Here is a 57,671-nt window from a genome sequence, read left to right on the forward strand (position 1 = left end):
CCAATAAATACAATGACCTGCGTGAGGCGCTTGAAAAGCTCCAGCTAAACGATGCCAGTCTGCAGTTTGAGCCGGAAACATCTCAGGCATTGGGATTTGGATTCCGCTGTGGTTTCTTAGGCTTGCTGCACATGGACGTCATTCAGGAGCGCTTGGAGCGTGAATTTAATATTGATCTGATTATGACGGCGCCATCCGTTATCTATAAGGTCAATATGACGGATGGTGCTTCCCTTGATGTGTCCAATCCGAGCGAGTTTCCGGATCCGACCAAGATTGATTCCATTGAGGAGCCTTATGTCAAGGCGCAGATTATGGTACCGCAGGAATTTGTCGGAGCGGTGATGGAGTTGGCTCAGCGTAAGCGCGGTGACTTTGTGACCATGGATTACATCGATGATAATCGGGTCAATGTCATCTATCAAATCCCACTTGCAGAAATCGTCTTTGACTTCTTTGACAAGCTCAAGTCCTCTACTCGTGGCTATGCTAGCTTTGACTATGAAATCTCCGAGTATCGCTCGTCCAAGCTGGTGAAGATGGATATTCTCCTCAATGGCGATAAGGTTGATGCTCTCAGCTTTATCGTTCACAAGGAATTTGCCTATGAGCGTGGTAAGCTGATTGTAGACAAGCTCAAGAAAATCATTCCTCGTCAGCAGTTTGAAGTACCCATTCAGGCAGCTATCGGTCAGAAAATCGTGGCTCGGACAGACATCAAGGCTTTGCGCAAAAATGTCTTGGCCAAGTGTTATGGTGGTGACGTTTCCCGGAAGCGCAAACTCCTAGAAAAACAAAAAGCTGGTAAAAAACGGATGAAAGCCATCGGATCTGTCGAAGTCCCACAAGAAGCCTTCCTCAGTGTCCTGAGTATGGATGAGGAATAAAGTCCGGTGGACTTTATTCGCCTAAACCCTGATTATAAAAGCTAAGAAAATTTCAGTTGATGTTACTCATCCAAGCTAGGAAATAGAAGTGTGAATCAAATCTTGGATAAACCGATTATTTTGATAATAGCCATATGTTTCTTTATTGGCCTTACAAATTTAGTTTTATACCTATTCTATCGACGGGAGATGAATATTCAGAAAAAATGTACTTCTAAAATTGAAGGCATAGTGGTTGATTATGATAGCTGTAATGAAATGGCTATCCCTTTGCCTATTGTAGAATATCTCGTGAATGGGGAAACATACAGAAAAAAATTTGAATATGCTTATTATATAGAAACATCTAGGAAGAAAGAGCAAAAAGATGTCTTTGATAGGAAATATATTCTTAGCGCTGGAAAGAATTTACAGTTAAGAGAAATATTCCCAAAAGGCTCGGCCATGACGGTTTATTATAATCCTGAAAAGCCTGAAAAAGCCTTTGTAGAACGTTATGCAGGCCTTGATAGAATCTTTAGGTTGCTAATAATAATCTTTTCCATTATTGGTTTTGTTTTAATTGCGGTAATTCTAGAAATTTCCTATTTGAGTTGATACTTATTTGAGACTAGTTTGCTCATTATTCTGCATTTTCAGCTATGAGATGTCCTAGTCTCAAAAATAACTTCTAACCTTCCTAATGGTCTTGATCGATTTATCTCTTGTTACTTATAGTCTAATGAAAATTATAGCAATCATAAATCGTCAAATTTAATGATGCATTTAATTATGTTTCACAAAAAGATAGTAATAAATCAGAGAAAATGTTCGACAAATACCAAATCCAAGTAAAAAGACTTACAAAAATTTGTAGGTTTTTTCTTGAAATCCGAACATTAGGAAATCTTTTTTAGATTTTACTTGACATTTTCTGAAATAGGAATATGATAAAATGTGAATACTGTATAAGACAGACCTTATGCGTGTTCGAAAATAATAGAGCGTTGCATCCGTAAGTCAATTTGACACGGCTCTTAAAAAACAAAAGGAGAAAGAATGAATACTTATATCCAAAAGAAAATCGCAAACATGAAGCTGACGCTTTCTGAAATGTCTGGTGGCTACAAACGAATGGTGACTAGCATGAAGAAGCTCGGCTTTTCTGGTACCTTGAAACTTATCTGGGACGATTTGTTTGCTCATCGCAGTCTAGGTCAATGGGTTTATCTCTTGATTCTAGGGAGTTTTCCGCTCTGGCTGGAGCTGATATATGAACATCGCATCGTGGATTGGACGGGGATGATTTGCAGTCTAACCGGGATTATCTGTGTGATCTTCGTTTCAGAAGGGAGGGCTAGCAATTATCTCTTTGGTTTGATCAATTCTGTGATTTACTTGATTTTGGCTTTGCAGAAAGGCTTCTATGGCGAGGTCCTGACGACTCTTTACTTTACCATCATGCAGCCAATTGGGCTCTTGGTGTGGATTTACCAAGGTCAGTTCAAAAAAGAAAAGCAAGACTTTGTTGCTCGTAAGCTAGATGCCAAAGGATGGACAAAGTATCTATCGCTTAGTGTGCTTTGGTGGTTGGTTTTTGGCTTGATTTATCAGTCTGTGGGGGCTAATCGTCCTTATCGTGATTCAATCACAGATGCGACAAATGGTGTAGGGCAAATCTTGATGACGGCTGTTTATCGCGAACAGTGGATTTTCTGGGCTGCGACCAATATTTTTTCTATCTACCTTTGGTGGGGTGAAAGTCTTCAGATTCAAGGGAAATATTTGATCTATTTAATCAACAGCTTGGTCGGATGGTACCAGTGGAATAAGGCTGCTAAAAAAGCATAGTCCTACAAACGGAAAAAGAAATCGGATGCGACAATGTCTCTCTTTCCTTTCGTCCCCAAAATATGGTAAACTAGTATTAGTAAAATTTATTAGATTTAGGAAGGAATGACCATGAAAAAGAAGTACTTTCTGCTCTCCCTGACTATCTTAGCCGGTCTCTCTCTGTCCTCTTGTAGCCTTATCAGGAGCTATAGCAGTCGGAAACCATCTGATTCTTCTAGTCGGGTTTCCCTGAGAGATGACAGTGATACAAGTAGTAGCAGTCGTAAAGAAAAAGATTCGTCAAAGACTACTGGTACGCAGCGGGTCGGCTCTGATGATTATGGCTATATTAGTATTCCTGATAATTGGATTAAGTTTACAGATGTAGATGGTGGCGACAGCGTCCAGTATACGGATGGAAGTGGCTATAATATTGTCACGATGAACACTTATACGAAAGAAAAAGCCAATATCGGAGAAGGTGAAGAATTCAACGCCGAAACCATTGCCCAACGCATTGCTTATCACTGGAAGGATAATAAGGAAGTCGATGATTTTTGGGGAGCAAAGAGTACCGTAGCTGGAAATGAAGCCTTTCAGATTAATGTTGTTTTAAAATCCACTCAAAACCTAACGGTTTGGGTCTTCAAACAAGGCGATAAGGTCTATATGATGTCCTTTGAGGGCGATGAAGATACTCTGTATGAGTTTATCCCCTATATCGAAGAAACATGGAGCGTCAGCAAGGACGGTGGAAAAAGCATTTAGCGACCGCATTTGATGATAACTCTCTAAGTTAATAAAAAGCAAATCTGGGACTTGTTCTCAGATTTTTTTGTGAGGTGGAATATATCATATTTTTGGGTTTTGATGACATTTAAGAGCGCTCATTTTATGATATAATTAAAACAATTTGAATACAGAAAGAAAAATATATGACTCAAGAAATCGACCTTGAAAAGTACCATCAGCTAGCCCTGCAAAAACAGAAAGAGCACCGAAAATTTTTAGCCGGTCTCAAGAAAAAGCCACCAAAAAACCTCGATAAGATTGCCCAGCAAATACATGATGAGGTCTTTGAAGAGATTGACTGTACAGCCTGCGCCAATTGCTGTAAGACTCTGGGGCCAGACTTTAAGGAAGCCGATATTGTCCGCATTGCCAAGTATTTCAAGATGAAGTTGCCAGCTTTTGAAGAGGAGTTTCTGCAGGTGGACGAAGACGGTGACAAGGTTTTCAAGGCTATGCCTTGTCCTTTTTTAGGTGGAGACAATCTCTGCTCGATCTACGATGTCCGGCCAAAGGCTTGCAGAGAATTTCCCCATACAGACCGCAAGAAGATTCATCAGATTAATCATCTGACAATCAAAAATACCCTGACTTGCCCAGCGGCTTATCTTTTTGTGGAGAAGCTGCGGGATAGGTTGTAGAATCCCCCTCTAAATCTTGTACAAAAATTCTAGGGCGGAAGTATCTGAGATCTGTTAGACTATAGTTAGAATTGAATACGGCCTAGAAGCTGTGTGAAAAAGATAAAATTTTCTTGGAGCAGGAGCCCCTCCGCCAATTTTCCTATTTTCACTTTGCTTTTAACGGCCTTAGTATCTTTTATGAGGTGAAAAAGAATATGATGCATCAATTCAATCGAACCATGGAATATCTGGAAAGTAAGTTGGACGCAGAAGTGGATTTGCAGAAATTTCAGCAGCTATCGGGCTATTCTTATGCTCTTTTTAGCAGGCTCTTTTCCATCCTAGCAGATATGACTTTAGCAGAATACTTGCGCAATCGCAGGCTGTCAGAAGCTGTGACGGACTTACGGGAAAGCTCTGAGAAAGTCATTGACATAGCGATGAAATACGGCTATGAGTCTGCGGATGCCTTCAGCTCAGCCTTCAAGAAATTCCATGGTGTTACTCCCTCAGAAGTTCGAAATGGAAAACCTTATCGGGTTTTTCCTAGACTTCAATTATCCTTAAAGATTACAGGAGGAAAGAACATGGATATCAAGATTCAAAAGAAACCTGCTTTTACTGTGGCTGGCGTCCTATTGGAAGCTATTGACAATAGCCAGTGCCCGTCTGCATGGGAGCAGCTCTATGCCAATCACAGCTTTGAAATCCTGAAAAGTCTGGGCGGTGGCCAATCCTTTGGCGTCTGCTCGGATGTCAAAGAAGGCGAAATCATCAACTATATGGCCGCTTATGATGTGACGGATAGAGCTAAAGCAGAAGAACTAGGTCTGTCAATCAAAGAAATCGCAGAAGCTGAATATGCCATCGTACCAGTCAAGGGGGCCATACCAGCCAGTATCCATCATGCTTGGAAATATGTCTTGGAAGTCTTTTTCCCAGAAACTGGCTATCGCCACTCGGGAGCACCAGATTTTGAAGTTTACTCCGAGGGTGACATGTACTCCCCAGACTATCAAATGGAACTCTGGATACCAGTGGTTAGATAAAATGCTGATTTCAAGTTGTTTTTTAGCTGTCGATTACAGAGGAGGGTGATGCTATGCAGATGTATTTTGGGGACGTTTCTCTTTGTTATACATATTCACTTGCGATGGCGTTGCATTCGTATGGTTATGATGTTCGCCCTGAGTTTTTGGAAGCTATTATGGTGATGGGAAATGGTGCTAGTATTATAAAGGAAGATGAAAAACACCCCTTAGTCTTCTTTGATAATGGGATGCCAGATAGTTCTATCAGCCATTCTTTAAACATTCTGGGCTTTACATATGATGAATACTATATAAAGGATTCAAATGCGGTGGATCTTCTCTCTATCAGAGAAATGCTAAGCAAGTTCTTGCTCAGCGGACCAGTTGTTCTTGGCCCTTTGGACATGGGTTATCTCACTTATAATCCCAATCATATCCATTTGTATGGGGTGGACCATTTTGTTTCAGTTTATGATCTAGATGATGAGTTTATCTATTTCCATGATCCAGCAGGCTTTGCTTGTATGAAAATGAGTTTCTCAGAATTTTTTAAAGCCTGGGAAGCTAAAAATATCGACTATAAAAGAGGTTCTTTCTCCATGTGGGGAAACTTCAAAAAAATCAAATCTCCTACTTCCAAGGAGATTTATCAAAAAACATCTGTGCTAATGAAGCAGCGATATGAGCACGGCGAGGAGAATGTGATAGCAAGATATGCTAAGTCGGTAGCGGACAATGGCTTGAATGAAGAACAAAAACATCTTCATCAATACTTTAGTTTCAAATTAGCTTCTATCAGAAATCTATACATGAGCAACTTCTTAAAAGAATACGATGCTGTTAGATCAGAAATAAAAGAAAATTTAGCAAGACTGTTGGGCCAAGCTCATCTATTTTGTATCAAGGAAGATTATCAGAAACTGTCAGAAGTCTTGTATGATATTGCAGCGCTAGATAGTAAATTTAGAGATTTGTGTATTCACTATAAAGAAGAGTAGAAGAAGTGAGAAAAACGAAGATGCTGTTTGGGAAATAAAAGAATGTAATGCAGCAGGATTGAAACCAGGGGTGCCAGACTATCAAATGGAACTCTGGATACCTGTGGTGAAATAAAATGAGAATCAGCCGTTTATTTTTGAGCGGCTGGTTTTTTATGCATTGTGGTATAATGAAGCTACTACAGTTGCAGAAAGGATTTCTACCTTGTCATACAAATTTCTACTTTTCGACCTTGACCATACGTTGCTGGATTTTGATACTGCTGAGGATTTTGCTCTGACTGCTTTTTTGCAAGAGCAAGGTATAACAGATATTCAGACCTACAAAGACTATTATATTCCCATGAACAAGGGGCTTTGGCGGGAACTGGAGCAGGGGAAAATCACCAAGCCGGAGCTGGTCAACACTCGCTTTTCTCGTCTTTTTTCCCATTTTGACATTGAGAAGGATGGCGCCGAGTTAGCCTTCCTTTATCAGCAGCATATTGCTCAGCAAGGACAAACATACGCTGGTGCAAGCGAGCTTTTGGACAGTCTGACCGCAGCTGATTTTGAGATTTATGGAGCTACCAATGGTATCACGGCTATTCAGACTGGCCGCATGGCCAATTCCGACATTTCTCCTTATTTTAACCATATTTTCATTTCGGAGAAGATGGGGACTCAGAAGCCCGAAGCTTTGTTTTATGAAAAAATAGCAGAGCAGATACCAGATTTTGACCTGTCTCAGACTTTGATGATTGGAGACTCCTTGACAGCAGATATTGCTGGCGCTAATAATGCTGGATTGGACTCTATCTGGTACAATCCCAAGCAGCTAGAAAATGAAAGTCTTTTTCAACCGACCTATACCGCCTATTCTTATGACGACATTATCAGACTATTGGTTCCATAAGGAGACTGCAAATGAAAAACTATTGTCCGTTTAAACAAGAAAGACTAATCTAAAAAAATTTTAACTCTGTCAAGAAAAAAACTTGACAGCTGTTTTTAATCTGCTATAATAGAATATGTGCTTAATAGCTCTGCTATTTCACCAAAAGAAAAAATAAAGAAAAGAGACCTTAATAATGGCAGTAAAAATCCGTTTGACTCGTATGGGTTCTAAGAAAAAACCTTTCTACCGTATCAATGTTGCAGACTCACGTTCACCTCGTGACGGACGTTTCATCGAAACAGTTGGTACTTACAACCCACTTGTAGCTGAAAACCAAGTGACTTTGAAGGAAGACCGTATCCTTGAGTGGTTGAGTAATGGTGCACAACCTTCTGACACTGTACGCAACATCCTTTCAAAAGAAGGCGTATTGAAGAAATTCCACGATTCAAAATACTCTAAATAATAGAAGTGTAGGTTGACATATGGACACGATTGAAAATCTAATTATTGCGATAGTGAAACCTTTGATTTCACAGCCAGATGCCTTAACTATCAAGATTGAGGATACACCTGAATTTTTAGAATATCACCTGGATCTTGATCAGAGTGATGTTGGACGTGTAATCGGTCGTAAAGGTCGTACTATCTCCGCTATAAGGACGATTGTTTACTCTGTCCCAACTGAATACAAAAAAGTTCGCATCGTTATTGATGAGAAATAAGAAGAACGGGACCAGTGTGTCCCGTTTTTTCTACTTCTCTTAGCGAACTGAGTGCGCAACTCTCAAGTGAGCTTAGAGAAATTGATGCCCAGCTAAGCGTGGGTACAAGACCCTTAATGAAACAAGCCGTTAGGCGCAGTTGAATTTAGGGGTATTGATGCAGTTCGAGCGTATGCGAGAACTACGTACCTTGGCTTTTATAACGAGGCGAGCGCGAAGAAAACAGTCGGATTTAGGGAAATTGATGCCCAGCAAAGCGTGGGTACAAGATCCTTAATGAAACAAGCTATTAGGCACAGTTGAATTTAGGGGCATTGATGCAGATCGAGCGTATACGAGAACTACATAGTTTAGCTTCTTCAACGAGGCAAGCGCGAAGCGAGGAAAACGGAGGAAATATGAAGTCAGAAGATTTCGCTTGGAATGCCCATGAACGAGAGTGTTATGAGAATGGACAAGTGAGTCAGCCTAGTCCATATAAGCTAAAGATCCTTGATGACAGTCAGAAAAGATTGGAACTGGAACAAATCTTGGTCCAGCTTCCTCAGAAGCAGCTTGCCCAATGGGCAATGCAGCATGCCACTCGCTTTATGGCTCTGATAGATATTGGTGACGATCTTAAAAAACAGCAAATCTTAACTCAAGTTCAGGAAGTGTTTGAAGCGCGACTTGCGGGTAAGGTTTCTGCCCATGAGCTGAGAAAGGCTGGTTTCTTAGCTCAGAAGTTATCTCAGCAAGCCAAATCACCAGTCAGCAAGTATGCCGCGCGTGTCTTTGCCCAAGCGGTCGCAACAGCCCACATGCGAGGTCATGCTATTGTCTCGGCGGATTATGCCGTCAAGGTAATAAATTTGCAGAGTTCTGATGATATGCAAGCAGTTGTCAGGGAAAGAAAGCAACAGATAGAACTGGCCAAAGAATGGCAGAAAAGTATAAATGAAATGTAGAATGGAGGCAATAGGATGGACCATATCGAAAGAACTGATGCTAAGATATTCTATCGGATAGAAGGGCGAGGTCATAAAGAAACGCTTGTGCTCCTGCATGGTCTGAGTGCTGACTCGAGCATGTTTCAGCCTCAGATAGATTTTTTTAAGGATCGCTATCAGGTTATTGCGCCTGATTTACGAGGAAATGGGGAATACTAGCAACTGCCTCTTGTGATACGATCCTTGGTTGAATATGAAAAAATTCTGGTATTGGGATGTCCTTATTCTGCTAGTAAAATAGCTAGCTCTCAGATACTAGTGTGTGCCCAGATGATATTTTTAAGAATTGATTGGAGACATTATGAAAGAAAAAATCATCAAAACGAAAGTAGGACAGTTATTTGTATCTTATCAACCTTCGGAAAAGATTGCTGTATTTTTAAGCGGTGCAGGGAGTCTGCCGACCTATGAAAATTTTTTGCCAGTCATTCGGAAGTTACCTAAAAATTGGGGCTATTTAACAATAGATTACCCTAATGCTGGCCAAAGCCCACTCGAAAATCAAGAAAATTTTGTTTTGGACGATTTGGTTCAATCTATTATAGAGGTTTTATCGCAGTTTAAAGTCCTCCAGTATGCTGTTTGTGCGCACAGTATTAGTGGTCTTGTAGCAGTTAAAGTTGCTGAGTCAGAGCCGTTTTGTCAGAGACTAATCTTAATTGAGCCGACCACTTATTCTGTTCTATATGGAGAATTAGCTCAGAATCCTTATCCCGAATTTTTAGCCTTACAGGAGAAAGTTCAGACGCTCGGTGGAGGATATGAATATCTGAAAAAAATAGGACAAGAGAGTTTTTCAGTAGCTGATTTTAAAATCTTATGGGCGAAGGCAGAAAGGAGTTCTGATAGATTTAAATCTGTACAAGAAGGATTTCAACATTATTGCAGTATCGCAAAAAGCGATTTTCAAAACTTAGATATCTCTTTTCAATTTCCGATTTTTATCCTGAGTCAGGCCTATCGAGAACAAGAATATAAAGATTCCGAATTTGCTTCACAAAGTACCCAGATTATTTTAGGAGGCAACCATCATTATTTACATTGGAGTCAGTCAGAAAAGATAGTTGAGTTTCTTTTAGGAATGTGATTGTGAAGCCAGCTTTTAAAAGAAAGATAATGATGTGTAGGGAAACTCTAAAGTAATATAAACTCTTCTTTACTAATGAGCGATATTATCCTGTATTGTTTTGTAATAGATTTGCAATGATATTATAATAAAAATGCTACAGACAAAGGCTAGTATGTATAATAAAGGAGAAAAAAATGACTAAAATTAAAAGTAATATATCAGATGCTCAGAACTATGCAACAAAAATCAAACAAGGGAGTTCCAATTTATCAGGAATCGGACAGGCTCAACAGGATGATAAAACGACCGTTTCGGGGAATTCAAATGCTCATGAGGCTATGAAGGCATCCCAAGATGCCAGACAAGGCATTTCTAATGCTCTCTCTGAAATGGTGACGAATATCCATAGTGTTGCTGGAGAATTTGAAGCAGTGGATCAGCAGATAGCTGAGTCTGTAAATGGCTAGATAAAATACTCTGACTATTCTGGAAATCAAGGAGGACAGACTGCTCATGGAAGAAGAAAATAAAGAGAAGCCAGTTAAGTTTGTATATGATCCTGATATGACTCTGGCAGAACGATTGCAAGCGCAACGAGAACAGATGCAGAATCTGCGGGAGCAGGAAGAGTTGAAGCGAATGCTGGCTAACCAAGATAAGGTCATGTATAAGATAAGTCGGCACTTCCAGGAAGAGCAAAAAGTCAAGGAAAAGATCAAATCTCCAGAGGAGCAAATTGAAGACCTTCGCTATAAAGAATCAGAATTATTGGAAAAGGAATATAAGATAGACGGTGATTTAAAAAAAGTGACAGAATATTATGAATCTGTGGAGTCAGACGCACATCAAATGCATGCTTTATTAGATGAACTAGCCTATCGCTACAGTCCTCAAAATGGCTTTGAGCATATGCGTGATGAATTTTTCCAGAGCTGGCAGAGTTTTCGAGCAAACTTTGAAGAAGATAGCGAAGCATTGAAAAAGCAAAAAAGAAGGGTCTCTGAAGAATATGATGAGGCCTACCATGAGCGTATTCGGATAGTAAACAGTTTAGAAAATAAGAGGAATCACCAATGAGTATAGACATGTATTTGGAAGACTCGCAGTCCCAAGCGGCCAGTACCCAGAAGATGACGCAAGAGGAAATTAAAGCTTACGAAGAACTGGAAAGAAGTTTGACAGATTTTGAAGCCAGCACAGAATCGCTGAAAGGAAAAGCCTATGATTCAGCACGAAGTTATTCTGAAAGGGTTCTTCGTCCTTTGGTACATGGCGGAAAGCTACTGTCAGAAGCAGTGGGTAAGACAGTTAAACGGTTTCCAGAATCATATATTGCGCAGGTTGCTAATGAAAGCCTAAAGGAGTCTGACATAGAAGCTAATATTCAAGGATTAACCAATATTATCACTATTCAGGAAACTAGCATATTTGGGGTAAAAGCAGTTGGACTATCGGAGTTAGTGAAGAATCAGCAGAAAATGATTGATACGTTGACTGATGCAAGACAAGTACTTCAAGAGAAATTAGATAAACTTAGAGAATTCAATAATTCATCGTCTCAAATTTTCTCAGAGATTAAAAATTTGAAAAATATGATTACTACAGGACTCAACCATTTGAATAATGCATGGGATGCAAAGAAAGGAGTTTATGTTTTGCCAGCTAATCTGGATTGGGCAACACAAATAATGAATTATACTCCACCTTCAAATTTGCAAGACTCACAATCTAGGGATAAAAACTTTATAAATAATCTCATCGAACAATACGGTTATGATGAAGATACTGCTAAAAAAATATTGAAACTTAAAGAGGGGATTGATAAAAAATATCCTAGAATGTCTCAGAAGAAAAAAGACTATCTGCTCAATCGTTCTTTAGGAGCTCCAGTATATGATGGTTATAAATGGGATCAGACAGCTGGTGATCTAGACGGGGACTCAGCTCAAGAGTTTTATATAAGAATGGGCTTGACTGATGCTGAATCCAAAAGTTTATATTATGAAATAGAAAAGCAGCATTTTTTTCTAACTTTACTACAGGTACAATAGTAGATCCTGCTGCAGAAGGAGATGCAAAATACACTGATCGTTTAAAATTGTATAAGGAAACTCACAATATTTCAGGTATGTCTGATTCTGAAATAAAAGCAGCTTTTTTAAATAATTGGAAGGAGCAAAATAAACGCTATGCTAATAAAACAGATTTTGCTCATCAGTTCATCACGACTGCAACTCACCTCAACCTTTCTTTGCCACCAGGCTATATGATGCTAATGTTTGGAGGAAGAAAGGGAATTGAAGCAGTTTCGGGCTGGCGTGGTGATGCCACAACGGATGCAGAAACAAAACCATCTATGGGGAATGATGATTTTAGAGCAGATTTAGATGCCGTAAATATCACGAGCATCATGAATGAAAAGAAACTTTCTTTTTTGGAAGCTTCTAACTATTATTACCGACAGTTAGAAGATAAAACAGATTCCAAAACGGATAAGATGACACGTTCAGAATTCTTTCTCAAATATACTGATATTAATGATGTAAAAAAAGAGATTTTCAAGATGGTTCCTAAAAAGTTTTACGAAGGTGCCAAAGATACGTATACTGAGCCAACTGAGGAAGAAAAACGTGCCTATATCAAAAAACATTATCCTGATTCTTATAATTTCCTTAGAAGTTTGGAGGAACGAGATAATCAATTGGGAACTTATGCGGAAAGGGAATGATTATTATGAAAAAGGTTCTAATTTTTATATTAGCGCTTGCCTTGCTTTTGATAATTGGTTTTCTAACCTTCTACAATCAACAGGGCAGTCAGTCTAGCAGTATTTTTGATGAAATTTACAAGGATGAAATCCAATATGCAGGTGCTGGAGATAAGAGTCAGATGAAGCTCTTGAAAATAAAAGGAGCTGACCTTGTTACGGAAAAGGACAGTTCGGATTTTCAGGCAGGCACAGTGATGGTAGTATTCCAATCAAAGGATTTCCCAGAAAACAGCAATCTTAATATCATAGCAAATAAAAATCAGATGCTTATTTTTGATTATGAGGAGAAATGGGATGAGAATGTTCAGTTATCCTTGACTGCCAGTTATGATGCAAAGGCCAAGACTCTCACACAAAAAGCTAAACTCCTAGACTATGACAGCAAAGATGTTATCGTTCCTAGAGATAAGTTTGAAAGCTATGGTTTGACTCAAGCTAAGATTGAAGAAAAATTCGCCTTATTTGAGAACGTTTTCCTTAAAGAATGGAAAAATGTTTCAAGCGGCCGCTTTTCTCCCAGTAATAAGGGCAATGTGAAGGTTGTAAAAAAATGGAATTAAGAGAGCCATAGCTGTGATAATATGAATTACCTTTCTAACAAAGAGGTAGTGGAAGAAATTCTTCAATAGCCAAAACGCATAAAATTAATGCTTCTGTGAACATTGATTTTATGCGTTTTTTATGTAAACTATTATCATATTTGACTTTGAAATTGCTACTCTTTGAAATAAGTAAACCTTTCGTCGAGCTTGCCGTTTATTTTTTAATGACTTCGTTTGTTTTAGCTGGTAATTTTAATAATAAGATGAGTCTAGCCAAGAATCTCAGCAATAGCATCTCGAATTTCCTGAACGGTTGCGGATTTGCTATGGTCACTGGTATCAAACTCGATATATTGGCCATCATCATCAACAGTTCCCCCGACAGGCCCTTCGGATCCATCGACTGATGTTCCAATGGCAGGGGGGATGCTTGTATCTGCATAGTCTATATCAATAACGATGATGCGCGTATTGGCCTCTAAATCATCTATCATTGGAAGAGACGATGCGGAGGTCATGTTCTGACTAGCATAGTATTCTAGGAAAGCCTTGATGGTTAGGTTATCAATTTGAGCAATTTTTTCGTCAAGGGCTGAGATATTTCTAGTTTCTTTCGTTTCATTTTCCATTGCTTGGCCTTTTTTGACCTGTGTCAAAGCAGTCAAACTGGCGGCTGTGGTAGCTAGAATAGCAGTAGAGAGAAGGAGTTTGCTTAACTTTTTTCCCATAGGTATCACCAACTTCTTTCTAGTTTTGCGTAAACACACTTGGGTGTTTACGGTGTTGAGGTTCTATATGTATAATTATACGTTAAATAGCAACATTAATCAAATAAATATAGGCAAGAGAATTCCCCCTTATCTCTCTTGTACATTCCCCTATATCATGATAAAATATTAGGCAGAGTATAATATGTTGGAGTCGAGATGAATTATTTTAATGTTGGAAAAATTGTCAATACGCAAGGTTTGCAAGGTGAGATGCGGGTTTTGTCAGTGACGGATTTTGCAGAAGAGCGTTTTAAAAAAGGTAATACCCTTGCCCTGTTTGACAAGAAGGATCAGTTTGTCATGGATGTGGAGATTGCCAGCCATCGCAAGGTTAAGAACTTTGATATTATCAAGTTTAAGAACATGTACCATATCAATGACATTGAGAAATTTCGTGATTTCACTCTGAAAGTCCGAGAGGAAGATTTGACTGACTTGGAAGATGGGGAATTTTACTACCATGAAATCATCGGTCTTGAAGTCTATGAAAATGACGTTCTTCTTGGTAGGATTAAGGAAATTCTGCAGCCAGGAGCCAATGATGTCTGGGTGGTCAAGCGTAAGGGCAAGCGAGACTTGCTACTGCCTTATATTCCGCCAGTGGTGCTGGGGATTGACATTGAGCAAGGTCGGGTTGATGTAGAGATACCGGAAGGACTGGACGATGAAAATTGATATTTTGACTCTCTTTCCGGAGATGTTTGCACCCTTGGAGCACTCTATCGTCGGTAAAGCGCGGGAAAAAGGCCTTTTAGAAATCAATTACCACAATTTTCGAGAGAAGGCTGAAAAATCTCGGCATGTAGATGACGAGCCATACGGCGGAGGCCAGGGTATGCTGCTACGGGCTCAACCTATTTTTGATGCCTATGATGCCATTGAAAAGAAGCAGACGCGTGTGATTTTGTTGGATCCTGCTGGTCGGACTTTTGACCAAGCCTATGCTGAGGAGCTAGCTAAAGAAGAAGAACTCATTTTCATTTGTGGCCATTACGAAGGCTACGATGAGCGGATCAAGACTCTAGTGACAGATGAAATCTCGCTTGGAGACTATGTTCTTACTGGGGGAGAATTGGCAGCTATGACTATGATTGATGCTACAGTTCGCTTGATTCCAGAGGTTATTGGCAAGGAAGTCAGTCATACAGATGACAGTTTTTCGTCTGGACTCTTGGAATATCCTCAGTATACTCGACCTTATGACTATCGGGGGATGGTCGTTCCTGAAGTTCTTATGAGCGGTCATCATGAAAATATCCGCAAGTGGCGTCTCTATGAAAGTCTGAAAAAGACCTATCTAAGACGTCCAGACTTACTGGAACACTATCAAATGACGGCCGAAGAAGAAGCGATGTTAGAAGAAATTCGACAAGCTCAATCTTGACTGACAAGCAAAGTTAACTTCTAGAAACTATCTAGGAGTTTTCACTTCGTTGGATACAGAAATGCTCATTTTTGTTGGAAAAACCAGCTTATTTTTCTAATAAAACATTTTTGTAACTAAAATGTAATAAAAAAACTATTAAAAGGATACGTTTGCTACTAGTTAATACTAGCGTTTTGTGATAGTATATTACTATGCGGGCTGCTATACCCAGGGTAATTATAGTATGTGAGATTATAAAAAGGAGATTGATTATGGAAAAGAAAATAGGCAAGTCTGTTGTAGCGACTGGTATCGCGGCTACAACTATTATTTCTGGTGGACTGACCCATCAAGTGCACGCGGATGAGTTGGTTGAATCAACTGTAACAGCTCCACAAGCGACTGAGGTAACTGGAAAACCGGTGACAGCAGCAGATGTAGCTGTTGCCCAAGAAAATGCTGAAGCTGCTAAAGCTAAACTCGATGAGCAAAGATCGATAGTAGATACTGCTAAAACAGAAGCTGAAGATGCAAAAACTAGCGTGAAAGTGGCTGAAGCCGCTGTTGAGAATGCTAAAGAAATACAGGCAGAAGCAACAGAAGAAAACGTTGCTAAAGCGGAGACAGAAGCAAAAACAGCAGAGCAAGAGGTTAGCACGAAAGACGTTGCTGTTCGAGAAGCAGCGGCTAAAGCTGCCAAGGCTGACCAAGCTGTTAAAGATCAAGCAAATACTATTAAAGCGAGTCAATCTCTGGTAGATGTTGCAGAGACTGAATTGAAACAAGCTAAAACACCACTTAACTCAGAAGAGCAAGCTGTAGCAACTGCTAAGAGTCAGCAAAGTCAAGCACAGACTGCTTTAGACAATGCAAAGGCTGAACTGACAAAGGCAGAGCAAGCAGCGTCTTCTGCTCCACAGGTGCAGGCTGAAATCCAGAATAAAATCAATCATGCAAAGGAATCTTTGGGTCGAACCAATCAAGCTATTAACTCTCTTGAAGGACAGATTCCGGCTGCCGAGAAAGCAGCAGCAACAGCTCCTGTTGACCTTCACAATACGACTTATTCTCAATTTTTAGAAAATGTTCGTAACAATGCGGCCAATCAGGAAATTCGTGATGCTGCTAACAATGCTCTTGCAGTTTACCAACGCGGTCAAAATGAATTTGGTATTTCAGTTAATTCTGACCCAACCAGTCCAGCTAGTCTAGAAAATAACCTTCAAGCTTTGGAGTTGGTTAAGGCGATTAATGCTTACCGTCGTAATGCTGGCTTACAAGAGTTGTTGGTTAACCCGTATGCGAATGTGGCCAGCCAGATTCAGACTATCTACTTTGAGCGTAATAACTGGCACATGGGTAAGCTGATTGGTAATGAAAATGTAGCCATTAGCTTTGACCCGCAAGGTGCTGTGAATTTCTGGCACAAAGAAAAAGAAAAGTATCAAGAGATTGCAGCGCAATATGGACTGCCTACTGATGAAACTCAGCTTGATGCTAATGCTATCTATATGCGGGTTGGTGCTGGCGTATTTGCTCAGATTGGACACTATGTTCAGATGATGGATAATAAAGCCAATGCTATCTCAGCAGCTTATGATAAGCATCCAAACCAATGGGGCACACCTCATGGTACATCCGAAGTTGGTTTCCATCATATTAGCAACTTTGACCAACGTGTTAATAATGGTACTTTGCTGACTGTTGCGGCTATGGAGCAGTTATTACGTGCTGGTGGTGGTCGTTCTGCAGGTTCTAACGCTAATGTTACAGCACTTAAGAATCAATTGGCTGAACTCAAGGCTCAAAAAGTTGGTCAGGAATCAGCTATCAATATCCTCAATGCTCAATTAGCTGATGCTCAAAAGGCAGCGGCAGCTCAAATTGCAGCAGTTGAAGCAGCTCGTCAGAAAGTAGCAACTGCTGAAAATAATCTAGCTTTGACCAAGCAAAATGTTGCCCTTAAGCAGGAAGCTCTCGACAGAGCGACAGCTAAGATTGCAGCAAACCTAGTACCTTATCAGACTAACTTGAGCAACGCTCAGGCAGTTCTAGCGGCAGCTAAAGATAAGTTAGCAGAACTTCAATCAGCTCAAGAAGCTGCAAAAGCTAATTTGGGAACTGCTCAAGAGGACTTCATGGCTGCTCAAAAGACATTAGCAGCAGCTAAAAAGAAAGTTATTGATCTAAAAAATGCTCCTCAATTACTAGCAGAAGCTGAGCGGGAGTTGGCAGAAGCGCAGCTTGATTTTGAAGCTAAACAAGCAATCTTAAATCAAGAGACTGCAACTTTAGCTGTTCTTGAGGAATCCTACAACAGTCTTCAAGCGAATTATGAAACTCTCTTGAATATCTTGAATCAAGCATCTCTCCTGTATGGAAATGCTCTGAATAGCAACTATCGCTCAGGTGAAGATAAACAGACTCTAACAGCTGTAAAAGGCGGAGCTGCTGGTCCAGGTGCAGAGGATGAAGCTAAGAAAGATTCAGATGCTAAGACTGCAGAAGTTCATGCAAACACTCGTGAAGTCAAAGGAGTAACTACAGGCGCTGTTCAAGCGGCAGGTGGTGGTGCATTTACTGATTTTGTTGTAAACCCTGCAGCTCAGCTAGCTAGTGTGGCTACGACAGCTGATAAGGCTCCAACAGTTCCTGCTATTCTGCCAAATACTGGTTCAGAAGCAGAACGCCTAGCAATTTTTGGTATGGCACTTGGTGCAGCGGCCTTTTTGGGAACCAACAAGCGCCGTCGCAGAGATGAAGATTATAATTAAAGAAATACAAAATGAGTCTGGAAATTATTCCAGACTCATTTTTTTGTGTCTACAGCAATTAAACAATCTAATATAAAAATAAAGATAAAAACTTCCGATATTAACTGTCGGAAGTTTTCAATATTCATAATAGATTTTATTTGACTGCTCCGCCTGTTACACCTTCTACGTAGTATTTCTGCATGAAGATGAAGAGAAGAGTGATTGGGATAGCGATGATAATCGCTCCAGATGTAAAAGGCAAGAACCATTTATTGATGGCATCCTTATTAAGCATTTGGAAAAGTCCTAAAGCGACTGTGTATTTTTCCTTGACATCGCCTAGAATGACAGAGGCAAAGATGAAGTCAACCCAAGGTCCCATGAAAGCCATAAGCGCTGTATAAACGATAATTGGTTTTGACAGCGGCAGTGTGATAGTCCGGAAGATTTGGAAGCGGGTAGCTCCGTCGATCATAGCGGATTCGTCCAAAGAATATGGGATAGTATCAAAGAAACCTTTAGCAATATAGAAACCTAGAGCAGCCCCAGCTGAATAAACCAGAATCAGTGAAGTCAGGGTTTGTGTCAAATTGAGTGCTTTCAAGATGTAGTAAACCGCAATCATAGACATGAAGCCTGGGAACATGTTAAGTACCAGAGCCAGCTTGAGGAAACGATTTTTATGCTTGAATTTGATACGGCTGAGTGAGTAAGCCATACCCACAGTAATCAAAGTAGACAGGATACAGGTCGCTGTGGCAACAATCAGGGTATTCATAAACCACTGAAGAAAAGGATACGTGTTGTTATTAAACAGTCTGATATAGTTGTCAAGAGTATAGGTCTTAGGGAAGAAGTAAGGGACCGCATTAGAACCTTCACCACGGAAGCTGGTCAGAAAAATCCAGATAATCGGCGTTAGCCAGATGAGTGCTAAAACAGCCAGTAAGACATAAATCCCTAATAAACTGAGTTTTTTTCTATTTTTCATTATTTAGCAGTTCCTTCCTTGAATGATGCGGATCTAGTATAGGCTAAGAGACTGAAGGCTGCAGAGATTGCAAAGATCAGTATACCGATAACAGATGCCAGATTGTAGTCCTTGGCTGAAACGGTCAGTTTATAGAGCCAGGTAACCAAGAGGTCAGTTGAGCCTGCCTGATAGTAGGAAGAGTTAGTAGGTCCACCGCCTGTCAGGAAGTAGATAACGTTGAAGTTGTTAATGTTTCCGATAAACTGTTGGATAAGTGATGGCGCCATAATCAAGAGAATTTGAGGGAAAGTAATGCTCTTGAAGATTTGAAGCTTGCTAGCTCCATCAATTTCAGCAGCCTCGATTTGCTCGCTAGGTAGGTTCATGATAATCCCAGTCGCTACCAGCATGGTAAATGGAATACCAATCCACATATTGACAAGGATGATGGAGAACTTAGCCCAAACAGGGTCACTCAAGAATGGAATTGGATGCTGAATGAGATGCAGGCTTTGCAATAATCCGTTCAAAGGTCCATTGTCATTCAGGAAGTTGCGCATCAAGAGCAGTGATACAAATTGCGGTACAGCAATAGTGATAACGAAGAGCGTGCGCCAAACTTTCTTGTACTTGAGGCCTTTGGTATTGAGCAAGAGAGCTAAAACGATACCGAAGAAGAAAGTAGTAGCTGTTGCAGCAACCGCCCAAATCAAGGTCCAGCCTAAAAGTGGGAAGAAGGTGCTAGCCATACGACCTGAGAAAACATCACCAAAGCTAGAGAAGCCAACCCAGTCAAAGAGTGACTTAGGAGCTGGATGCTTATGGTCAAAGTTAGTAAAGGCCAAACAGATCATATAGATCAGAGGCAAGATGGTAAAGAGCAGTACTCCGATAAGAGGGATGCTCATTAGGCCCATGTGAAAGCGGCCGTCAGCCAACGTCTTAAAGTCCTCAACGAAGTTAGGAATCTTCTGACCAGACTGCTTGAGGGCCATCAAGTGACGAGCACTTTTCAGATTACACCAGTAGATATAGGCGAAGACCGCACAGAAGATGAGAGAAGCAAGTCCAAAAATCAGCATCAGCATAGAGTTGTCACCCGCTACTTGAACGGTGATTTCCAAGCCGTTAACTTTTTTTATAGCCTCTCCTTGCTCTTGAGTTCCCAATGTAATCATGCCGCCAATGGCTGGTATGATTTGGACTGCAAAAGCAATCAGGAAAGCAATTTCTGAGAAGAGGAAGAGCAGACCCTTTATAAATTGTTTGTTTACAAGGTTGCTCAGTCCCATTACCAGAAAAGAGAGTTTGACATCCCAAGTTCCCTCTTTAAAGACCTGAACCATGGATGCATTGTCATAGGATGACTGAGTCATAGTATTCTCCTTATATTTACAAAGAAAGAAGTGAGGAGGCTGCCCTCCTCACTTCAATGCTTATTTTTATTCGTTTGAGTATTATTTAGCTGCTGCTAAATCTTTATCAAACTGTTGTAATTTTGCGAGGTATTGATCTTCACCAAATTTACCGTTGTAAGCATCGCTGAGGATTGCAGCACTTTCAGTCCAGAAGACAGACATTTGGCTAAGTTTAGGCATAACTGTTGTGTAGGTATCAGAAGATCCCATTGTGATAACAGCTTGTGCCAAGGCATCTTTCTTCACATCTTCAGACTCTTGTACTTCTTTGTTAGCTGGGATGATGTGACGTCCTTCAAACTTGAATTGGTTTTCTTGGCTTTCTTTGCTAGTAAGCACTTGAGCCAGTTTGTAGCTTGCTGCGATACGGTCAGTGTCGCCGTTTGAAGGTGTTTGGTTAACTGCGTAAAGTTTTACACCAAGGAAGGCTTTTTGTTGAACGTCTTGTCCACCGATGTTAACAGTTGGGTAAACAGAGATACCAAGATTGTCTTTGCCGACAGCTTTTTCAGCAGCTGCGTAGTCCCATGGACCTGATTGGAAAGCGTCAACTGAACCATCTTCAAATTTAGCAAGAAGGTTAGAAGCATCTACGTTTACAAAACCGCTGTTATTCTTTTGAGCTGCGATGAACTTCAGAACGTTCACACCGGCTTCGTTACCCCAGTTTGTTCCGTCTACTTGCTCACCATCTTTACCAAAGAGAGTGTCGCCAACAGAAAGGAAGAGTGGAGCAGTGATGTATCCATTAGCCTCTTTCAAGTTTCCACCAAATTTAGCTTTAGAAGTGATGGTTTCATAAGACTTAACATCATCAGCGGAAAGTTTTGACTTGTTATAGTAGGTTACTTGTGATTCGATACCGTATGGGAAAGCATAAGTTTTACCTTTATACTGAGCACCAATCGCTGCTTGTTCCGTATCGTTTTTCTTGATTTCTTCTGCCATATTAGAAGGAACTTCTTGGATAGCTCCAGCTTCAACTAATTTACCAAGTTGGTCATGTGGCAGAGAGAAAACATCGGCAGCAGTACTAGCATCTTTTGTCAGATTTTCCTGAGCGTTTGGATCTTCCATTTCGACTACGTCAACCTTGTAGCCTGATTCTTTCTCGAACTTGCTAACTGTATCAGAGTAAGAATCTTTAGCACCAGTTGGCACCCAAAGTTTCAAGGTCTTGCTATCGGCTTTAGAAGAAGAGCTCTCCTTGCTACTATTCGAGCTACAAGCTGCTAACAGCGTTCCTGCAGCCAGCAAGCTGACACTGCCTAATACCACTTTTTTCCATGTTTTCATTCCTATTTCCTCCCGGAATTTTTATTTACAATCCTATTATGCAACCGTTTGCAATTTTTGTCAAGCCTTTTTTTGAAATTTTTTTAAAAATATATTAATTTTTCTAAAATTTTTCTATTTTATTTCTGTTTATTTAATCAAAGCCTATTAAAATGGCTGTGCAATCGCTTGCTTGATTTTTGCATAGAAAACGCTTTATTATGGAGAGGATTTTGTCTCATTCGCAATATATTTTTGGTACTTGTATGAAGAGATGAAGAGAAGTTGTTGTTCAGAATTATCTATGAAAGGAATTCAACTTATGATTTTCTAATAATCTAGTGTCTACCTGTTGAATACTCCCCTTTTCTGCTATAATAGACCTATGAACAAGCTAATCCAATCAAAGCTGGAACTGTTGCCGACCAGTCCCGGCTGTTACATTCACAAAGACAAAAACGGTGCCATTATCTATGTCGGAAAAGCCAAGAATCTTCGTAATCGGGTTCGTTCTTATTTCCGTGGCAGTCATGACACCAAGACGGAGGCTCTGGTTTCCGAGATTGAGGATTTTGAGTTTATTGTCACCGAGTCTAATATTGAGGCTTTGCTTCTGGAGATTAATCTAATCAAGGAAAACAAGCCTAAGTACAATATCATGCTCAAGGACGATAAGTCCTATCCTTTTATTAAGATTACCAATGAGACCTATCCGCGCCTGATTATCACGCGCCAAGTCAAAAAGGATGGCGGACTTTATTTTGGTCCATATCCGGATGTTGGTGCTGCCAATGAAATCAAGCGACTTTTAGATCGGCTCTTTCCTTTTCGTAAGTGTACCAATCCACCTGAGAAGGTTTGTTTTTACTACCATCTGGGGCAGTGCAAGGCCCACAGTATTTGCCAGGTAGACAGCCAGTATTTCAAAGAGCTGACTCAGGAGGTTGCGGCTTTTCTCAAGGGCCAGGATGACCAGATTATTGAGGATTTGCGGGGGAAAATGGCTGTCGCAGCGCAAGCTATGGAGTTTGAAAAGGCAGCAGAGTACCGCGACTTGATTCAGTCCATTGGTACGCTGCGAACCAAGCAGCGGGTCATGGCCAAGGATTTGCAAAATCGTGATGTCTTTGGCTACTATGTGGATAAGGGCTGGATGTGTGTACAGGTCTTCTTTGTCCGCCAGGGCAAGTTAATCGAGCGTGACGTCAATCTTTTTCCTTATTACAATGATCCAGACGAAGATTTCCTGACCTATATTGGACAATTTTATCAGGAAAAATCTCACCTCAAGCCCAATGAAATTTTGATTCCAGCAGATATTGACGAAGAAGCTGTACGGGCCATGGTGGATACCAAGGTGCTTAAGCCCCAGCGAGGCGAAAAGAAACAGCTGGTCAATCTGGCTATCAAAAACGCCCGAGTTAGTCTTCAGCAGAAATTTGACCTCTTGGAGAAATCTATTGAAAAGACTCAAGGTGCAATTGAAAATTTAGGGCAGCTCCTTAACATTCCAACGCCTGTTCGTATTGAGTCTTTTGATAACTCCAACATCATGGGGACCAGTCCTGTATCAGCTATGGTGGTCTTTGTCAATGGTAAACCAAGTAAGAAAGACTATCGCAAGTATAAGATTAAGACTGTGGTAGGCCCGGATGATTACGCAAGTATGCGTGAGGTCATCAAGCGGCGCTATAGTCGGGTGATTCGGGATGGACTGACTCCGCCTGATCTGATTGTCATTGACGGTGGACAGGGCCAGGTTAATGTCGCTAAAGAAGTTATTCAGGACCAGTTGGGATTGGATATCCCCATCGCTGGACTGCAAAAAAATGACAAGCACCAGACCCATGAACTGCTCTTTGGTGACCCTCTGCAGGTTGTAGAATTATCCCGGAATTCGCAGGAATTTTTCCTGCTTCAGCGTATCCAAGATGAAGTCCACCGCTTCGCCATCACCTTCCACCGCCAGCTCCGGTCTAAAAATTCCTTCTCATCGCAGCTAGATGGCATTGAAGGCTTGGGACCAAAACGCAAGCAAAATCTTATGAAACACTTCAAATCTCTAACCAAGATTAAAGAAGCCAGTGTTGACCAAATCGTCGAAGTCGGCGTACCACGAGCAGTGGCAGAAGCAGTGTGGGCTAAATTAAATCTAGTAGATCAGCAGAAAACTTCCTTGCCTGAAGTAGCAGAGCCACAGGTGGATTTAGAATAGACAAATCTCATATAAGGACAGTGTTTGCAGAATTTTTTTAATAATTAGGAAAAAATTAACAGAAATGGATGGTCTATTATAATGCCTATAATGTTTGACAATAAAATAATTTTGTATTATAATATGTCTATTCTTTATTAATAGGAGACAGTAATGAGAAAAATTATTACAGCTAGTGTAGCGCTTTTATCGGTTATAACTTTAGCAGCATGTTCTGGAAAAACAACATCAGATTCTTCTGAAAAAGCTTCAAGTTCTGTAGAAAAAAAATCTACTTCAAAGAGTAAATCAAGTAGCTCTGAAACTTCATCAAAAACAGCTAGTTCAGATGTAGAAATCCCAGAAATTGTTCTTTTGACAGATGAAGAAATCGACAATGCTAAAACAATTGGTGACATGAAAGCTCTCTTTAGTAAGTTGATTGATAATTATAAAAAGTACATTGATGAAATTGGGAACAAAGTACCTGAGGCTGGGAAAGAAGCATACAATCAACAAGTAGAACCAGCTATTCAATCTATGGAAACTTCAAGAGAAACTTTTAATGAAACGCTCTCAAGTGCTGGTTCAGATGATACAGAAATTCCAGAACAAAATCGTGCTCTATTTGCTCAGCAATTGAAAACAGGACGTGATGCTATGAAGAAGGCTATTGAAGGGGCTTATAAAGCTCTTGGTCAGCTTAAATCTGGACAATAATATTAACAAAGCAGGTAAGAATCACCTGCTTTTTTTGTAGCAAAATGTAAAATAGATGGAAATTTAAGTGACTTAAAAGATAAGATTGAATCAAAAAATTTTTAAATAAAATATTGTTTATACTCAATTATAAATAAAAATAGGCATAATTTAAGCATTTCTAATAATGATTTAGTGAAATTTATGAAAGGAAAAAAACTGCAAACTCTTACAAAATATGATAAAATGAAGCTAGTATATTTAGAAAAGGATGCAACTTATGAAATTTCTAGAACTCAACAAAAAGCGTCATGCAACCAAGCGTTTTAACGACAAACCTGTGGATCCAAAGGATGTGCGCACAGCGATTGAAATTGCAACGTTGGCACCCAGTGCCCACAATAGCCAGCCATGGAAGTTCGTTGTGGTGCGGGAGCGTAATCATGCTCTAGCTGAGACAGCTTTCGGTGGAAATGTGGACCAGATTAAGGAAGCACCAGTGACCATTGCCCTCTTTACGGATACAGATTTGACCAAGCGGGCTCGCAAGATTGCGCGTGTTGCTGGAGTTAAGAATTTCTCTGATGAGCAGCTCCAATTTTACATGCAAAATCTGCCAGCTGAGTTTGCTCGCTATAGTGAACAGCAAAAGAGCGATTATTTATCTCTCAATGCTGGTCTGGTAGCCATGAATCTTGTTTTAGCTCTGACTGACCAAGGTATCGGCTCGAACATCATCTTAGGTTTCGATAAATCTAAGGTTAATGAGGNTTTAGAAATTGATGAGCGTTTTCGTCCGGAACTCTTGATTACTGTTGGTTATACAGATGAAAAACTAGAACCTAGTTATCGTTTGCCGGTTGATGAAATCATTGAGAAACGTTGATATAAAAGCGTTTACGATTTAATTCATATTTGAAATGATTTAAATCGAATTGGAAATTGGGGTGAAATAATGACAATTGATTTTAAAGCGGAAGTTGAAAAACGCAGAGAAGCTCTCTTAGCTGACCTGTTTAGTCTTTTGGAAATCAACTCAGAGCGGGATGATTCCAAGGCAGATAAGGAACATCCTTTTGGACCTGGACCTGTTCAAGCTCTGCATAAGTTTTTAGAAATCGCTGAGCGCGATGGCTATGAAACCAAGAACGTGGACAATTATGCTGGTCACTTTACTTTTGGTGAGGGTGAGGAGGAACTAGGTATTTTTGCTCACATGGATGTAGTCCCTGCTGGAAGTGGTTGGAATACAGATCCTTACAAACCTGAAATCATTGATGGCAAACTTTATGCGCGTGGTTCATCTGATGATAAAGGTCCAACCATGGCTTGTTACTATGGTTTGAAAATCATCAAAGACTTGGGATTGCCAGTGTCTAAGCGCGTGCGTTTTGTGGTGGGGACAGATGAGGAATCTGGTTGGCAAGACATGGACTATTATTTCAAGCATGTTGGTCTGCCTGAGCCAGACTTTGGTTTCTCACCTGATGCGGAATTTCCAATCATTAACGGTGAAAAAGGGAATATCACTGAGTACCTCCATTTTGGAAATGACAACACTGGGAATGCTAAACTTCATAGCTTTACAGGTGGTCTCCGTGAAAATATGGTGCCAGAGTCTGCAACAGCAGTTGTATCTGGACAATTACCAGATCTTGCTGGTCTCTTAGATGCCTTTGCCAAGGAACACAAACTTCAGTATGAAATCTCAACTGTTGATGAAGAAACCTATACCGTTACAATCATTGGTAAATCTGCCCATGGATCAACTCCCGAAGATGGGATCAATGGTGGGACCTATTTGGCCCTTTTGTTGAACCAATTTGACTTTGGTGGTGCTGCCAAGTCTTATCTGGAAGTGGCAGCTCGATTACTGCACGAGGACTTTGCTGGCGAGAAGTTAGGAATTGCTTATACAGATGCTAAAATGGGCTCTCTCAGCATGAATGCTGGTGTCTTCCATTTTGATAGTGCCAAGGCTGACAATACCATTGCTCTGAACATCCGTTACCCTCAAGGTACTGATCCGAAATCGATTCAAACCGGTCTTGAAAAAGTTGCTGGTGTTGTGTCAGTAAGCCTATCTGAGCATGGACACACTCCGCACTATGTACCAGCAGATGATGAATTGGTAGCAACTCTTTTGAGTGTTTACGAAAAACAAACGGGTCTCAAAGGACACGAGCAAGTTATTGGTGGTGGAACCTTTGGCCGTCTTTTGAAGCGCGGTGTGGCTTTTGGGGCTATGTTCCCAGACTATGTCAACACTATGCACCAAGCCAATGAATTTACAGATGTAGAAGACCTTTTCCGTGCTGCGGCCATTTACGCGGAGGCTATCTACGAGCTAATCAAATAAAAAAGAAGAACTCGTTTGGCCTTGCTGGATGAGTTTCTTTTCAAGGAGCTGTCATGCAAACAATAGAGGATATTGCCAAGACCATCATGGCTGATTCAGAAAATCAAGAATTTACGGAGCAGGGAATCAAGCCACTCTTTGCGGCACCTAAGAATGCTCGGATTAACATTGTTGGTCAAGCGCCGGGGCTGAAAACTCAGCAGGCAGGGCTTTACTGGAAGGACAAGAGTGGTGACCGGCTGAGAGAATGGCTGGGTGTCGATGAAGAGACTTTTTATCATTCTGGATACTTTGCGGTTTTGCCCATGGATTTTTATTTTCCGGGGCATGGGAAGTCTGGAGATTTACCACCTCGTAAGGGCTTTGCCGAAAGGTGGCATCAGCCGATTTTAGAGCTTTTGCCAGATATTGAGCTGACCATTTTGATTGGTCAGTATGCACAGAAATATTATCTGCATCAAACAGGAAATATCAAGCTGACTGAGACAGTTCAGCATTATCAAGACTATCTACCTGATTTTTTCCCACTGGTCCACCCATCGCCCCGCAACCAAATCTGGATGGCTAAAAATCCTTGGTTTGCAGAGCAGGTTGTGCCAGACTTGCAAGCGCTGGTACAAAAGATTATTCATCAATAAAGGGGAAAAACTATGGATGCTTATCAACAAGTAGCTACCAAGTTGCAAGAGTTGGGAATCACCTTTGATGTGGTGGAGCACCCTCCTGCATTTACGACAGAGCAGGCAGATAGCTATATTGAAGGCATGGAAGGTGTTCGGACTAAGTCCATGTTTTTGACCAATAAGAAGAAAACTCAGTACTATCTGCTCATCATGGACGACAAGAAACGATTGGATATGGATGACTTTAAAGTTCAAGTGGGAGCCGATCGGATTCGCATGGCTTCATTGGACTCCTTGGCTAAGAAAATGAACCTACCAGCAGGAACGGTATCGCCTTTTGGTCTGCTCAATAATGAGGAGAAGGATATTCAAGTTTATTTTGATAAAGAAATTATCGACGAAGAACGCATGACTTTCCATCCTAATACTAATGAAAAGACTATCTTTATCTCTACACAGGATTTGTTCAAATTTTTGCAAGATTTAGGCTACTCTTACCAAGTGCTGGAGCTTTAACTAACCGTTCTGCTGTGATAGAGTAGTACTATCCAGCTGCTCTCTCAGATTGTCAAACCTAGCGTCTTGTCCCTATACCTTGACCTTGCAGGAATATCTGACAGATTTTTTGAAAAGTCTCAGCTTAGAATGCTAAACTTTGTAGAAAGCGAGGTGATTCTATGGAAACGATGAAAGCTATAGTCATTTACGAAGCAGGTGGTCCAGAAAAGCTTCTGATGGAAGAAAGACAGATTCCACAACTTCAAGAAGGCTGGACCTTGGTCAAGGTCAGAGGATTTGGGATTAACCACTCGGAGATTTTTACTCGCGAGGGCTTATCGCCTAGTGTCACCTTCCCTCGGATTTTAGGCATTGAGTGTGTTGGCCAAGTTGCCGAGACGACTCGAGCAGATTTAAAGATTGGCCAGAAAGTGGTTTCCATCATGGGTGAAATGGGGCGAGCTTTTGACGGTTCTTATGCTGAGTATGTCCTCTTGCCGAACAATCAAATTTATACAGTTGAGACCAATCTGACCTGGACTGAGCTGGCAGCAGTACCAGAGACCTATTATACTGCTCTAGGCTCTATGAAAAATCTGCGCATTGAGCCCAATGACAAGATTTTAGTCCGAGCTGCTACTAGCGGTGTCGGTTTGGCCTTTGCTCGTCTGGTCAAGGCACAGTTTCCAGACACACATATCGTGGGCTCGGTCAATAGCGGTTCCAAACAGTTTCTACTCAAGCACCAAGCCTACGACGATATCATCATAGACCAGGATGGCCGACTGGAAACAGAGGATAAGTTTGACAAAATCCTTGAGTTGGTCGGTCCGGCAACTGTCAAGGATTCTTTTGACCATATCGCAGAGGGCGGGATTATCTGTGTGACCGGCCTCTTAGGTGGGCAATGGGAACTGGCAGGTTTCAATCCAATTGAGGAAATTAAAAATAACAGTTTTCTGACAAGTTTTCACTCAGCTCATGTGAGCCAAGATTTGATGGATGAATTATTTGACTATATTGACCGCTATCAGGTCAATGTTACACCAAGGCGTGTCTTTTCCCTAGAGCAAGTGCCCAAAGCTCATGCTTTTATAGAGGGGACGGCAGGTTTTGGAAAAATTGTGATTATGAATGAATAGGAGAAAAAGAATGCAAAAAATTAGTGCGAAAGATTTATATGACAAATTGCAGGCAGAAGAACTGCAGTTGATTGATGTCCGCGAGGTGGACGAATTTACAGCTGGACATGTCTCTGGAGCTCTGAATCTGCCTCTCAGCAGCTTGCCGGAGAATTATGGGCAATTAGATAAACAAATCCCCTGCCATATCATCTGCCAAAAAGGCGGCCGCTCAGCGCGTGCCTGCGAATTTTTGGAAGCCAAGGGTTACCAAGTAACCAATGTCGAAGGAGGAGTGGAAGCTTTTCCTGCTAAATTGACGTTGTGACAAGCGATTAAGAAGTGCAAATGCCGGAATAGATTGAATTTCCGGCCCTTTTTTTGTATACTATAGTAGTATAATAATTTAAGGATAGGAGAATATCTATGTCAAAAGAAGATTGGCTTGAATATTTTGAAGCCGTTAATGGACGCTCGGCTACAGAGGAAGAAATTGCTCAAGCTTTGGCTGCTGGAGAATTTGTTGAGGCTGAACAGGTAAGTGCGGAGCGAACGCCTAGTCAAGCTAGCCCAGCTTCATCAAGCTTTGAACAGCCACAAAACTTCCAACAGCCTTTTGCTCAGCAGGCTTCTCAACAATATCAAGAAGTTCCTCAGCAACAAGCAAATCCAAATCAATTTGCTAATCAGGGACAAGCTTATCAGCAACAAGGATTTCAGCAAGCGAACCCCTTTGCTGGACAGCCTCAGTCTTCTGGTCCGCAAGCTTATCAGAACAACCCACAGCAAGGACAGTTCAATTCACAAGTACCTCAACAAGGACCGCAGGCTTATTACAGTCAGCAACCTCCTCATCCCAACGAGTTTTCTAAAACAATGAAAGGTTTCTGGACTTGGCTTGTTTCAGCTTGGAAATCACCGACATCTGAAGTTGAGAGCAGTAAGGTGAATGGCTACCTATCTCTAGGTTTGACAGTGTTCTTTTTTGCTATTGTTGCAAACTCCAACGTATACAGTATCATCAATATGTTTAGGGTATACAGTTATAGTTTGTATGACTTTGTTCCGTCTCTTAATTTCAAAGTCTTCTTTGTTTCCCTGATAGCAGCGGCTCTCTTCCTTTTTTCTATTATTTTAGGCGGTTTTGTTGTGAAGCGTTTGGTCTACCAGGATAGAAGTTTTACCTTCAACAAGGCTTTTGATTGGTACGGTCGACTTTATGCTATAGTTCTTCCATTTATTGCTGTTTCAGCTCTGTTTGCTCTGTTGGGTATTATTCATTTATCTTTGTTCTTCACATGGATTGGTCTTTTGTTGATTGGAGTTGGAGCGACCTTTGCTTTGATTTATTCTAAGACAAACAACTCTATGGATCCTTTTTATAAATATCTATTGGCCATTCTTATCAATGGTGTGATTACAATTATCTTCTCTTTCATCGCTTTTTCTCTACTAACTAGTATCGCAATGATGTAATCTTGGAGGAGATTTATGGCAACAAAAGAAAAATGGGTTGATCTCTTTGAAAAAGTAATTGGTCGAAAACCAACTGCAAGTGAGTTCCAAGCCGGCAAACAATCTAACTTTGATCCAAAAAAGATTAAGGAGATTGCAGGCGAAGCAGAGGAAGTAACCACAGATACTTCATCAGTAGAAAATACTACTGATGAAGCTTCTGATAATCAAGATATTGTTCAGGAGACACCTTCTGAAGATTCTGTCACAGAAGAATCGGTTCAACCCTCTTCTCAAGATGAGAAGCAAGGCGCGTTTGAATCTAGTCAATATGAAGAACTTCGTAAGAATTGGCTGCAAGCTTTTGAAAATAATATTGGTCGAAAACCTACCAAAGAAGAATTTGCAGAAGCTAAGAGTCAAGGATTCTCTAACTTGCCTATTCGGTCTGAACTGCTCGACTCGCAATTACCACAGAAACCGGTAAAAAAGGCTAAAAAGAGAATATCAAAGAAGCAAGCAATCATGATTGGGGCTCCAACCGTTTTAGTTGCCGCTTTGATTGGAGTTTTCTTCTATTTAAACTCTATAACTGGAGTTAAAGTGGTCACAGACCATTTTGCAAAAGCCGTCTCTAGTAAAGACTTCGATGAAGTGGCAAGTCTTCTTTCTACTCAATCCGATAAGTGGACACGCGCGGAAGCAAGAGCTTTAGTTGAGCACCTAGAGAGCCAGGAGATTAATCTCGAAACTGAGCTCGATAACATTGTTGAGTCAAATGGTAAGTCTGCTTATATTGATGACAACAATAATAAGATTTTAGGTGTTACTGAAAAGAGTAAGAAATTTGGTATTTTCCAGGAATATCAAATGGTTTCCTATCCAGTTAAAGTTAAAGTCAATACTAATTTGGATAATGCTACCATTAAACCTGGTGAGAAAAAAACTATTACTCTTAAAAAAAATACAGACACTGAATTGGGTGAATATCACTTCATCAAACAAGACTTTACTCTCAAAGGTAAGACGGATGTTGGAGATGTAGAAAGTAAGGTTCAGCTTGATTTAGCTACGGCTAAGGATAATGAAATCAAACTGGATCTCAAGTCTGAAAAGAAACAACTAAAAATTACTATGCCTTCTGAAACTTCAAAAGCAACAGATATTAAAATCGTTGTTAATGGTAAAGAAAGTGGTAGCAGTTTGACCCCTGAGCTGCAGCTTGTTCCTTATCAAGAACTTGAAATTTATGCTAAGTTTACTATCTCTGATACTACCTTTACTACCAATAAAGAGACAGTAATTGTGGAAGATGATACTACTAATGTGAAATTATCGCTTCCTAAGGAAGTGGTTTCTAAGATTAGAGAAAAGAACGAAGAAGCGAAAAAGGTTGAGGCTCAAAAGGCAAAAGTCTCTACTTTCCTTAATGACTACCGCAGTGCTGTTTTCAGCTCTGTTTCTAACAGAAGCAACAACTATTCTCAATACTACGATACCTCTAGTGCTGTATATCGAGAAATGGTTGAGTGGACCACTGGTGGTGGTGTTAAGAAAGCAAAAATTAACTATTATGAGCCAGGAGCTTTGGATATCCGCGAAATCAAGGAAGAAAATGGTTCCTATATCGTGACAACATATGAAGACTATACTGTCCACTATACCGATAGCACTCCAAATAGTGTAAATCGTAAAAATAAGACTTATTACTTGAAACCTAGCGGGGATTCTTTTGTAATCTATAATCTTGAAGTTTCAGAAGGTTGATATTATGACAATGAAATACAGTAAACTAATTTTTCTTGCGGCATCTGTTCTTGTTCTAGGCGCGTGTTCGTCTGGTAAAGACACTACTGGAGATAGCTCTGATAAACAAGCGGCTAGCTCAACTAGTACAGTTAAGAAACAAGATGCTGAAAATGGCAAAAACTCTAGCCAAGATACGACAACATCTTCAGATAGTGCTGATACTAAAAAGGAGCAAAATCACGAGGCCAAAACTCTTGATCAAAATGTTTCTTATAACGGCAGCTACTACAGTGTCAAAGGGAAATATGATGAGATTCTTGTTGTCAACAAACACTACCCTTTGTCTCCTTCCTATAACCCAGGTGAGAATGCGACTGCTAAAGCTGAATTGCTCAAACTGATTGCAGACATGCAGGCGCAAGGCTATGCCATTAGCGACCAATACAGTGGTTTCCGTAGCTATGATACTCAGACAGAACTCTATCAAAACTATGTCAATCAGGATGGTAAGGCAGCTGCAGACCGCTATTCGGCTCGGCCGGGCTACAGCGAGCACCAGACTGGTTTGGCATTTGACTTGATTGACAAGAATGGTAATCTCGTACAAGAAGCTGGAGCAAGTCAGTGGCTTTTAGACAACGCCTATAAATACGGTTTTATCGTTCGCTATCTAGAGGGTAAGGAAGGTTCAACTGGCTATATGCCTGAAAGCTGGCATCTGCGCTATATTGGTCAAGAAGCCAAGGAAATTGTTCAATCAGGCAAATCTTTAGAAGAATATTTCGGCATTACTGGTGGAGGCTATGAAGATCAGTAGTCACATCATCCATTAGAAGGAGGAAGAAAATGAAATTTTTTGTTACCAATCCCAATAATGATTTTGCAGAAACACCTGTGCAAGAAGAAGGCAGAATCATCCATCATCTGCATCTTGCTAAAGGAAAAGAAGTACCAGAGCACAGCGCTGATGCACTAGTAACAGTTGTTTGTTTGTCGGGAGATGTAAGCTTTTCTGCTGGCGAACAAACCGTTCGGTTAGTGGCAGGTTCCTTTTTGACGATGGAGCCCAATGAGCCACACAGCTTGGTCGGGGAGGAAGATAGCCACCTCTTGGTTATCAAACAACTCAAATATTAATAAATTCAAAATACTAGAAGCTGGAATAAATGCTTCTAGTATTTTTTACTACTTTTTAACACTTATTCATTTCTGTAAATAAAAACCCATAAGAAAGGGATTCATAAGCAGATTCTTTGATTCTTAAAACAAACTTAAGATAAGCTTAAAAAAGGCTTAAGATAANCTTAAAATAAACTTAAATAAAAAATCGAAATGAGAGGGTGAGAAGTTTTTATAAATAAACAATAAAAATAATTTACACTATGTAAACCAAATTATAAACATTTTTCTATTATTTTAGTTCGTTAAAAATAAGATTNTATAGATATTTAAAGCTAAAAAATAGAAAAATAAACAAAAAAACGAACTATAAAAAATTACCCATAAAAATAATTTACACCTTGTTAACTAAAATGCTTGCATTCAAAAATTTCTTGTGCTATAATTCGTCTTGAGGGTGAGATATGCATAAAAAAGTATTTTCGAGCATATTGACTTCTTTATTTCTAAATTAAATGCTATAAAAACATTTATGTGCAACCTTTAATCAGGTGGATTCACTAACTAGTGATTCGTTTTTTTGCGTTTGATAATGATGGAGCAGTCAACTGTCAGCTGGCAGTATTTTCGTGAAATTCTTTTTTATGAAGTTGTGCACAAAAAATAAATTCCCCCCCCACAAAAAAATAAAGTGATGTTGGTCACTTTGGAGGTTTAATTAATATGAACAATCGTTTCAGACTCTTATCAAGATCTGTTGTAGCGGCTGCGGCTATTATTCCAGCATTTGCTCTTGCGAATAATGCTCAGGCTCAAGATTATGGCTATAACTACTATCAACCAGGTTATAATTACTGGAATGGTGGTTACAACAATTATAACTATGGTTATAACAACTATAATTACCGTAACAACCGCAACTACCGTTACAACAATTACAACTATGGTTACAATAACTACAATTATGGCTATAACAACTATAACTACGGATATAACTACGGTTACAATGGCTATAATTATGACTATGGTTATAATAACTATTATCCAGGCTATAACAACTGGAATTATAACTATAGCAACAACTACGGATACAATGGTTGGAATAACTACAACAATCTGGCAAATGATGAGAATTATATTTACTGGAATGGTAACCATTACTACCGTATGACAGATGGTTCTTACCGTATCTATCGTGATGGTGAGTGGAAGCCACTGACAAATACTAACAATAACAGCACATCCAATAACAATCTGGAAAACGATCCACATTATCGTTATGAAAATGGTTATCATTACTATGTATTGGATAATGGCGACTATTACTACTATCAAAATGGTAAGTGGGTATTTGTTAAGGATTCTACTGATAACTCTACTAATCCAACAACTCCAAGTCAGCCGGAAGAACCAAAACCAGAAGTTCCAACGCCGACTCCAGCGGAACCAGAACAACCAACGCCAGCTCCTACTGATAAACCAGATGAGCCTACTACACCAGCAGAACCAAAACCAGAGGTACCAAGTGTTGATTTGCCGGAAAATCCTCCAATTAATGGTGCAGAAGGCGACCTCAATCCATTTGCTCCGAAACCAGAGCAACCAGCAGAACCAAAACCAGAAACTCCAACAAGACCTGATGTACCAGAGACTCCTGGTTTGGTAACAACTGATAAACCAAGTGAAGATCAAATCCCGCCGTATGTTGAAAAACCAGCAGAAGGTCTTGAACATTTGACATGGGCACCGAATGGACGAGCTCCAAAAATCATCTACCCAACTGGAAAACCAGGTGACAAGGCTCTCGAGTCAGATCCTAACTATTACTTTGATGGTTCAACCCATTATTACCGTATACCATCTGACTCAGAAGCAAATGGATACTCTCCATATTGGAAATGGTTTGGTGACAAATGGAAACTTCAAGGTATGACTGATCCAAACGATCCAGCTCTTGATCCAAAACTTCATGAAAACACTGCTGATGATGAATACATGTACAGTGATAAAGACTCTAGCGTGAAATTGTACTCAACTAACCTAGTGACAACTGCTAAAGCTGGTCAGCCGCTTCCATTCAAGAACGTTGAAGAGTTCAAGAACTACGTTATCGAAAAGATGAATCCTAAGTTCCTTGATAACGCAGGATGGGATGCCAAAGTTGAATGGGAAATCGAAGATCCAGAAATCTTTGAAAAAACCAAAGAAAACCCATATGCTAAGGATTATGTCTTGATTGCAAACCTTAAGAGTGGTGTTGAGGATAAGAAATACAGTGATGTAGAATTTGGTTATGTTAAGTTTGTTTACCGTGTTGAAGCAACAAACGATACAAACTATGACTATGTTTCAAAAGCTAAAGAAGCTTTCGCTAAAATCAATGAAGAGCGTAAAGCTCAAGGCTTGAAAGAGTTGACTTGGTCAGAAGACATTTATCAAAATCAAGCACTTCCAAAAGTAAATGAAATCTCACGTCAATATGATAGCTCAGGCTTTGTTGGACGTCGTGATGAAGATCCATCTGTTGTCGTTAAGAAATGGGCTAACAGCGGTCTGAGAGAATTGCTTCTTGATCCTAACGTAACTGAAGGGGCAGTAGCGACAGTTGTAGACGGAAACGGTGTTTACTACTGGGCATACAGCTATAAATAATAAGGAATTTTATTCTTAAACATCTGTGTTCTTAATCTTTGGTTGCATATAAACCATACTCCAAAAGTTAGATTTTCATCGTCTGACTTTTGGAGTTTTTTTGTTGAATTAACTAGGAAGCAAAAGTAGCGGTTGTGGATAGATTTTAAAGTTTAAAAAGGCGAAAAGAAATTTTGAGTACAAAAAAAGCACCGATTGGTGCTTATGATTATTTGAGACCGTATTTTTTGTTGAAACGATCCACACGTCCATCTGCTTGAGTGAACTTTTGACGTCCAGTGTAGAATGGGTGTGAGTCTGATGAAATTTCTACACGGATCAATGGGTAAGTTTCCCCTTCAAATTCAACTGTTTCGTTTGAACGCTTAGTTGAACCACTAAGGAACTGGTAGCCGGTAGAAGTGTCCATGAAGACAACTGGGCGGTATTCTGGATGAATATCTTTTCTCATTTTACAAAAATTTCCTTTCTGCCATGGTCTCTTTGCGAGCCATAGATTAGTTACTTTGATAGTTTATCAAATTCTGATTGATTTGACAAGACTTTTAGACTAATTTCTTACTTTTTTGCCAATTCTTTCATCTCGGTGTAGATTTGCTCTATTTCTGCCTTTGAAAATGCATTGGCTCCGCTGGCTAAGGGGTGTCCACCGCCGTGATGATTTTTAGCAATACCGTTGATAGGAATAACCTTGCTGCGCATGCGGACACGATAGTGCCCGTCTGGTTGCTCAACAAAGATAGCCCACAGACCGACTTCTTCAATTCGTCCAGGTGCCCCGACAATGGCCGCAGTATCAGCATCGGTCAATTGATAGGCTTGTAAAACTTCCTGAGGCAGAATGACCCGCGCAGTACCATTTTCATCTATTTCCAATTGCTCATAGACATAGCCTTGCAGTTTAGCGACTTGGTGGCTGATAGAGTCCATTTTGCGAGACAAGGCTGATAAGTCGAAATCATATTGACGCAGCTTGGCAGCTACTTCGAATGTGCGGGCGCTAGTGGAAGGATAAAGGAAGCGACCAGTGTCACCGATGATACCAGCATAGAGGAGTTCTGCAGCTTCCTTGCTCAAGTCTAAGTTATTTTCAAAGGCAAAGAGAGCAATCATTTCACTGGCACTGCTAGAGCTTGTATCAACTAGAGAAATATCTCCGTAAACCTCATCATCAGGATGATGATCGATTTTGATGAGGAAGTCGCCTGTTGTGTAGCGTTGATCATCAATGCGAGCTGTATTAGCGGTGTCACAGACGATAACTAAGGCCTCTTGGTATTCTTCGTCTGTAACTTGGTCCATTTGCGCCAACCACATGAGATTGGGCTCATTGTAGCCTGTTGTTTTGATTGTTTTTTCTGGAAAATGGTACTGAAGCAGCTTTTGCAGTCCGACCTGACTGCCAAGAGCATCAGGATCTGGCCGCATATGGCGATGGATAATAATAGTATCGTATTCTTTGATCTTACTTAAAATATCATGATAAAGAGTCATAAATAACCTCGTCAACTTTCTTTACCCATTGTAGCATAAGAGTTTTTATTTTTAAAATAAAAAAGATATGATATAATGAGAGCAGATTAGAATTTGGAGGAAACTATGACCTTAGCGAAAATTGTATTTGCCAGCATGACTGGAAACACCGAGGAAATTGCTGATATTGTGGCGGATAAGCTAAGAGACCTGGATGTAGAAGTTGAAGTGGACGAGTGCACCACTGTCGATGCAGAAGATTTCTTGGAAGCAGATATTGCGATTGTAGCGACCTATACCTATGGTGATGGTGAGCTACCTGATGAGATGATGGACTTCTACGAAGACTTGTCCGGATTGGATTTGTCTGGCAAGGTCTACGGAGTGGTCGGTTCGGGTGATACTTTCTATGATGAATTCTGCAAGGCTGTTGATGACTTTGATGCTGCCTTTGCTGCTACAGGAGCGGTGAAGGGTGCAGAAAGCGTTAAAGTAGACCTATCTGCGGAAGATGATGATATTGGACGCTTGGAAGCTTTTGCAGAAGGCTTGGTTAATAAAGTTTAAAGTGATAAATAGAGGAAACGGCTGCGGCCGTTTTTATTTTGCGAAAGTGTTATTTTCTGACAATTCTCATGATTAGGAGTATAATATAGGTAAGCGCTATCCATCAGATAAAGGAGGAGTCCCTATGAAAGAACGCGACTATGCCTTTGGCTTTCATGATGATGTCAAGCCGCTCTTTTCGACTGGTAAAGGACTGACAGAAGAAGTAGTTCGAGAAATCTCAGAAATCAAGAATGAGCCCCAGTGGATGCTGGACTATCGTCTGCGCTCCTTGGAACTCTTTCATAAGCTGCCGATGCCCGACTTTGGCCCTGATTTGTCAGGGATTCGCTTTGATGATGTTATCTACTACCAGAAGCTAAGCGGAGATCGGGCTCGCAGTTGGGATGAAGTCCCAGAAGAGATTAAGAAAACCTTCGACCGCTTGGGAATTCCAGAATCTGAGAAGCGCTTTCTATCTGGAGCTGTGGCTCAGTATGAATCTGAAGTGGTTTATCACAATATGAAGGAAGAGTTTGCCAAGCTGGGGATTATTTTCACTGATACGGATACGGCTGTTCAGGAATATCCGGACTTGGTCAAGCAGTATTTTGGTACTGTGATTTCAAATGCTGAGCATAAATTTTCTGCGCTTAATAGTGCAGTTTGGTCCGGCGGAACCTTTATCTATGTGCCCAAGAACGTCCAGTGCCAAGTTCCTGTTCAGACCTATTTTCGAATCAATGGTGAAAACGCTGGCCAGTTTGAGCGCTCTTTGATGATTATCGAGGAGGGGGGCTCTATCCAGTATATTGAGGGCTGTACAGCACCGACTTACACAAGCAATAGTCTTCATGCTGCAAATGTCGAAATCATTGTCAAAAAGGATGCCTTTTTCCGCTATACGACCATTCAAAACTGGTCGGACAATGTCTATAACCTCGTAACGGAGAGGGGGATTGTTGAAGAAGGCGGCACCTTGGAGTGGATTGATGGTAACTTAGGCAGCAAGGTCAATATGAAATATCCTTGTAGCATTCTTAATGGCCGTAATGCAAGGACTTCTGTCCTCTCTATGTCCTTTGCCAACTATGGTCAGCACTTGGATGCTGGCTGTAAGGTCTTCCATAATGCACCCAAGACTTCCAGTACCTTGATTTCTAAATCAGTGGCCAAGGATGGCGGCAAGACAGACTATCGTGGCCAGGTTCGCTTTGGTAAGAATAGTGCTGGCTCCAAATCTCATATCGAGTGTGATACCATTCTGATGGATGGTGAGTCCAGTTCTGACACCATTCCTTTTAATGAAATCCATAATTCAAATGTAGCGCTAGAGCATGAAGCCAAAGTTTCCAAAGTGTCTGAGGATCAGCTCTACTACCTGATGAGCCGAGGCATCAGTGAAGAAGAAGCCACAGCTATGATTATCAACGGATTTATGGAACCCATTACTAAGGAACTTCCAATGGAATACGCCGTCGAACTCAACCAACTCATCAACATGAGTATGGAAGGCTCAGTTGGTTAAAAAGGTCCTGTGGACCTTTTTAATCTGCTGATGAGAACTCGCAAAAGCGAGTTCCCTTTAATCTAAGGTTCGGGGTACTGTTTTAGGTTGTGGATAAGCACTCGGTTAAGCGAGTGCTCTTTAATAAGGTCCAGTGGATGTTTTTAATCTGTAGATAGGGATTCGCCTTTGCGAGTTCCCCTTAATCTAAGGTCCTTGAGACCTTTTTATTTAGAATTGAACTAGAAAATTTTACTATTTTTTGTTATGATAGATAGAATACAAGGAGGAAGTAGATGACGTTAGAAGAAATCAGACAGGAAATCAATCAAGTGGATGATGCAATTGTTGCCTTGCTGGAGCAACGCATGAATCTAGTCGACCAAGTCGTGGCTTTAAAAAAATTAACGGGTACGGCTGTATTGGATAGTAAGAGAGAAGATGTGATTTTCGCCAGAGTGGCGGATAAGGTTGAAAACAAAGACTACAAGGAAACTGTTGTTGCGACCTTTTCTGACATCCTGAAACGTTCGCGTGAATTTCAGAATAAAAATATCTCATGAAAGAAGTACAGAACTCGATAGCTGTGGCTTTATCTGCGATGGCAGGCGGTTGGCTACGTTACCAAGTAGCGCTCATATCAGTTTTTGATGATTCATTTCCGCTAGGTACCTTACTGGTCAATTATTTGGGAACTTTTTTGCTAGTCTATATTATCAAGGGCTATCTTAGCAGTAAAGTTAAGTCCCAGCGTCTGCTTTTAGCGCTTTCGACCGGTTTTTGCGGAGGTTTGACGACTTTTTCTGGTCTTCTGCTAGACAGTATCAAACTAGCTGATTCTGGGCGCTATATGGAGCTTCTTATCTATCTAGTCTTAAGTGTAGGTGGTGGACTTGCAATCGCCCTATGGGCTGGAAAGCAGGTGAAGTCATGATGTGGGCGATGTTAATCTGCTGCGGTGCTGGTGCTCTCATGCGTTATGTTTTCTCCAAGATCAATAGCAGAGCATCTCTGCCGATTGGGACTTTATTGACAAACTTGCTAGGTGCTTTTCTCATTGGATATTTTTATAATCATATAGAAGACAAGCAGCTTTATGTGATTTTAGCAACAGGCTTCTGTGGTGGTCTGACAACCTTTTCCACCTTGAATGCTGAGTTGGCAGCTCTCTTTCCAGAGAGAAAGAAATTTCTTCTCTATTTGGCTTTGACCTATATCCTCGGATTTTTAGCGATTCTTTTGGGAATTTTCATTTAAACATCTTTACATTTTTAGAAATTTTGATATAATATAGTTTGTGCCTAATGGAAGCACAAAAAACGACTAATCCGCTGTGGTCTCGAATCTTAAGATTAGTAAGATAGGAGTAGAAAAAATGAATCCATTAATCCAAAGTTTGACTGAAGGTCAACTTCGTACTGACATCCCTGCATTCCGTCCTGGTGACACTGTCCGCGTTCACGCGAAAGTTGTCGAAGGAACTCGTGAACGTATCCAGATCTTTGAAGGTGTGGTTATCGCTCGTAAAGGTGCTGGTATCTCAGAAACTTACACCGTTCGTAAAATCTCTAACGGTATCGGTGTTGAACGTACTTTCCCAATCCACACTCCACGTGTTGACAAGATTGAAGTCGTTCGTTACGGTAAAGTCCGTCGTGCTAAATTGTACTACCTTCGTGCATTGCAAGGTAAGGCAGCACGTATCAAAGAAATTCGCCGTTAATCTTAGAAAGACTCTGTCGTTGGGCAGAGTTTTTCTCTAAGTCCCCTTAGTTCAATGGATATAACAACTCCCTCCTAAGGAGTAGTTGCTGGTTCGATTCCGGCAGGGGACATGGATATGAAAAACTACGTTGTCAAACGTAGTTTTTTTCTATGTTTAAATAAAAAATCTATAAAATAAATTGTTTTTTTAGGAAATAGGAGTACAATACGGTTAGTATAGAAAATAAAAAAGCACCGAATCGGTGCACACTTTTTCAAGTTGAATACGAACTGGGCTTAAGTACCACTGCCTTATTTTAACTTGCTGTGTTGTTTCGAATAGTTCCAACAAAGTAATTATATAATATTTTTCTTTAAATGTAAACATTTTTGTGTTAAAATATTGACATAAAAAACAAATTTATAAAAGGGGATTTTTTATGAAGAAACCATATTCAATAGGACTCGATATCGGAACTAACAGCGTCGGATGGGCCGTCATTACGGATGACTATAAGGTGCCATCGAAAAAGATGAAAGTTCTGGGCAATACTGATAAACACTTTATCAAGAAAAATCTAATTGGAGCTTTATTATTTGATGAAGGGACTACTGCTGAAGATAGACGTCTAAAACGAACATCGCGCCGTCGCTATACCCGTCGAAAAAATCGTCTTCGCTATCTTCAAGAAATCTTTTCTGAGGAAATAAGCAAGTTGGATAGTAGTTTCTTCCATCGTTTAGATGACTCCTTTTTAGTTCCTGAGGATAAGAGAGGAAGTAAATACCCTATTTTTGCTACCTTGGAAGAAGAAAAAGAATATCATAAGAAATTCCCGACTATCTATCATTTGAGAAAACACCTGGCGGACTCAAAAGAAAAAACTGACTTGCGCTTAATCTATTTGGCATTAGCTCATATGATTAAATACCGCGGACATTTTTTATATGAAGAATCTTTCGATATTAAAAACAATGATATCCAAAAAATTTTTAATGAATTTATAAGCATTTACGACAACACCTTTGAAGGAAGTTCACTTAGTGGACAAAACGCACAAGTAGAAGCAATTTTTACTGATAAAATTAGTAAATCTACAAAGAGAGAACGCGTTCTAAAACTCTTTTCTGATGAAAAATCCACTGGTCTCTTTTCAGAATTTCTCAAGTTAATTGTAGGAAATCAGGCTGATTTTAAAAAACATTTTGACTTAGAAGAAAAAGCTCCACTACAATTCTCTAAAGATACCTATGATGAGGATTTGNAAAACTTACTCGGACAAATTGGAGATGGTTTTGCAGACCTTTTCCTAGTTGCTAAAAAACTTTATGACGCCATTCTTCTATCAGGAATCTTAACTGTCACAGATCCTTCAACCAAGGCTCCACTATCAGCATCTATGATTGAGCGCTATGAAAACCACCAAGAAGATTTAGCAGCTTTAAAACAATTCATCAAAAATAATCTTTCAGAAAAATATGCTGAAGTTTTTTCTGACCAATCTAAAGATGGATATGCTGGGTTTATCGATGGCAAGACCACTCAAGAAGCATTTTACAAATATATCAAAAATCTTCTCTCTAAATTAGAAGGAGCAGATTATTTCCTTAATAAAATTGAACGCGAAGATTTTTTGAGAAAACAACGCACCTTTGATAATGGTTCTATTCCTCACCAAATTCATCTTCAAGAGATGAATGCCATTCTCCGTCGTCAAGGAGAACATTATCTATTTCTGAAGGAAAACAGAGAAAAGATTGAGAAAATCTTGGCCTTCCGTATTCCTTACTACGTTGGCCCTTTGGCTCGTGGCAATCGTGATTTTGCTTGGCTAACTCGAAATTCTGACCAAGCAATCCGACCTTGGAATTTTGAAGAAGTTGTTGATAAAGCAAGCTCTGCAGAAGACTTCATCAATAAGATGACTAACTATGACTTGTATCTCCCAGAAGAAAAAGTTTTGCCCAAGCATAGTCTGTTGTATGAAACATTTGCTGTCTATAATGAATTAACAAAAGTAAAATTTATTGCAGAAGGATTGAGAGACTATCAATTCCTTGATAGTGGGCAGAAGAAGCAAATTGTCAATCAATTATTCAAAGATAAAAGAAAAGTAACTGAAAAAGACATCATTCATTATCTACATAATGTTGATGGCTACGATGGAATCGAACTAAAAGGAATTGAAAAACAATTTAACGCTAGTCTTTCTACTTATCATGATTTACTTAAAATAATCAAGGATAAAGAATTTATGGATAATCCTAAAAATGGAGAGATTCTTGAAAATATTATCCATACTCTCACAATCTTTGAAGATCGAGAAATGATTAAGCAACGCCTTGCTCAATATGACACTCTCTTTGATGAGAAAGTAATCAAGGCATTGACTCGTCGACATTATACTGGTTGGGGAAAACTCTCTGCCAAGCTCATTAACGGCATCCGTGATAAACAAACTGGCAAAACGATCCTTGAATACTTGATTGATGATGGAGATTGCAATCGTAACTTTATGCAGTTAATCAACGATGACGGACTTTCCTTCAAAGAAATTATCCAAAAAGCACAAGTAGTTGGCAAGACAGATGATGTGAAGCAAGTTGTCCAAGAAATCCCAGGTAGTCCTGCTATCAAAAAAGGAATTTTACAAAGTATCAAGATTGTTGATGAACTTGTTAAGGTTATGGGGCACAATCCAGAGTCCATTGTAATTGAAATGGCACGAGAAAATCAGACAACTGCTAAAGGGAAAAAGAATTCCCAACAAAGATATAAGCGCATTGAAGATGCACTAAAAAATCTAGCACCTGGACTTGATTCAAATATTTTAAAAGAAAATCCTACAGATAATATTCAATTGCAAAATGATCGTCTCTTCCTTTACTATCTTCAAAATGGAAAGGATATGTACACTGGAAAAGCTATTGATATCAACCAACTAAGCAACTATGACATTGACCACATCATTCCACAGGCTTTTATAAAGGACGATTCTCTCGATAACCGTGTCCTAACCAGCTCCAAAGATAATCGAGGTAAATCAGATAATGTTCCAAGTATAGAAGTTGTTCAAAAAAGAAAAGCTTTTTGGCAACAATTATTGGATTCCAAATTGATTTCAGAGCGTAAATTTAACAATTTAACTAAGGCTAAACGTGGTGGACTAGATGAGCGTGATAAAGTTGGATTTATCAAACGTCAGTTGGTTGAAACACGACAAATCACAAAACATGTCGCTCAGCTTTTGGATACCCGCTTCAATACAGAAGTGAATGAGGAGAACCAGAAAATTCGTACTGTCAAAATTATTACATTGAAATCCAACCTTGTTTCAAACTTCCGTAAAGAATTTGGTTTATACAAAGTGCGGGAAATCAACGACTACCACCACGCTCACGATGCCTACTTGAATGCAGTGGTTGCAAAGGCTATCCTTAAAAAATATCCTAAACTTGAGCCTGAATTTGTCTATGGTGACTATCAGAAATATGATCTTAAAAGATACATCTTAAAATCAANAGCTTCTAATACTATTGATAAAGCAACTGAAAAATATTTTTTCTACTCAAACTTATTGAATTTCTTCAAAGAAAAGGTGCGCTACGCTGACGGAACGATTAAAAAAAGAGAGAATATTGAGTATTCTAATGACACAGGAGAAATCGCTTGGAATAAAGAAAAAGACTTTGCCACAATCAAAAAAGTTCTTTCACTTCCGCAGGTGAATATTGTGAAGAAGACAGAAGAACAAACCGTCGGACAAAATGGTGGTTTGTTTGATAACAATATCGTGTCCAAGAAAAAAGTAGTTGATGCAAGTAAACTAATCCCTATCAAATCCAGTTTATCACCTGAGAAATATGGCGGCTACGCAAGACCTACAATCGCTTATTCAGTCCTTGTTATAGCAGATATTGAAAAAGGAAAAGGAAAGGCTAAAAAGTTAAAGAGGATTAAAGAGATAGTTGGAATAACCATTCAAGATAAAAAGAAATTTGAATCAAACCCAGTTACCTACCTTGAAGAGTGTGGTTATAAAAATATCAATTCTAATCTTATTATAAAACTACCTAAGTATAGTCTCTTTGAGTTCAATGATGGACAGCGAAGATTATTAGCAAGCTCTATTGAGTTGCAAAAGGGGAATGAATTAATTTTACCTTATCACCTCACTGCTTTACTTTACCACGCACAGCGAATTAATAAAATTAGTGAACCAATTCATAAACAGTATGTTGAAGCACATCAAAATGAATTTAAAGAATTATTAACAACAATCATTTCTTTATCTAAAAAATATATCCAAAAGCCAAATGTTGAATTGTTATTACAACAAGCGTTCGATCAAGCCGATAAAGATATTTATCAGTTAAGCGAATCCTTTATCTCGCTTTTGAAACTCACCTCATTTGGAGCTCCTGGAGCTTTTAAATTCCTTGGTGTTGAAATTAGTCAGTCAAGTGTAAGGTATAAGCCCAATTCACAATTTTTAGATACTACCCTCATCCATCAATCCATTACTGGTCTCTATGAGACTCGGATTGACTTAAGCAAACTGGGAGAAGACTAATGGGATGGAGAACCATTGTAGTCAATACGCACTCTAAGCTCTCCTACAAGAACAACCACTTGATTTTTAAAGATGCCTCTCGGACAGAGTTGATTCATCTGTCCGAGGTGGACATCCTACTTTTGGAGACGACAGATATCGTTCTCTCCACTATGCTAATTAAACGCTTGGTGGATGAAAATATTCTGGTCATCTTTTGTGATGATAAACGCTTGCCAACGGCATACTTAATGCCTTACTATGGTCGACACGATTCCAGTTTGCAACTCTCTCGGCAAATCACATGGAACGAGGAAGCTAAAGCACAAGTTTGGACTACCATTATTGCACAAAAAATTCTCAATCAAGCTTTTTATCTGGGAAGTTGTGGTTTTCTGGAAAAGAGCCAGTCCGTCATCGATCTCTATCATAGGTTGGATTTATTTGATCCTAGTAACCGTGAGGGACACGCAGCTCGTATTTATTTCAACACCTTATTTGGGAATGATTTTAGTCGTGAGCAAGATAATGATGTCAATGCGGCCTTAGACTACGGCTACACCTTGATTTTAAGTATGTTTGCGCGTGAGATTGTTTTGTCGGGTTGCATGACCCAGTTCGGCTTGAAACATGCCAATCAGTTTAATCAATTCAACCTAGCTAGTGATATTATGGAGCCTTTCCGTCCGATTATTGACAGAATTGTCTATGAAAATCGAAACAGTTCTTTTGTCAAAATCAAACGAGAACTTTTCACTATTTTCTCAGACACCTTCCACTACAATGGAAAGGATATGTATCTGACCAATATCGTCAGTGACTATACTAAGAAAGTCATCCAAGCTCTCAATCAACCAGAGAAAGGAGTTCCTGAGTTTAGGATATGAGTTATCGATATATGCGTATGATTTTAATGTTTGATATGCCTGTTGATACTGCAGAGGAACGCAAGGCCTATCGGAAATTCCGGAAGTTCCTCATAGATGAGGGGTTTATCATGCACCAATTCTCCATCTATAGCAAACTCTTGCTCAACAACTCTGCTAATAATGCCATGATTGAGCGACTCAAGACTCGAAATCCCAAAAAGGGAAACATCACTCTCTTAACAGTTACGGAAAAACAGTTTTCTCGGATGATATACTTAAATGGTGAGCACGATACCAGCGTAGCAAACTCTGATGCTCGGTTAGTCTTTCTAGGAGAAGAGCCTATAGATGAACATTAATTTTCCGGTACTAGATGAACCGATAGATATTCAAAATGCAACCTTTTTGGTGCTTGAAGATCAGTTTACCTTTTCAAAGATCGTCAAGCAATTGTACCAATATTCTGATGAAGGAGAGCTGAAATTATTTGACACTCATTTAAAAGCTTTAAAAGAATCAGAGCTGCTTCTGATTACAGATATTTTGGGTTACAATCTCAACTCTCCACCCATGCTCAAACTGATACATACCGATCTGGAAAATCAACTAAATGATAAACCAGAAGTAAAGTCAAAAATCGAAAAGTTGTTAGTTGCGATTACAGAACTGCTGGGGTTTGAGTGTTTGGAAAATGAATTGGATCTAGAGTACGATGAAATCACCATTCTAGAGTTGATCGATGCGCTAGGAGTCAAAGTTGAAACTCTGAGTGACACACCTTTTGAAAAGATGCTAGAAATTGTCCAAGTTTTTAAATATCTTTCAAAAAAGAAACTCCTTGTTTTCATCAATGTGACCGCCTATCTATCAAAGGATGAGTTAGGAAATCTGATAGAGTATATCCAACTCAATCAACTAAGGGTCTTATTTGTCGAACCTCGGAAAGTCTATGATTTTCCGCAATATGTGCTTGATCAAGACTATTTCTTGAACCCTGAAAATATGGTATAATTAAGAGTAACAATTGGAATCTGGCGAGCTGAAGTCTAGCTGGGACGAATAGCGCGATTACGAAATTTCGTGAGAAAAATTTTTCTACGAGGTTTTAGAGCTGTGTTGTTTCGAATGGTTCCAAAACCTCTTGCCATTCTTTTGAATAAACTTGCTGTTTTAGAGCTGTGTTGTTTCGAATGGTTCCAAAACAAGATTTTTACAGAGCTATGCAAGTAAACAGTTTTAGAGCTGTGTTGTTTCGAATGGTTCCAAAACAGATGACTTATATTCAAGTAATTTTGCGTCGTTTTAGAGCTGTGTTGTTTCGAATGGTTCCAAAACCACATCAAGCCGACTTACACCATCCGACCCGTTTTAGAGCTGTGTTGTTTCGAATGGTTCCAAAACGTATCTTCATTTTACAATGGAAGATAACCCGTTTTAGAGCTGTGTTGTTTCGAATGGTTCCAAAACGCTTTGTCTTTTACGCTATGGGCGATGGAGGTTTTAGAGCTGTGTTGTTTCGAATGGTTCCAAAACTTTTAGTCTTCCCATTTAGTTACCTCTTTTGTTTTAGAGCTGTGTTGTTTCGAATGGTTCCAAAACCACGGTCCTCAACTTATTGAAGCTGGATTTGTTTTAGAGCTGTGTTGTTTCGAATGGTTCCAAAACAGATGAATTTGTTTCTTACACTTGGGGCTGGTTTTAGAGCTGTGTTGTTTCGAATGGTTCCAAAACAAAGGAAGCCTGACTATCATAGTCTCTCTTGTTTTAGAGCTGTGTTGTTTCGAATGGTTCCAAAACCTCTTGTTTCTGCTCTTTGATTTCAGTAAGGTTTTAGAGCTGTGTTGTTTCGAATGGTTCCAAAACATTATCCACGGGCTTTGTGGTAAACCTGAAGTTTTAGAGCTGTGTTGTTTCGAATGGTTCCAAAACACCTATTGTTTTTGCCTTTAAAAATCCTTTGTTTTAGAGCTGTGTTGTTTCGAATGGTTCCAAAACAGTCGGGAGAGAGTGCCTGACCAAGCGAGGGTTTTAGAGCTGTGTTGTTTCGAATGGTTCCAAAACACAACTAGACGGTCAATACAAGGATTTAGAGTTTTAGAGCTGTGTTGTTTCGAATGGTTCCAAAACACACTTATGCAAATTAGAAAAGGCATAGGAGTTTTAGAGCTGTGTTGTTTCGAATGGTTCCAAAACATGTTGCAAGTTGGTTTGAAGCTCGTCGCGGTTTTAGAGCTGTGTTGTTTCGAATGGTTCCAAAACTGGTTTTTAAATTATATTTAGTAGCGAAAGGTTTTAGAGCTGTGTTGTTTCGAATGGTTCCAAAACATGTTGCAAGTTGGTTTGAAGCTCGTCGCGGTTTTAGAGCTGTGTTGTTTCGAATGGTTCCAAAACATGTAGGAGGCGACAATAAGCCTGCTACTGGTTTTAGAGCTGTGTTGTTTCGAATGGTTCCAAAACAATGATAAAGAATGCTATTGCTCCTGAAGCGTTTTAGAGCTGTGTTGTTTCGAATGGTTCCAAAACTTAGTGGTTTATGGTCTGGTATTTCCGATGGTTTTAGAGCTGTGTTGTTTCGAATGGTTCCAAAACCACCGTTGAAATCACAGACCAAAATTGGAAGTTTTAGAGCTGTGTTGTTTCGAATGGTTCCAAAACAATTTCTTAAAATTTCTTTAAGATTTCTTTGTTTTAGAGCTGTGTTGTTTCGAATGGTTCCAAAACTCGTTGGCCGCCTTCATGTATGTATCTATGGTTTTAGAGCTGTGTTGTTTCGAATGGTTCCAAAACATGTAGGAGGCGACAATAAGCCTGCTACTGGTTTTAGAGCTGTGTTGTTTCGAATGGTTCCAAAACAATGATAAAGAATGCTATTGCTCCTGAAGCGTTTTAGAGCTGTGTTGTTTCGAATGGTTCCAAAACCAGCAGGATTTGCTATAGGTGATACATTAAGTTTTAGAGCTGTGTTGTTTCGAATGGTTCCAAAACATTTTCTGTCCAGTCAAAACCAACTGGAACGTTTTAGAGCTGTGTTGTTTCGAATGGTTCCAAAACTGATCACCTCAGTACTAGCCAAAACCTTGTGTTTTAGAGCTGTGTTGTTTCGAATGGTTCCAAAACTTGTACAACCAACGTATTTCATCAAGGTCAGTTTTAGAGCTGTGTTGTTTCGAATGGTTCCAAAACATTAAATATGAAAACCTAGAATTTGCTTCTGTTTTAGAGCTGTGTTGTTTCGAATGGTTCCAAAACATTAAATATGAAAACCTAGAATTTGCTTCTGTTTTAGAGCTGTGTTGTTTCGAATGGTTCCAAAACCAGTGTATTATTTAAAAGTGTCTTATAAAGGTTTTAGAGCTGTGTTGTTTCGAATGGTTCCAAAACCACACATGGCAACAAAACAAGCAACACCAGGTTTTAGAGCTGTGTTGTTTCGAATGGTTCCAAAACATTTGCAATTTTTCAAATTCGTTTGGGATAGTTTTAGAGCTGTGTTGTTTCGAATGGTTCCAAAACAATGCTTGAAAGCTATATTCTTTTAACAACGTTTTAGAGCTGTGTTGTTTCGAATGGTTCCAAAACCGGATACACTGCTAAACTAAATGAGTTCGTGTTTTAGAGCTGTGTTGTTTCGAATGGTTCCAAAACCTCCACTAATTGCATTTTCAGTAACGATAGGTTTTAGAGCTGTGTTGTTTCGAATGGTTCCAAAACAATACTCACAAGGTCTTGACAACAAGTAACGTTTTAGAGCTGTGTTGTTTCGAATGGTTCCAAAACAACTAAAATTTGACGCTCTCTACGGTTTATGTTTTAGAGCTGTGTTGTTTCGAATGGTTCCAAAACAAATCATTTAGTCACAAGACCAAGGAAACGGTTTTAGAGCTGTGTTGTTTCGAATGGTTCCAAAACTTGATACATAATAATCAACATACCAATCATGTTTTAGAGCTGTGTTGTTTCGAATGGTTCCAAAACGAATGGTCTTTTACATTGGCTAGAGATAACGTTTTAGAGCTGTGTTGTTTCGAATGGTTCCAAAACGATATGGAAGGAAATAATGTCTTCTTTAACGTTTTAGAGCTGTGTTGTTTCGAATGGTTCCAAAACAAGCCTAAAATGTCAGAAGCGGGAGCAATGGTTTTAGAGCTGTGTTGTTTCGAATGGTTCCAAAACGCAATACTCAGAAGAATATGTAATCCTTGAGTTTTAGAGCTGTGTTGTTTCGAATGGTTCCAAAACTAGTGCTAAAAAGGCTTATTATCGTGCTGAGTTTTAGAGCTGTGTTGTTTCGAATGGTTCCAAAACAAGTCATTTAGCCACAAGACCAAGGAGACAGTTTTAGAGCTGTGTTGTTTCGAATGGTTCCAAAACCATTTGTGTAGCCGCAAGTAAAGCAGTGAAGTTTTAGAGCTGTGTTGTTTCGAATGGTTCCAAAACTTATATGATTAGTAAATATATCTCGATTGTGTTTTAGAGCTGTGTTGTTTCGAATGGTTCCAAAACCGAACCGTGCTGTCTCCTGCATGACGTCCAGTTTTAGAGCTGTGTTGTTTCGAATGGTTCCAAAACCGACAAGGTAACCAGCATCAGCCAAAGTCCGTTTTAGAGCTGTGTTGTTTCGAATGGTTCCAAAACCTTTCAATGACCTACCAATCGGACGGACAGGTTTTAGAGCTGTGTTGTTTCGAATGGTTCCAAAACAAGTTCAATAGTTCGAAAATAGTAGTTCAAGTTTTAGAGCTGTGTTGTTTCGAATGGTTCCAAAACTGTTGATTATAGTACTAGTGGTGCTATTGGGTTTTAGAGCTGTGTTGTTTCGAATGGTTCCAAAACAAGCCGATACCGTAGTACCGATAGCCTTAGTTTTAGAGCTGTGTTGTTTCGAATGGTTCCAAAACTGATAACTCCTTCGTGTAAAGCCATGGAAAGTTTTAGAGCTGTGTTGTTTCGTTTTTATTTATCATAAAAAGGACTGAATAAAACAGTCCTTTTGTTTTCTATTTCCCCAAGCAAAATTGGCTGAAGAGTTGGGTGATGAGTTCGTCTGGTGCGGCGTCACCAGTGATTTCGCCGAGGATTTCCCAGGTGCGGGTCATATCGACTTGGAGTAGATCTACCGGCATACCCATTTCCAAGCCTTGGTTGACGGCTTGTAGGCTTTCCAGGGCTTTTTCAATCAAGGAAATGTGACGGGCGTTGGACAGGTAGGTAGCGTCTTGCTCGACAATGCCAGCATTTTCAAAGAAGAGCTGATTGATGCGTTCTTCAATTTTATCAATATTTTGATTGTGGAGGACAGAAATCTTGATAGCATCTGCTGGCAGCTGATCCAACTCAATCTTCTCTTCAAGGTCGGTCTTGTTAAGCAGGACGATGCGATTGCTGTCTTGGCTGATTTCCAGCAATTGTTTGTCTTGGTCTGTCAGAGGCTCGCTGGCGTTTAAAACTAATAGAACCAAGTCAGCTTCCTGCAGGGCTTTTTTAGAGCGCTCAACTCCAATTTGCTCAACAAGGTCGTCGGTTTCCCGAATGCCTGCGGTATCAATGAGTTTGAGCGGCACGCCCTTGATATTAACATACTCCTCGATCACATCACGAGTCGTCCCCTCAATATCGGTCACAATAGCCTTGTCCTCGCGCAGGAGATTGTTGAGCAGGCTGGACTTGCCAACATTAGGCCGGCCGATGATAGCAGTGGAAATGCCTTCGCGTAAAATCTTGCCTCTTCGGGCGGTATTGAGGAGATTGCTCAGCAGAGCCTCGAACTCAGCTGTTTTTTCTCGCATCAGCTGGGTCGTCATCTCTTCCACGTCGTCGTACTCAGGATAGTCGATATTGACCTCGACCTGCGCCAGTGTGTTGAGGATTTCCTGACGGGTGTTGTTAATGAGGTCAGAGAGGGAGCCATCCAGCTGCTTGACAGCGTTGTTCATAGCTTTATCGGTCTTGGCGCGGATGATGTCCATGACAGCCTCAGCCTGAGTCAAATCTACGCGCCCATTGAGAAAAGCCCGCTTGGTAAACTCACCAGGCTCAGCCATTCTAGCGCCCTCGCGGATAGCCAGTTGCAGGATTTCATTAGTGACCGCAATTCCACCATGGGTGTTGATCTCGATGATATCCTCGCGCGTGAAGGTCTTGGGAGAGCGCATGGCACCAAGCATAACCTCATCCAGAATTTCCTGATTTTGAGGGTCAACGATATGGCCGTAGTTGAGCGTGTGGCTTTCCACTTTGCTTAGATTTTTCCCTTTGAAGATTTTTTTGGCAATAGCAAAGCTGTCAGTCCCGCTTAGTCTAACGATTCCGATAGCCCCTTCGCCGAGAGGAGTAGAAATCGCAGCGATTGTATCAAATTCTCTGGTAATCATACTGTATTTTTCCTTGTGTTTTAAAATCAATTACCCTAATTGTAACGCAAAAATCAAGGAGGAGCAAGGCTTTCGATTATCAAGCGGAAGGAATGCAATTTAAGTCTGGCAAAGAAAACACTTTCATGTTAGTGAGAATCATGATATAATAAAAGTAGTGTGATTCGAGGAGGTGCTATGGAAAATCTAAAGAAACTGGCAGGAATCAAGGCTGCTGAATTTGTCCAAAGCGGGATGATTGTTGGTCTCGGGACGGGTTCAACTGCTTATTATTTTGTCGAAGAGATTGGTCGGCGTATCAAGGAAGAAGGATTGCAGATTACAGCTGTTACGACTTCCAGTGTCACTAGTAAACAGGCTGAAGAGCTGGGTATTCCGCTCAAGTCTATCGACGATGTGGATCAGGTGGATGTCACTGTTGATGGTGCTGATGAGGTTGATTCAGCTTTTAACGGCATCAAGGGCGGTGGCGGCGCACTTCTCATGGAGAAAGTCGTGGCGGTTCCTACTAAGCACTATATCTGGGTAGTCGATGAAAGCAAGATGGTAGAGAAGCTAGGTGCCTTCAAGCTACCAGTAGAAGTTGTTCAATACGGTGCTGAGCAGCTCTTTCGTCGCTTTGAACGTGCGGGCTATAACCCAGCCTTTCGTCAGAAGGACGGTCAGCGTTTTGTCACGGACATGCAGAATTTCATTATTGACTTAGATTTAGGTGTGATTGAAAATCCAGTTGAGTTTGCGCAAGAACTAGATCATGTAGTGGGCGTAGTGGAGCATGGACTGTTTAACCAAATGGTAGACAAGGTCATTGTTGCTGGAAAATCAGGTCTTCAAGTTTTAGAGGCCAATAAATAGAAAGAGGTGTTTTATGCCAAAATTTAATCGTATTCACTTGGTAGTCATGGACTCAGTTGGTATCGGTGCTGCACCAGATGCCAATAACTTTGTCAATGCAGGAGTACCAGATGGTGCTTCAGATACTCTGGGACATATTTCCAAAACGGTAGGGCTGAATGTGCCAAATATGGCTAAAATCGGTCTAGGAAATATTGAGCGTCCTGTTCCTTTGAAGACAGTTCCTCAAGAAGAAAATCCTAGCGGTTACTATACCAAGCTGGAAGAAGTATCTCTTGGAAAAGACACGATGACAGGACACTGGGAAATCATGGGTCTCAATATTACTGAGCCTTTTGATACTTTCTGGAATGGCTTCCCAGAAGAAATCCTGACTCAGATTGAAGAGTTTTCTGGTCGCAAGATCATTCGTGAGGCTAACAAGCCATACTCAGGTACAGCAGTTATTGATGACTTTGGTCCTCGTCAGATGGAAACAGGCGAGCTGATTATCTACACCTCTGCTGACCCAGTATTGCAAATTGCAGCACACGAAGAAGTGATTCCTTTGGAAGAGCTCTATCGTATCTGTGAGTTCGCCCGCTCTATTACCTTGGAACGTCCTGCGCTTCTGGGACGTATCATCGCTCGTCCTTATGTAGGTGAGCCAGGCAACTTCACTCGTACAGCCAACCGTCACGACTATGCCGTTTCTCCGTTTAATTCAACTGTACTTGATAAGCTCAATGAAGCTGGAATTAATACTTATTCTGTTGGTAAGATAAATGACATCTTCAACGGCGCTGGAATTAACCATGACATGGGACACAATAAGTCTAACAATCATGGTGTAGATACTTTGGTCAAAGCCCTGAAAGACGAGAACTTCAAAGAAGGATTCTCATTCACTAACCTAGTAGACTTTGATGCTCTTTATGGTCACCGCCGTGATCCACATGGCTACCGTGACTGCCTGGAAGAGTTTGATGCGCGCATCCCAGAAATCATTGAAAATATGCGTAAAGATGATTTGCTCATGATTACTGCTGACCATGGTAATGACCCGACCTATGCCGGAACCGACCACACTCGTGAGTACATTCCGCTTTTGGTCTTCGGAAAATCGCTGAGCGGTCATGGTCATATTCCTGTTGGACACTTTGCGGATATCTCAGCTACCGTTGCTGAAAACTTCGGAGTAGACAAGGCGATGATTGGTGAAAGCTTCTTGGACAAATTGGTATAAGCATTATAAGAGAGTGAGGAAAATGTTTTATGACAAGCTTATCAGAAAAAATCAAAGCAACAGCAGCCTTCTTGAAAGAAAAAGGTATGACAGAACCTGAATTTGGTCTGATTTTGGGATCTGGTTTGGGAGAATTGGCTGAAGAAATCGAAAATGCCGTTAGTCTTGACTATGCGGATATTCCAAACTGGGGCCGCTCAACTGTTGTTGGTCACGCTGGTAAATTAGTTTATGGAGACTTGGCAGGACGGAAAGTCTTGGCACTGCAAGGCCGTTTCCATTTCTATGAAGGAAATCCTTTAGACATTGTTACTTTCCCAGTGCGTGTGATGAAGGCTCTTGGTGCGAAAGGTGTTATTGTCACTAATGCTGCCGGTGGTATCGGCTATGGTCCAGGTACGCTTATGGCTATCACTGACCACATCAATATGACTGATCAAAATCCTTTGATTGGTGAAAACTTGGATGAATTTGGTCCGCGTTTCCCTGATATGTCTAAATCTTACACTCCAGAATACCGTGCCGTCGCTCATAAAGTTGCTGATAAGCTTGGTATCAAGCTGGATGAGGGTGTCTATATCGGTGTAACTGGACCAACTTATGAAACACCAGCAGAAATCCGCGCTTATAAGACACTTGGAGCGGATGCAGTTGGCATGTCTACTGTTCCTGAAGTGATTGTAGCGGCACATTCTGGTTTGAAAGTCCTTGGAATTTCATGCATTACAAACTTTGCTGCTGGTTTCCAAGAAGAGCTTAATCATGAGGAAGTGGTTGAAGTAACAGAACGTGTCAAGGGTGATTTCAAACGATTACTTAAAGAAACACTTGCTGAATTGTAAAAATGTTGAAAGGCGGAGTGTCTAGGTTTGTAATTGAATCCGAACTAGCCTTTCTATGGAATATTAAAATTAAGAAAGAAAGGAATTGAACCCTCCCTAAAAGCGGTGGGAAAAAGATAGTTGGTCTTGTGAGCATCGCTCACTGAGACCATCTCCTATTTTCCTTTTGCTTTTGACGGGTTTGGTATCTCAACTATGTCTATTCATATTTCTGCTAAGCCAGGTGAAATTGCGGATAAAATCCTTCTTCCAGGGGATCCACTTCGGGCTAAATTTATCGCTGAGAACTTTTTAGAAGATGCTGTTTGCTTCAATGAAGTCCGCAATATGTTTGGTTATACTGGTACTTACAAAGGCGAACGTGTTTCAGTTATGGGAACTGGAATGGGTATGCCATCAATCTCTATCTACGCGCGTGAGCTGATTGTTGACTATGGAGTGAAAAAGCTGATTCGTGTGGGAACAGCTGGTTCGCTGAATGCTGATGTCCATGTCCGTGAATTAGTACTGGCTCAGGCGGCTGCGACTAACTCCAATATCATCCGCAATGACTGGCCACAGTATGATTTCCCACAAATCGCTAGCTTTGATTTACTAGATAAGGCCTATCATATCGCCAAAGGTCTTGGTATGACAACCCATGTTGGGAATGTCTTGTCGTCTGATGTCTTTTACTCAAACTACTTTGAAAAGAATATTGAGCTTGGTAAATGGGGCGTTAAGGCAGTGGAAATGGAAGCTGCGGCACTTTACTATCTGGCAGCTCAACACCATGTGGACGCTCTTGCTATCATGACTATTTCTGACAGCTTGGTCAATCCCGAAGAGGATACGACAGCTGAAGAACGTCAAAATACCTTTACCGATATGATGAAGGTTGGTTTGGAAACCTTGATTGCAGAAGCATGAAAGTAGATGTCAAAGAAGCCATTCTCTTTGCTATTTCCCGCTATGACTATGCTTATGCGTATAAGCTGGCTGAGCGAGCAGGAAGCAGTGTCCAGTCTGACTTGGTCCTTCTTCTTGAGGCTTTAGTGGAGCGAAGAGAGCTCAACATCCAATCTATGATGAATCTAAAGTTGGAAATCACTAGGTCTGACCTAGCTGATTTTCAGCTTTTTTGCCATGAAGATGAAGCGGATGAGCAGCTGGTCAATTACCTTTATGATCTGGAAGCCAAACTAAGAAATGAACAGTTGATTGATTTTATCCGAGCTGTCAGTCCGGCTATTTATCGGATTTTTATGCGGCTGATTAGCATGCAAATACCGGATATTGACTGCTATATTCATAATTCGCGAGGAGCTAGTTACGACCGTTGGAGGTTTGAAAAGATGCGACATTCTGATAATCTTTACCTGCAAAATTTTCATGCAGAAAGCACGGTTAATTCTTCTAGTTTGACGGAGCTGATTTTGCAGTTGAATTTGTCTGAATCTGTCAAAGAATCAGCACAGCAGCTAAGAGAGTTAGAAAAGTCAGTCCGCAATCCGTTGGCTCACCTTATCAAACCTTTCGATGAGGATGAATTGCACAGGACGACAGGTTTCTCATCCCAGCACTTTATGGAGCTTCTGATTGATTTGG

Annotated in this window: 55 protein-coding genes, 1 tRNA gene, 1 pseudogene and 1 CRISPR repeat array (2 of these 58 running past the window's edge); of the genes and pseudogenes, 50 read left to right on the forward strand and 7 right to left on the reverse strand. The window is 40.3% G+C overall.

Annotated features, from left to right (window positions below; all coding sequences use genetic code 11):
* The 18 genes and pseudogenes from lepA to D8877_RS05235 all read left to right on the forward strand — a co-directional run.
* On the forward strand, positions 1 to 887 hold the 3' portion of the coding sequence (gene lepA / locus D8877_RS05150) for a translation elongation factor 4 (RefSeq protein ID WP_032912442.1). Its footprint begins 937 nt before the window's first position; 887 of the gene's 1,824 nt are visible here — the last part of the coding sequence; its start codon lies off the left edge, out of view; it ends in the stop codon at positions 885 to 887.
* A gap of 90 nt (positions 888 to 977) precedes the next feature.
* Complete coding sequence (locus D8877_RS05155) at positions 978 to 1,484, forward strand: DUF3592 domain-containing protein (RefSeq protein WP_260468661.1); 507 nt, start codon at positions 978 to 980, stop codon at positions 1,482 to 1,484.
* A 441-nt stretch (positions 1,485 to 1,925) separates the two neighbouring features.
* Positions 1,926 to 2,717, forward strand: coding sequence for a nicotinamide riboside transporter PnuC (gene pnuC / locus D8877_RS05160; RefSeq protein WP_125341429.1), 792 nt, complete (start codon positions 1,926 to 1,928; stop codon positions 2,715 to 2,717).
* Positions 2,718 to 2,822: 105 nt separating this feature from the next.
* Positions 2,823 to 3,467 carry a hypothetical protein gene (locus D8877_RS05165; protein WP_125341430.1) on the forward strand — a complete coding sequence of 215 codons (645 nt, stop codon included), beginning with the start codon at positions 2,823 to 2,825 and terminating at the stop codon, positions 3,465 to 3,467.
* Between the two features lie 167 nt (positions 3,468 to 3,634).
* On the forward strand, positions 3,635 to 4,129 hold the full coding sequence (locus D8877_RS05170) for a YkgJ family cysteine cluster protein (protein WP_002900210.1): 495 nt from the start codon (positions 3,635 to 3,637) through the stop codon (positions 4,127 to 4,129).
* Positions 4,130 to 4,326: 197 nt separating this feature from the next.
* Positions 4,327 to 5,160: an AraC family transcriptional regulator gene (locus D8877_RS05175; RefSeq protein WP_125352610.1), complete on the forward strand. Its 834-nt coding sequence runs from the start codon at positions 4,327 to 4,329 to the stop codon at positions 5,158 to 5,160.
* A 53-nt stretch (positions 5,161 to 5,213) separates the two neighbouring features.
* Positions 5,214 to 6,140 (forward strand): YobF C-terminal domain-containing protein, encoded by a 927-nt coding sequence (locus tag D8877_RS05180; protein WP_125341432.1) that lies wholly within the window; start codon positions 5,214 to 5,216, stop codon positions 6,138 to 6,140.
* A gap of 205 nt (positions 6,141 to 6,345) precedes the next feature.
* On the forward strand, positions 6,346 to 7,035 hold the full coding sequence (gene pynA / locus D8877_RS05185) for a pyrimidine 5'-nucleotidase PynA (protein WP_125341433.1): 690 nt from the start codon (positions 6,346 to 6,348) through the stop codon (positions 7,033 to 7,035).
* A 175-nt stretch (positions 7,036 to 7,210) separates the two neighbouring features.
* The gene (gene rpsP, locus D8877_RS05190; protein ID WP_125341434.1) at positions 7,211 to 7,483 is read left to right on the forward strand and encodes a 30S ribosomal protein S16; all 273 of its coding nucleotides are present in this window, start codon (positions 7,211 to 7,213) and stop codon (positions 7,481 to 7,483) included.
* Positions 7,484 to 7,502: 19 nt separating this feature from the next.
* Positions 7,503 to 7,742, forward strand: a complete 240-nt coding sequence (kphA, locus tag D8877_RS05195; RefSeq protein ID WP_002895313.1) for an RNA-binding protein KphA — start codon at positions 7,503 to 7,505, stop codon at positions 7,740 to 7,742.
* Positions 7,743 to 8,140: 398 nt separating this feature from the next.
* Complete coding sequence (locus D8877_RS05200) at positions 8,141 to 8,689, forward strand: putative immunity protein (protein ID WP_185760167.1); 549 nt, start codon at positions 8,141 to 8,143, stop codon at positions 8,687 to 8,689.
* A 15-nt stretch (positions 8,690 to 8,704) separates the two neighbouring features.
* Positions 8,705 to 8,884: pseudogene (locus D8877_RS05205) on the forward strand (alpha/beta fold hydrolase); the annotation flags it as partial.
* Positions 8,885 to 9,032: 148 nt separating this feature from the next.
* Positions 9,033 to 9,818 carry an alpha/beta fold hydrolase gene (locus D8877_RS05210; RefSeq protein ID WP_125352612.1) on the forward strand — a complete coding sequence of 262 codons (786 nt, stop codon included), beginning with the start codon at positions 9,033 to 9,035 and terminating at the stop codon, positions 9,816 to 9,818.
* Positions 9,819 to 9,994: 176 nt separating this feature from the next.
* Positions 9,995 to 10,267, forward strand: coding sequence for a TIGR04197 family type VII secretion effector (locus D8877_RS05215; RefSeq protein ID WP_125352614.1), 273 nt, complete (start codon positions 9,995 to 9,997; stop codon positions 10,265 to 10,267).
* Between the two features lie 46 nt (positions 10,268 to 10,313).
* Positions 10,314 to 10,877 carry a DUF3958 family protein gene (locus tag D8877_RS05220; protein ID WP_125352616.1) on the forward strand — a complete coding sequence of 188 codons (564 nt, stop codon included), beginning with the start codon at positions 10,314 to 10,316 and terminating at the stop codon, positions 10,875 to 10,877.
* Entirely contained in the window at positions 10,874 to 11,851 is a 978-nt protein-coding gene (locus tag D8877_RS05225; protein WP_125352618.1) for a T7SS effector LXG polymorphic toxin, read from the forward strand. The genes D8877_RS05220 and D8877_RS05225 overlap by 4 nt, the downstream gene beginning before the upstream one ends.
* Positions 11,852 to 11,928: 77 nt before the next feature.
* A complete protein-coding gene (locus D8877_RS05230) occupies positions 11,929 to 12,528 on the forward strand; it encodes a hypothetical protein (protein WP_125352620.1) in 600 nt (199 codons plus the stop codon).
* Positions 12,525 to 13,130: a TipC family immunity protein gene (locus tag D8877_RS05235; RefSeq protein ID WP_142999423.1), complete on the forward strand. Its 606-nt coding sequence runs from the start codon at positions 12,525 to 12,527 to the stop codon at positions 13,128 to 13,130. The genes D8877_RS05230 and D8877_RS05235 overlap by 4 nt, the downstream gene beginning before the upstream one ends.
* Before the next feature lie 251 nt (positions 13,131 to 13,381).
* Here D8877_RS05235 and D8877_RS05240 read toward each other — a convergent pair whose 3' ends face one another.
* Positions 13,382 to 13,840 (reverse strand): hypothetical protein, encoded by a 459-nt coding sequence (locus tag D8877_RS05240; protein WP_125352624.1) that lies wholly within the window; start codon positions 13,838 to 13,840, stop codon positions 13,382 to 13,384.
* 198 nt (positions 13,841 to 14,038) lie between these two features.
* On the opposite strand from D8877_RS05240, the gene rimM reads away from it, so the two are divergent.
* The 3 genes from rimM (at position 14,039) to D8877_RS05255 (ending at position 18,022) form a co-directional block, all read left to right on the forward strand.
* Complete coding sequence (gene rimM / locus D8877_RS05245) at positions 14,039 to 14,557, forward strand: ribosome maturation factor RimM (protein WP_125352626.1); 519 nt, start codon at positions 14,039 to 14,041, stop codon at positions 14,555 to 14,557.
* Positions 14,547 to 15,266 carry a tRNA (guanosine(37)-N1)-methyltransferase TrmD gene (gene trmD, locus D8877_RS05250; protein WP_125352628.1) on the forward strand — a complete coding sequence of 240 codons (720 nt, stop codon included), beginning with the start codon at positions 14,547 to 14,549 and terminating at the stop codon, positions 15,264 to 15,266. Before rimM ends, trmD begins: the two co-directional genes overlap by 11 nt.
* Positions 15,267 to 15,460: 194 nt before the next feature.
* Complete coding sequence (locus tag D8877_RS05255; RefSeq protein ID WP_125352630.1) at positions 15,461 to 18,022, forward strand: CAP domain-containing protein; 2,562 nt, start codon at positions 15,461 to 15,463, stop codon at positions 18,020 to 18,022.
* A 136-nt stretch (positions 18,023 to 18,158) separates the two neighbouring features.
* Here D8877_RS05255 and D8877_RS05260 read toward each other — a convergent pair whose 3' ends face one another.
* The 3 genes from D8877_RS05260 to D8877_RS05270 form a co-directional block, all read right to left on the reverse strand.
* Positions 18,159 to 18,995: a sugar ABC transporter permease gene (locus D8877_RS05260; RefSeq protein ID WP_002904608.1), complete on the reverse strand. Its 837-nt coding sequence runs from the start codon at positions 18,993 to 18,995 to the stop codon at positions 18,159 to 18,161.
* Entirely contained in the window at positions 18,995 to 20,353 is a 1,359-nt protein-coding gene (locus D8877_RS05265; protein WP_002904606.1) for a carbohydrate ABC transporter permease, read from the reverse strand. The genes D8877_RS05260 and D8877_RS05265 overlap by 1 nt, the downstream gene beginning before the upstream one ends.
* Before the next feature lie 81 nt (positions 20,354 to 20,434).
* Positions 20,435 to 21,691 carry an extracellular solute-binding protein gene (locus tag D8877_RS05270; RefSeq protein WP_125352632.1) on the reverse strand — a complete coding sequence of 419 codons (1,257 nt, stop codon included), beginning with the start codon at positions 21,689 to 21,691 and terminating at the stop codon, positions 20,435 to 20,437.
* Positions 21,692 to 22,055: 364 nt separating this feature from the next.
* Here D8877_RS05270 and uvrC point away from each other — a divergent pair, with 364 nt between their 5' ends.
* The 13 genes from uvrC to D8877_RS05340 all read left to right on the forward strand — a co-directional run bounded on the left by uvrC (position 22,056) and on the right by D8877_RS05340 (position 36,139).
* Complete coding sequence (gene uvrC / locus D8877_RS05275; protein WP_125352634.1) at positions 22,056 to 23,885, forward strand: excinuclease ABC subunit UvrC; 1,830 nt, start codon at positions 22,056 to 22,058, stop codon at positions 23,883 to 23,885.
* A gap of 153 nt (positions 23,886 to 24,038) precedes the next feature.
* A complete protein-coding gene (locus D8877_RS05280; protein ID WP_002915030.1) occupies positions 24,039 to 24,584 on the forward strand; it encodes a hypothetical protein in 546 nt (181 codons plus the stop codon).
* 259 nt (positions 24,585 to 24,843) lie between these two features.
* Positions 24,844 to 25,449 carry a nitroreductase family protein gene (locus D8877_RS05285; protein WP_125352636.1) on the forward strand — a complete coding sequence of 202 codons (606 nt, stop codon included), beginning with the start codon at positions 24,844 to 24,846 and terminating at the stop codon, positions 25,447 to 25,449.
* A gap of 69 nt (positions 25,450 to 25,518) precedes the next feature.
* Positions 25,519 to 26,922 (forward strand): dipeptidase PepV, encoded by a 1,404-nt coding sequence (gene pepV, locus D8877_RS05290; protein ID WP_125341444.1) that lies wholly within the window; start codon positions 25,519 to 25,521, stop codon positions 26,920 to 26,922.
* Between the two features lie 53 nt (positions 26,923 to 26,975).
* The gene (locus D8877_RS05295) at positions 26,976 to 27,560 is read left to right on the forward strand and encodes a uracil-DNA glycosylase family protein (protein ID WP_125341445.1); all 585 of its coding nucleotides are present in this window, start codon (positions 26,976 to 26,978) and stop codon (positions 27,558 to 27,560) included.
* Positions 27,561 to 27,572: 12 nt separating this feature from the next.
* Positions 27,573 to 28,061, forward strand: coding sequence for a prolyl-tRNA synthetase associated domain-containing protein (locus D8877_RS05300; protein ID WP_125341446.1), 489 nt, complete (start codon positions 27,573 to 27,575; stop codon positions 28,059 to 28,061).
* A 161-nt stretch (positions 28,062 to 28,222) separates the two neighbouring features.
* Complete coding sequence (locus tag D8877_RS05305; protein ID WP_125341447.1) at positions 28,223 to 29,185, forward strand: zinc-binding alcohol dehydrogenase family protein; 963 nt, start codon at positions 28,223 to 28,225, stop codon at positions 29,183 to 29,185.
* Positions 29,178 to 29,492 carry a rhodanese-like domain-containing protein gene (locus tag D8877_RS05310; protein ID WP_125341448.1) on the forward strand — a complete coding sequence of 105 codons (315 nt, stop codon included), beginning with the start codon at positions 29,178 to 29,180 and terminating at the stop codon, positions 29,490 to 29,492. Before D8877_RS05305 ends, D8877_RS05310 begins: the two co-directional genes overlap by 8 nt.
* 98 nt (positions 29,493 to 29,590) lie before the next feature.
* Positions 29,591 to 30,640: a proline-rich domain-containing protein gene (locus tag D8877_RS05315; protein WP_125352638.1), complete on the forward strand. Its 1,050-nt coding sequence runs from the start codon at positions 29,591 to 29,593 to the stop codon at positions 30,638 to 30,640.
* Positions 30,641 to 30,655: 15 nt separating this feature from the next.
* The gene (locus D8877_RS05320; protein ID WP_125352640.1) at positions 30,656 to 32,386 is read left to right on the forward strand and encodes a TcaA second domain-containing protein; all 1,731 of its coding nucleotides are present in this window, start codon (positions 30,656 to 30,658) and stop codon (positions 32,384 to 32,386) included.
* 4 nt (positions 32,387 to 32,390) lie between these two features.
* On the forward strand, positions 32,391 to 33,185 hold the full coding sequence (ldcB, locus tag D8877_RS05325; RefSeq protein ID WP_376739361.1) for an LD-carboxypeptidase LdcB/DacB: 795 nt from the start codon (positions 32,391 to 32,393) through the stop codon (positions 33,183 to 33,185).
* 29 nt (positions 33,186 to 33,214) lie between these two features.
* Positions 33,215 to 33,505: a cupin domain-containing protein gene (locus tag D8877_RS05330; RefSeq protein ID WP_002895366.1), complete on the forward strand. Its 291-nt coding sequence runs from the start codon at positions 33,215 to 33,217 to the stop codon at positions 33,503 to 33,505.
* Between the two features lie 705 nt (positions 33,506 to 34,210).
* Positions 34,211 to 36,139 (forward strand): CAP domain-containing protein, encoded by a 1,929-nt coding sequence (locus tag D8877_RS05340; protein ID WP_125352642.1) that lies wholly within the window; start codon positions 34,211 to 34,213, stop codon positions 36,137 to 36,139.
* Positions 36,140 to 36,347: 208 nt separating this feature from the next.
* Here the strand turns inward: D8877_RS05340 and D8877_RS05345 are convergent, their stop codons facing one another.
* Together D8877_RS05345 and D8877_RS05350 are read right to left on the reverse strand one after the other, a co-directional pair.
* Entirely contained in the window at positions 36,348 to 36,590 is a 243-nt protein-coding gene (locus D8877_RS05345; RefSeq protein ID WP_002895374.1) for a type B 50S ribosomal protein L31, read from the reverse strand.
* Between the two features lie 107 nt (positions 36,591 to 36,697).
* Positions 36,698 to 37,633, reverse strand: a complete 936-nt coding sequence (locus D8877_RS05350; protein ID WP_125352644.1) for a DHH family phosphoesterase — start codon at positions 37,631 to 37,633, stop codon at positions 36,698 to 36,700.
* Positions 37,634 to 37,738: 105 nt separating this feature from the next.
* Here D8877_RS05350 and D8877_RS05355 point away from each other — a divergent pair, with 105 nt between their 5' ends.
* The 11 genes from D8877_RS05355 (at position 37,739) to csn2 (ending at position 47,802) form a co-directional block, all read left to right on the forward strand.
* Positions 37,739 to 38,179: a flavodoxin gene (locus D8877_RS05355; protein WP_125341564.1), complete on the forward strand. Its 441-nt coding sequence runs from the start codon at positions 37,739 to 37,741 to the stop codon at positions 38,177 to 38,179.
* Positions 38,180 to 38,303: 124 nt separating this feature from the next.
* Positions 38,304 to 39,686 (forward strand): Fe-S cluster assembly protein SufB, encoded by a 1,383-nt coding sequence (gene sufB, locus D8877_RS05360; RefSeq protein WP_125352646.1) that lies wholly within the window; start codon positions 38,304 to 38,306, stop codon positions 39,684 to 39,686.
* A 275-nt stretch (positions 39,687 to 39,961) separates the two neighbouring features.
* Complete coding sequence (locus tag D8877_RS05365) at positions 39,962 to 40,228, forward strand: chorismate mutase (protein WP_125341563.1); 267 nt, start codon at positions 39,962 to 39,964, stop codon at positions 40,226 to 40,228.
* Positions 40,225 to 40,599 carry a fluoride efflux transporter CrcB gene (gene crcB, locus D8877_RS05370; protein ID WP_002902977.1) on the forward strand — a complete coding sequence of 125 codons (375 nt, stop codon included), beginning with the start codon at positions 40,225 to 40,227 and terminating at the stop codon, positions 40,597 to 40,599. The genes D8877_RS05365 and crcB (D8877_RS05370) overlap by 4 nt, the downstream gene beginning before the upstream one ends.
* Positions 40,596 to 40,922: a fluoride efflux transporter CrcB gene (gene crcB, locus D8877_RS05375; RefSeq protein WP_185760169.1), complete on the forward strand. Its 327-nt coding sequence runs from the start codon at positions 40,596 to 40,598 to the stop codon at positions 40,920 to 40,922. The genes crcB (D8877_RS05370) and crcB (D8877_RS05375) overlap by 4 nt, the downstream gene beginning before the upstream one ends.
* A 118-nt stretch (positions 40,923 to 41,040) precedes the next feature.
* The gene (gene rplS, locus D8877_RS05380; RefSeq protein ID WP_009660455.1) at positions 41,041 to 41,388 is read left to right on the forward strand and encodes a 50S ribosomal protein L19; all 348 of its coding nucleotides are present in this window, start codon (positions 41,041 to 41,043) and stop codon (positions 41,386 to 41,388) included.
* A 40-nt stretch (positions 41,389 to 41,428) separates the two neighbouring features.
* Positions 41,429 to 41,500: transfer RNA gene (locus tag D8877_RS05385), tRNA-Arg, on the forward strand.
* Positions 41,501 to 41,809: 309 nt separating this feature from the next.
* A complete protein-coding gene (cas9, locus tag D8877_RS05390) occupies positions 41,810 to 45,943 on the forward strand; it encodes a type II CRISPR RNA-guided endonuclease Cas9 (protein ID WP_125352648.1) in 4,134 nt (1,377 codons plus the stop codon).
* A complete protein-coding gene (cas1, locus tag D8877_RS05395) occupies positions 45,943 to 46,809 on the forward strand; it encodes a type II CRISPR-associated endonuclease Cas1 (RefSeq protein WP_002906456.1) in 867 nt (288 codons plus the stop codon). Before cas9 ends, cas1 begins: the two co-directional genes overlap by 1 nt.
* Positions 46,806 to 47,150: a CRISPR-associated endonuclease Cas2 gene (gene cas2, locus D8877_RS05400; protein WP_002906458.1), complete on the forward strand. Its 345-nt coding sequence runs from the start codon at positions 46,806 to 46,808 to the stop codon at positions 47,148 to 47,150. Before cas1 ends, cas2 begins: the two co-directional genes overlap by 4 nt.
* Entirely contained in the window at positions 47,140 to 47,802 is a 663-nt protein-coding gene (csn2, locus tag D8877_RS05405; RefSeq protein WP_002906460.1) for a type II-A CRISPR-associated protein Csn2, read from the forward strand. The genes cas2 and csn2 overlap by 11 nt, the downstream gene beginning before the upstream one ends.
* A 91-nt stretch (positions 47,803 to 47,893) precedes the next feature.
* Positions 47,894 to 51,689: direct repeats of the CRISPR family, unit length 36 nt; unit sequence GTTTTAGAGCTGTGTTGTTTCGAATGGTTCCAAAAC.
* 99 nt (positions 51,690 to 51,788) lie between these two features.
* On the opposite strand, the gene mnmE is transcribed toward csn2, so the two are convergent.
* Positions 51,789 to 53,162: a tRNA uridine-5-carboxymethylaminomethyl(34) synthesis GTPase MnmE gene (mnmE, locus tag D8877_RS05410; RefSeq protein ID WP_125341561.1), complete on the reverse strand. Its 1,374-nt coding sequence runs from the start codon at positions 53,160 to 53,162 to the stop codon at positions 51,789 to 51,791.
* Positions 53,163 to 53,339: 177 nt separating this feature from the next.
* Here mnmE and rpiA point away from each other — a divergent pair, with 177 nt between their 5' ends.
* The 5 genes from rpiA to D8877_RS05435 all read left to right on the forward strand — a co-directional run.
* Positions 53,340 to 54,017, forward strand: coding sequence for a ribose-5-phosphate isomerase RpiA (gene rpiA, locus D8877_RS05415; protein WP_125341560.1), 678 nt, complete (start codon positions 53,340 to 53,342; stop codon positions 54,015 to 54,017).
* Between the two features lie 13 nt (positions 54,018 to 54,030).
* Positions 54,031 to 55,242, forward strand: a complete 1,212-nt coding sequence (locus D8877_RS05420; protein WP_125341559.1) for a phosphopentomutase — start codon at positions 54,031 to 54,033, stop codon at positions 55,240 to 55,242.
* 29 nt (positions 55,243 to 55,271) lie between these two features.
* Positions 55,272 to 56,084, forward strand: a complete 813-nt coding sequence (locus D8877_RS05425; RefSeq protein WP_125341558.1) for a purine-nucleoside phosphorylase — start codon at positions 55,272 to 55,274, stop codon at positions 56,082 to 56,084.
* A gap of 195 nt (positions 56,085 to 56,279) precedes the next feature.
* Complete coding sequence (deoD, locus tag D8877_RS05430) at positions 56,280 to 56,993, forward strand: purine-nucleoside phosphorylase (RefSeq protein ID WP_185760170.1); 714 nt, start codon at positions 56,280 to 56,282, stop codon at positions 56,991 to 56,993.
* Positions 56,990 to 57,671, forward strand: partial view of a Gbs1250 family HEPN protein gene (locus tag D8877_RS05435; RefSeq protein WP_125341556.1) — the 5' portion only. Its footprint extends 80 nt past the window's final position; the window shows 682 of its 762 coding nt (coding positions 1–682); its start codon is at positions 56,990 to 56,992; its stop codon lies off the right edge, out of view. The genes deoD and D8877_RS05435 overlap by 4 nt, the downstream gene beginning before the upstream one ends.

Source organism: Streptococcus sanguinis, assembly GCF_003943735.1.
In the GTDB taxonomy this organism is placed as follows: Bacteria; Bacillota; Bacilli; order Lactobacillales; family Streptococcaceae; genus Streptococcus; species Streptococcus sanguinis_E.

Coding starts and splice junctions, on each gene's coding strand:
- D8877_RS05420 (WP_125341559.1), top strand. CDS start 54,031: ATGCCAAAATTTAATCGTATTCACTTGGTAGTCATGGACTCAGTTGGT.
- rplS (WP_009660455.1), top strand. CDS start 41,041: ATGAATCCATTAATCCAAAGTTTGACTGAAGGTCAACTTCGTACTGAC.
- cas2 (WP_002906458.1), top strand. CDS start 46,806: ATGAGTTATCGATATATGCGTATGATTTTAATGTTTGATATGCCTGTT.
- D8877_RS05295 (WP_125341445.1), top strand. CDS start 26,976: ATGCAAACAATAGAGGATATTGCCAAGACCATCATGGCTGATTCAGAA.
- D8877_RS05210 (WP_125352612.1), top strand. CDS start 9,033: ATGAAAGAAAAAATCATCAAAACGAAAGTAGGACAGTTATTTGTATCT.
- D8877_RS05225 (WP_125352618.1), top strand. CDS start 10,874: ATGAGTATAGACATGTATTTGGAAGACTCGCAGTCCCAAGCGGCCAGT.
- D8877_RS05300 (WP_125341446.1), top strand. CDS start 27,573: ATGGATGCTTATCAACAAGTAGCTACCAAGTTGCAAGAGTTGGGAATC.
- D8877_RS05350 (WP_125352644.1), bottom strand. CDS start 37,633: ATGACTCTTTATCATGATATTTTAAGTAAGATCAAAGAATACGATACT.
- crcB (WP_002902977.1), top strand. CDS start 40,225: ATGAAAGAAGTACAGAACTCGATAGCTGTGGCTTTATCTGCGATGGCA.
- D8877_RS05340 (WP_125352642.1), top strand. CDS start 34,211: ATGAACAATCGTTTCAGACTCTTATCAAGATCTGTTGTAGCGGCTGCG.
- D8877_RS05230 (WP_125352620.1), top strand. CDS start 11,929: ATGTCTGATTCTGAAATAAAAGCAGCTTTTTTAAATAATTGGAAGGAG.
- trmD (WP_125352628.1), top strand. CDS start 14,547: ATGAAAATTGATATTTTGACTCTCTTTCCGGAGATGTTTGCACCCTTG.
- cas1 (WP_002906456.1), top strand. CDS start 45,943: ATGGGATGGAGAACCATTGTAGTCAATACGCACTCTAAGCTCTCCTAC.
- mnmE (WP_125341561.1), bottom strand. CDS start 53,162: ATGATTACCAGAGAATTTGATACAATCGCTGCGATTTCTACTCCTCTC.
- D8877_RS05280 (WP_002915030.1), top strand. CDS start 24,039: ATGAGAAAAATTATTACAGCTAGTGTAGCGCTTTTATCGGTTATAACT.
- pepV (WP_125341444.1), top strand. CDS start 25,519: ATGACAATTGATTTTAAAGCGGAAGTTGAAAAACGCAGAGAAGCTCTC.
- D8877_RS05215 (WP_125352614.1), top strand. CDS start 9,995: ATGACTAAAATTAAAAGTAATATATCAGATGCTCAGAACTATGCAACA.
- rpsP (WP_125341434.1), top strand. CDS start 7,211: ATGGCAGTAAAAATCCGTTTGACTCGTATGGGTTCTAAGAAAAAACCT.
- D8877_RS05220 (WP_125352616.1), top strand. CDS start 10,314: ATGGAAGAAGAAAATAAAGAGAAGCCAGTTAAGTTTGTATATGATCCT.
- D8877_RS05425 (WP_125341558.1), top strand. CDS start 55,272: ATGACAAGCTTATCAGAAAAAATCAAAGCAACAGCAGCCTTCTTGAAA.
- D8877_RS05305 (WP_125341447.1), top strand. CDS start 28,223: ATGGAAACGATGAAAGCTATAGTCATTTACGAAGCAGGTGGTCCAGAA.
- kphA (WP_002895313.1), top strand. CDS start 7,503: ATGGACACGATTGAAAATCTAATTATTGCGATAGTGAAACCTTTGATT.
- D8877_RS05255 (WP_125352630.1), top strand. CDS start 15,461: ATGCGGGCTGCTATACCCAGGGTAATTATAGTATGTGAGATTATAAAA.
- uvrC (WP_125352634.1), top strand. CDS start 22,056: ATGAACAAGCTAATCCAATCAAAGCTGGAACTGTTGCCGACCAGTCCC.
- D8877_RS05365 (WP_125341563.1), top strand. CDS start 39,962: ATGACGTTAGAAGAAATCAGACAGGAAATCAATCAAGTGGATGATGCA.
- D8877_RS05180 (WP_125341432.1), top strand. CDS start 5,214: ATGCAGATGTATTTTGGGGACGTTTCTCTTTGTTATACATATTCACTT.
- D8877_RS05315 (WP_125352638.1), top strand. CDS start 29,591: ATGTCAAAAGAAGATTGGCTTGAATATTTTGAAGCCGTTAATGGACGC.
- csn2 (WP_002906460.1), top strand. CDS start 47,140: ATGAACATTAATTTTCCGGTACTAGATGAACCGATAGATATTCAAAAT.
- D8877_RS05355 (WP_125341564.1), top strand. CDS start 37,739: ATGACCTTAGCGAAAATTGTATTTGCCAGCATGACTGGAAACACCGAG.
- deoD (WP_185760170.1), top strand. CDS start 56,280: ATGTCTATTCATATTTCTGCTAAGCCAGGTGAAATTGCGGATAAAATC.
- D8877_RS05260 (WP_002904608.1), bottom strand. CDS start 18,995: ATGAAAAATAGAAAAAAACTCAGTTTATTAGGGATTTATGTCTTACTG.
- D8877_RS05240 (WP_125352624.1), bottom strand. CDS start 13,840: ATGGGAAAAAAGTTAAGCAAACTCCTTCTCTCTACTGCTATTCTAGCT.
- D8877_RS05165 (WP_125341430.1), top strand. CDS start 2,823: ATGACCATGAAAAAGAAGTACTTTCTGCTCTCCCTGACTATCTTAGCC.
- rpiA (WP_125341560.1), top strand. CDS start 53,340: ATGGAAAATCTAAAGAAACTGGCAGGAATCAAGGCTGCTGAATTTGTC.
- D8877_RS05345 (WP_002895374.1), bottom strand. CDS start 36,590: ATGAGAAAAGATATTCATCCAGAATACCGCCCAGTTGTCTTCATGGAC.
- D8877_RS05170 (WP_002900210.1), top strand. CDS start 3,635: ATGACTCAAGAAATCGACCTTGAAAAGTACCATCAGCTAGCCCTGCAA.
- ldcB (WP_376739361.1), top strand. CDS start 32,391: ATGACAATGAAATACAGTAAACTAATTTTTCTTGCGGCATCTGTTCTT.
- crcB (WP_185760169.1), top strand. CDS start 40,596: ATGATGTGGGCGATGTTAATCTGCTGCGGTGCTGGTGCTCTCATGCGT.
- D8877_RS05330 (WP_002895366.1), top strand. CDS start 33,215: ATGAAATTTTTTGTTACCAATCCCAATAATGATTTTGCAGAAACACCT.
- D8877_RS05235 (WP_142999423.1), top strand. CDS start 12,525: ATGATTATTATGAAAAAGGTTCTAATTTTTATATTAGCGCTTGCCTTG.
- D8877_RS05270 (WP_125352632.1), bottom strand. CDS start 21,691: ATGAAAACATGGAAAAAAGTGGTATTAGGCAGTGTCAGCTTGCTGGCT.
- D8877_RS05175 (WP_125352610.1), top strand. CDS start 4,327: ATGATGCATCAATTCAATCGAACCATGGAATATCTGGAAAGTAAGTTG.
- sufB (WP_125352646.1), top strand. CDS start 38,304: ATGAAAGAACGCGACTATGCCTTTGGCTTTCATGATGATGTCAAGCCG.
- pnuC (WP_125341429.1), top strand. CDS start 1,926: ATGAATACTTATATCCAAAAGAAAATCGCAAACATGAAGCTGACGCTT.
- rimM (WP_125352626.1), top strand. CDS start 14,039: ATGAATTATTTTAATGTTGGAAAAATTGTCAATACGCAAGGTTTGCAA.
- D8877_RS05200 (WP_185760167.1), top strand. CDS start 8,141: ATGAAGTCAGAAGATTTCGCTTGGAATGCCCATGAACGAGAGTGTTAT.
- D8877_RS05265 (WP_002904606.1), bottom strand. CDS start 20,353: ATGACTCAGTCATCCTATGACAATGCATCCATGGTTCAGGTCTTTAAA.
- D8877_RS05320 (WP_125352640.1), top strand. CDS start 30,656: ATGGCAACAAAAGAAAAATGGGTTGATCTCTTTGAAAAAGTAATTGGT.
- D8877_RS05310 (WP_125341448.1), top strand. CDS start 29,178: ATGAATAGGAGAAAAAGAATGCAAAAAATTAGTGCGAAAGATTTATAT.